General features: G+C 49.3%; 41 protein-coding genes (2 of these 41 cut by a window edge). 24 read left to right on the plus strand and 17 right to left on the minus strand.

What is annotated here, in order from left to right; translation table 11 throughout:
- Positions 1 to 3,389: the start of a gliding motility-associated C-terminal domain-containing protein gene (locus Q0577_RS12865; protein WP_298736884.1), read on the minus strand. 6,001 nt of this gene lie to the left of the window's left edge; only the first 3,389 of its 9,390 coding nucleotides appear in the window; its start codon is at positions 3,387 to 3,389; its stop codon lies beyond the left edge, outside the window.
- Between the two features lie 757 nt (positions 3,390 to 4,146).
- Between Q0577_RS12865 and Q0577_RS12870 the strand changes: the two genes are divergently transcribed.
- From Q0577_RS12870 to Q0577_RS12890, 5 genes are all read left to right on the plus strand, one after another.
- Positions 4,147 to 6,711, plus strand: coding sequence for a hypothetical protein (locus tag Q0577_RS12870; protein WP_298736886.1), 2,565 nt, complete (start codon positions 4,147 to 4,149; stop codon positions 6,709 to 6,711).
- Between the two features lie 44 nt (positions 6,712 to 6,755).
- Entirely contained in the window at positions 6,756 to 7,664 is a 909-nt protein-coding gene (locus Q0577_RS12875) for a transglutaminase domain-containing protein (protein ID WP_298736887.1), read from the plus strand.
- Positions 7,665 to 7,695: 31 nt separating this feature from the next.
- Positions 7,696 to 9,549, plus strand: a complete 1,854-nt coding sequence (locus Q0577_RS12880; protein WP_298736890.1) for a chloride channel protein — start codon at positions 7,696 to 7,698, stop codon at positions 9,547 to 9,549.
- A 23-nt stretch (positions 9,550 to 9,572) separates the two neighbouring features.
- Positions 9,573 to 10,181 (plus strand): NAD(P)H-dependent oxidoreductase, encoded by a 609-nt coding sequence (locus tag Q0577_RS12885; protein ID WP_298736893.1) that lies wholly within the window; start codon positions 9,573 to 9,575, stop codon positions 10,179 to 10,181.
- A 195-nt stretch (positions 10,182 to 10,376) separates the two neighbouring features.
- Positions 10,377 to 12,278, plus strand: coding sequence for a monovalent cation:proton antiporter-2 (CPA2) family protein (locus Q0577_RS12890; protein ID WP_298736896.1), 1,902 nt, complete (start codon positions 10,377 to 10,379; stop codon positions 12,276 to 12,278).
- 5 nt (positions 12,279 to 12,283) lie between these two features.
- Here Q0577_RS12890 and Q0577_RS12895 read toward each other — a convergent pair whose 3' ends face one another.
- A complete protein-coding gene (locus tag Q0577_RS12895) occupies positions 12,284 to 12,547 on the minus strand; it encodes a hypothetical protein (RefSeq protein ID WP_298736898.1) in 264 nt (87 codons plus the stop codon).
- A gap of 80 nt (positions 12,548 to 12,627) precedes the next feature.
- Here Q0577_RS12895 and Q0577_RS12900 point away from each other — a divergent pair, with 80 nt between their 5' ends.
- Positions 12,628 to 13,182, plus strand: a complete 555-nt coding sequence (locus Q0577_RS12900; RefSeq protein WP_298736900.1) for a cupin domain-containing protein — start codon at positions 12,628 to 12,630, stop codon at positions 13,180 to 13,182.
- A gap of 6 nt (positions 13,183 to 13,188) precedes the next feature.
- Here Q0577_RS12900 and uxuA read toward each other — a convergent pair whose 3' ends face one another.
- A complete protein-coding gene (gene uxuA / locus Q0577_RS12905; RefSeq protein WP_298736903.1) occupies positions 13,189 to 14,364 on the minus strand; it encodes a mannonate dehydratase in 1,176 nt (391 codons plus the stop codon).
- A gap of 80 nt (positions 14,365 to 14,444) precedes the next feature.
- On the opposite strand from uxuA, the gene Q0577_RS12910 reads away from it, so the two are divergent.
- The 3 genes from Q0577_RS12910 to Q0577_RS12920 all read left to right on the plus strand — a co-directional run bounded on the left by Q0577_RS12910 (position 14,445) and on the right by Q0577_RS12920 (position 18,330).
- Positions 14,445 to 15,701, plus strand: a complete 1,257-nt coding sequence (locus Q0577_RS12910) for an ectonucleotide pyrophosphatase/phosphodiesterase (protein WP_298736905.1) — start codon at positions 14,445 to 14,447, stop codon at positions 15,699 to 15,701.
- Between the two features lie 54 nt (positions 15,702 to 15,755).
- The gene (locus Q0577_RS12915) at positions 15,756 to 17,399 is read left to right on the plus strand and encodes a RagB/SusD family nutrient uptake outer membrane protein (RefSeq protein WP_298736907.1); all 1,644 of its coding nucleotides are present in this window, start codon (positions 15,756 to 15,758) and stop codon (positions 17,397 to 17,399) included.
- A 460-nt stretch (positions 17,400 to 17,859) separates the two neighbouring features.
- Complete coding sequence (locus tag Q0577_RS12920) at positions 17,860 to 18,330, plus strand: hypothetical protein (protein ID WP_298736910.1); 471 nt, start codon at positions 17,860 to 17,862, stop codon at positions 18,328 to 18,330.
- A 96-nt stretch (positions 18,331 to 18,426) separates the two neighbouring features.
- On the opposite strand, the gene Q0577_RS12925 is transcribed toward Q0577_RS12920, so the two are convergent.
- Both Q0577_RS12925 and Q0577_RS12930 read right to left on the minus strand, forming a co-directional pair.
- Entirely contained in the window at positions 18,427 to 19,158 is a 732-nt protein-coding gene (locus Q0577_RS12925; RefSeq protein WP_298736912.1) for a phytanoyl-CoA dioxygenase family protein, read from the minus strand.
- A gap of 7 nt (positions 19,159 to 19,165) precedes the next feature.
- On the minus strand, positions 19,166 to 20,110 hold the full coding sequence (locus Q0577_RS12930; protein ID WP_298736915.1) for an SRPBCC family protein: 945 nt from the start codon (positions 20,108 to 20,110) through the stop codon (positions 19,166 to 19,168).
- Between the two features lie 212 nt (positions 20,111 to 20,322).
- On the opposite strand from Q0577_RS12930, the gene Q0577_RS12935 reads away from it, so the two are divergent.
- A complete protein-coding gene (locus tag Q0577_RS12935; RefSeq protein ID WP_298736917.1) occupies positions 20,323 to 21,096 on the plus strand; it encodes a murein L,D-transpeptidase catalytic domain family protein in 774 nt (257 codons plus the stop codon).
- A 7-nt stretch (positions 21,097 to 21,103) separates the two neighbouring features.
- Here the strand turns inward: Q0577_RS12935 and Q0577_RS12940 are convergent, their stop codons facing one another.
- From Q0577_RS12940 to Q0577_RS12950, 3 genes are all read right to left on the minus strand, one after another.
- Entirely contained in the window at positions 21,104 to 22,726 is a 1,623-nt protein-coding gene (locus tag Q0577_RS12940) for a L,D-transpeptidase family protein (RefSeq protein ID WP_298736918.1), read from the minus strand.
- Complete coding sequence (locus tag Q0577_RS12945) at positions 22,723 to 23,184, minus strand: hypothetical protein (RefSeq protein WP_298736920.1); 462 nt, start codon at positions 23,182 to 23,184, stop codon at positions 22,723 to 22,725. Before Q0577_RS12945 ends, Q0577_RS12940 begins: the two co-directional genes overlap by 4 nt.
- Before the next feature lie 187 nt (positions 23,185 to 23,371).
- Positions 23,372 to 24,562 (minus strand): DUF5009 domain-containing protein, encoded by a 1,191-nt coding sequence (locus tag Q0577_RS12950; RefSeq protein WP_298736923.1) that lies wholly within the window; start codon positions 24,560 to 24,562, stop codon positions 23,372 to 23,374.
- Between the two features lie 90 nt (positions 24,563 to 24,652).
- On the opposite strand from Q0577_RS12950, the gene Q0577_RS12955 reads away from it, so the two are divergent.
- Positions 24,653 to 26,965 carry a GH92 family glycosyl hydrolase gene (locus Q0577_RS12955; protein ID WP_298736925.1) on the plus strand — a complete coding sequence of 771 codons (2,313 nt, stop codon included), beginning with the start codon at positions 24,653 to 24,655 and terminating at the stop codon, positions 26,963 to 26,965.
- A gap of 76 nt (positions 26,966 to 27,041) precedes the next feature.
- Here the strand turns inward: Q0577_RS12955 and Q0577_RS12960 are convergent, their stop codons facing one another.
- A complete protein-coding gene (locus Q0577_RS12960; protein ID WP_298736927.1) occupies positions 27,042 to 28,121 on the minus strand; it encodes a family 10 glycosylhydrolase in 1,080 nt (359 codons plus the stop codon).
- An 11-nt stretch (positions 28,122 to 28,132) separates the two neighbouring features.
- Positions 28,133 to 29,053 (minus strand): carbohydrate-binding family 9-like protein, encoded by a 921-nt coding sequence (locus Q0577_RS12965; protein WP_298736930.1) that lies wholly within the window; start codon positions 29,051 to 29,053, stop codon positions 28,133 to 28,135.
- Between the two features lie 340 nt (positions 29,054 to 29,393).
- Here Q0577_RS12965 and Q0577_RS12970 point away from each other — a divergent pair, with 340 nt between their 5' ends.
- A complete protein-coding gene (locus tag Q0577_RS12970; protein ID WP_298736932.1) occupies positions 29,394 to 29,750 on the plus strand; it encodes a helix-turn-helix domain-containing protein in 357 nt (118 codons plus the stop codon).
- Between the two features lie 19 nt (positions 29,751 to 29,769).
- Here the strand turns inward: Q0577_RS12970 and Q0577_RS12975 are convergent, their stop codons facing one another.
- Positions 29,770 to 31,614: a gamma-glutamyltransferase gene (locus Q0577_RS12975; protein WP_298736934.1), complete on the minus strand. Its 1,845-nt coding sequence runs from the start codon at positions 31,612 to 31,614 to the stop codon at positions 29,770 to 29,772.
- Positions 31,615 to 32,290: 676 nt separating this feature from the next.
- Here Q0577_RS12975 and Q0577_RS12980 point away from each other — a divergent pair.
- From Q0577_RS12980 to Q0577_RS13015, 8 genes are read left to right on the plus strand one after another with little or no spacing between them, the layout of a single operon-like run.
- The gene (locus Q0577_RS12980) at positions 32,291 to 35,290 is read left to right on the plus strand and encodes a SusC/RagA family TonB-linked outer membrane protein (RefSeq protein ID WP_298736936.1); all 3,000 of its coding nucleotides are present in this window, start codon (positions 32,291 to 32,293) and stop codon (positions 35,288 to 35,290) included.
- Positions 35,291 to 35,308: 18 nt separating this feature from the next.
- On the plus strand, positions 35,309 to 36,790 hold the full coding sequence (locus Q0577_RS12985) for a RagB/SusD family nutrient uptake outer membrane protein (RefSeq protein WP_298736939.1): 1,482 nt from the start codon (positions 35,309 to 35,311) through the stop codon (positions 36,788 to 36,790).
- Positions 36,791 to 36,801: 11 nt separating this feature from the next.
- Complete coding sequence (locus tag Q0577_RS12990) at positions 36,802 to 37,941, plus strand: carbohydrate-binding protein (RefSeq protein WP_298736942.1); 1,140 nt, start codon at positions 36,802 to 36,804, stop codon at positions 37,939 to 37,941.
- Positions 37,942 to 37,953: 12 nt separating this feature from the next.
- Positions 37,954 to 38,988 carry a DUF5007 domain-containing protein gene (locus Q0577_RS12995; protein WP_298736945.1) on the plus strand — a complete coding sequence of 345 codons (1,035 nt, stop codon included), beginning with the start codon at positions 37,954 to 37,956 and terminating at the stop codon, positions 38,986 to 38,988.
- 10 nt (positions 38,989 to 38,998) lie between these two features.
- On the plus strand, positions 38,999 to 42,232 hold the full coding sequence (locus Q0577_RS13000) for a SusC/RagA family TonB-linked outer membrane protein (protein ID WP_298736947.1): 3,234 nt from the start codon (positions 38,999 to 39,001) through the stop codon (positions 42,230 to 42,232).
- A gap of 21 nt (positions 42,233 to 42,253) precedes the next feature.
- Positions 42,254 to 43,741, plus strand: coding sequence for a RagB/SusD family nutrient uptake outer membrane protein (locus Q0577_RS13005; protein ID WP_298736950.1), 1,488 nt, complete (start codon positions 42,254 to 42,256; stop codon positions 43,739 to 43,741).
- A 10-nt stretch (positions 43,742 to 43,751) separates the two neighbouring features.
- Positions 43,752 to 44,444 carry a fasciclin domain-containing protein gene (locus tag Q0577_RS13010; protein WP_298736953.1) on the plus strand — a complete coding sequence of 231 codons (693 nt, stop codon included), beginning with the start codon at positions 43,752 to 43,754 and terminating at the stop codon, positions 44,442 to 44,444.
- Between the two features lie 11 nt (positions 44,445 to 44,455).
- The gene (locus Q0577_RS13015) at positions 44,456 to 46,057 is read left to right on the plus strand and encodes an IPT/TIG domain-containing protein (RefSeq protein ID WP_298736955.1); all 1,602 of its coding nucleotides are present in this window, start codon (positions 44,456 to 44,458) and stop codon (positions 46,055 to 46,057) included.
- On the opposite strand, the gene Q0577_RS13020 is transcribed toward Q0577_RS13015, so the two are convergent.
- A complete protein-coding gene (locus Q0577_RS13020) occupies positions 46,002 to 47,195 on the minus strand; it encodes an MFS transporter (protein ID WP_298736957.1) in 1,194 nt (397 codons plus the stop codon). The two genes, Q0577_RS13015 and Q0577_RS13020, sit on opposite strands and share 56 nt — an antisense overlap.
- A 105-nt stretch (positions 47,196 to 47,300) precedes the next feature.
- Here Q0577_RS13020 and yiaK point away from each other — a divergent pair, with 105 nt between their 5' ends.
- Positions 47,301 to 48,287 carry a 3-dehydro-L-gulonate 2-dehydrogenase gene (yiaK, locus tag Q0577_RS13025; RefSeq protein ID WP_298736960.1) on the plus strand — a complete coding sequence of 329 codons (987 nt, stop codon included), beginning with the start codon at positions 47,301 to 47,303 and terminating at the stop codon, positions 48,285 to 48,287.
- A gap of 58 nt (positions 48,288 to 48,345) precedes the next feature.
- On the opposite strand, the gene Q0577_RS13030 is transcribed toward yiaK, so the two are convergent.
- The 3 genes from Q0577_RS13030 to Q0577_RS13040 form a co-directional block, all read right to left on the minus strand.
- The gene (locus Q0577_RS13030; RefSeq protein WP_298736963.1) at positions 48,346 to 49,416 is read right to left on the minus strand and encodes a nucleotidyltransferase domain-containing protein; all 1,071 of its coding nucleotides are present in this window, start codon (positions 49,414 to 49,416) and stop codon (positions 48,346 to 48,348) included.
- The gene (locus Q0577_RS13035; RefSeq protein WP_298736965.1) at positions 49,406 to 50,170 is read right to left on the minus strand and encodes a nucleotidyltransferase domain-containing protein; all 765 of its coding nucleotides are present in this window, start codon (positions 50,168 to 50,170) and stop codon (positions 49,406 to 49,408) included. The genes Q0577_RS13030 and Q0577_RS13035 overlap by 11 nt, the downstream gene beginning before the upstream one ends.
- A 150-nt stretch (positions 50,171 to 50,320) precedes the next feature.
- A complete protein-coding gene (locus Q0577_RS13040; RefSeq protein ID WP_298736968.1) occupies positions 50,321 to 51,745 on the minus strand; it encodes an RtcB family protein in 1,425 nt (474 codons plus the stop codon).
- 201 nt (positions 51,746 to 51,946) lie between these two features.
- Here Q0577_RS13040 and Q0577_RS13045 point away from each other — a divergent pair, with 201 nt between their 5' ends.
- Positions 51,947 to 52,960, plus strand: coding sequence for a WYL domain-containing protein (locus tag Q0577_RS13045; protein ID WP_298736970.1), 1,014 nt, complete (start codon positions 51,947 to 51,949; stop codon positions 52,958 to 52,960).
- A 226-nt stretch (positions 52,961 to 53,186) separates the two neighbouring features.
- The gene (locus Q0577_RS13050; RefSeq protein WP_298736973.1) at positions 53,187 to 54,728 is read left to right on the plus strand and encodes a sulfatase; all 1,542 of its coding nucleotides are present in this window, start codon (positions 53,187 to 53,189) and stop codon (positions 54,726 to 54,728) included.
- A 10-nt stretch (positions 54,729 to 54,738) separates the two neighbouring features.
- On the opposite strand, the gene Q0577_RS13055 is transcribed toward Q0577_RS13050, so the two are convergent.
- Together Q0577_RS13055 and Q0577_RS13060 are read right to left on the minus strand one after the other, a co-directional pair.
- A complete protein-coding gene (locus Q0577_RS13055) occupies positions 54,739 to 55,803 on the minus strand; it encodes an alkene reductase (RefSeq protein WP_298736976.1) in 1,065 nt (354 codons plus the stop codon).
- An 80-nt stretch (positions 55,804 to 55,883) separates the two neighbouring features.
- Positions 55,884 to 56,864: an AraC family transcriptional regulator gene (locus tag Q0577_RS13060; protein ID WP_298736979.1), complete on the minus strand. Its 981-nt coding sequence runs from the start codon at positions 56,862 to 56,864 to the stop codon at positions 55,884 to 55,886.
- A 191-nt stretch (positions 56,865 to 57,055) separates the two neighbouring features.
- Here Q0577_RS13060 and Q0577_RS13065 point away from each other — a divergent pair, with 191 nt between their 5' ends.
- Positions 57,056 to 57,671, plus strand: partial view of a glycoside hydrolase family 97 protein gene (locus Q0577_RS13065; protein WP_298736982.1) — the beginning only. 1,364 nt of this gene lie beyond the right edge of the window; the window shows 616 of its 1,980 coding nt (coding positions 1-616); the start codon lies at positions 57,056 to 57,058; the stop codon falls past the right edge of the window.

Genomic DNA, 57,671 nt, shown 5'->3' on the forward strand with positions numbered 1-57,671 from the left:
GGGTTATTGATCTGCTGCACCTGTGTATTACCGTTATACAGGGTAAAGCTTAAACCGGTGAGCAGGCCCAGATCCAATACCTGTGAGCTGGAGCTTACGCCTACACGCAGGGTATCAGCGATACCGCTTACTGACGGGAAGCCCAGGCCCTGGAATACACCACCCAGCAAACCAATGCCTACACGCAGTTCAGAAGATGTGAGCGGGTCGCTATCTACGGCAAGCTGGGGATTTATAACGGTACATCCCAGGCAGGCAACGCCCGAAGTACCTGCAGCCTGGTTAGTGGCGGCACCGCAAGCCAGCTCATTTACGGCGGTTACCGTAACAGGCACTGCAGTACGGATCAAACTATGCAGACCGTCTGATGGTGAGTAGGCTTCTACATAATAGGTGGTATTTTCCAGTAACGGTGGTGTGGTAAAGTCTGCGCCGCTGAATACCGGTGTACCGCCGGTGGGCGTATCATACCAGCTGAATGTGGCATCCGGTATGCGGGGAATGGCCGCAGTAAAGCTGGCGCTTTGTCCTGCAGGTATACTGTCTGTAGTGGGATTTACTCTCGTTACCTGTACCGGCATCATAGCCGCTGCTTCTCCTATATACAGGCCGCCTGCCAGTCCAACAAGTGAAACCAGGTCTACCTGTGTACCATCAAATGGCTGGGTAGCGGCAAAGGTTATACGGAAATGATTGAGCCCATCGCTTGCACCCAGCAGCTGAAGATTGATCAATGCAGGGTTGAGGGTGGCCGCATCGTTGTTGGAGGTGTCGCCACGGAAGGTCTGTACCTGTATCCCGCTGAGCAGACTGGTGTTTGCCAGGAGGTCTGCTTCGGTTGACAGGAACAATACGATGCTGTCGCCAGCCTGGTACCCTGCCGGGAAGCGGATATACTGACCTACAGTAGAGGCTATACCCAGCGGCATTGTAAGCCTTGAGCGGGTGCTGGTATCTCCATCCACTGCCAGCTCCGGGTTCTCCACGGTACATAACGCACAGGCGAGGCCACCGGTTCTGGGGCTTTCCTGTTCTATGCCGAAGGTCCAAAGGGGGCCGTTACCACCGGCCACGATCACCTGTGCGGCTGTACGGTGGAAGCTGCGTTTGCCCGAGGAATCTACCGCTTCCACATAATAGGTGGCGTTGCGGGTAAGCGGCGGCGTAGTCAGTACACCGGTAGCCAGCGGAGCACCGCCTGTGGGCGATACATACCAGTTGAAGGTAGCATCCGGTACGCGGATGGATGGTGTGAGTGTAGCCGTTCTATTATAATTCACAGTGGCCGGTGAGGGGCTTACCGTTACCGGTGTCATGGCCACTGCTTCATAGAGTTTGAGTGGCTCTGACAAGGAAAGGGAGGCGGCCGGGGCCAGGTTCACCCTTACTGCATCAAAGGTATCCTGAACAGGTATTGTTACTTTAAATTTCCGGTTATTGTCTATGCCCAGGCCCAGTAGTTCCAGCCTTACCACGGATGCATCCAGCCGTACTTCATCATTATTGGGGGTACCGGGACCAATGATCGTGTTGTTATAGGTTTCCACACTTATACCCGGCAGCAGTTGGCCGGTAAGTATGTTGTCGGGAGTTTCCATTATCAGCACAATACTGTCGCCGGGGTAGTACACTCCCGGGAATTTTACCAGCTGGCCTACAGTACCCAATATGCCTACGGGCATTACGAAGCCTGAAGCCGTAGTGGTATCACCATCAGCCGCCAGCAAAGGGTTGGTGACGGTGCAGCCTACACAGGCCACACCTCCTGTAAGCGGGCTTTCCTGCTCATCGCCATAGATCCAGATGGGCCCCGGACCGCCACGCGCAATTACCGTAACCGGTATACGTGTATAGCTGGTCAGACCATCAGCAGGTGTAAAGCCTTCTACATAATAGGTGGTTGTTCTGTTCAGGGCGGGGGTAGTGAAATTTGCGCCGGTGAAAACAGGACTACCACCGGTTGGGGTGGTATACCACCTGAAGGCGGTGCCATCCAGCCGGCTGGAGGCAGAAAGGGCTGCTGTTTGTCCTATATTAATGTGCGGGTTGGCGGGGGTAACCGTTACCGGTATTTCGGCAACGGCTTCATAGATCTTCAAAGATCCCAATGCTGCCAGGGCAGAAGTAATGTTCACCTGTACGGCGTCAAAATCGTGCGCTACAGGCAGCGACACCCTGAATTTGCTGGTGCTGCCGGTGCTGATGCCTAACACCTGCACTTCTGCCAGTGGATTGTTAAGGAAAATTTGATCATTATTGGATACATCGTCCTTATAGCTTACAACATTGATCCCACCCAGGAGTTGTGCGGATAGCAGCTGACCGGGCACTTCCAAATCGAGCACGATCCGGTCGCCGGTCTCATAATTGCCGGGGAAGTAAAGGCGTTGTCCCAGGGTAGTAGCAATCCCCAGCGGCAATAGCAGCCGGGAAGCAGTGGATGTATCGCCGTCAATTGCCATAGCCGCTGAATCTACGGAACAAAGCGCGCAGGCAAGGCCGCTGGTAACGGGGCTTTGTTCGGTATTGGCATGGCTCCAAAGGGGGCCGGGCCCCTTCACAACGTCCACCGTAACAGGGGTTCGGAGATAACTGGTGATATTATCGTTGGTGGTGGTGGTTTCCACATAATAGGTGATAGTACTGTCTAATGCCGGGGTGTTAAATGTGGCGCCTGTAAAAACAGGGCTACCACCCGAAGGGGTGGTGTACCACTTAAATTCGGCATTGGCTAAACGGGAGGAGGCGGTAAGGCTGGCCTGCTGCCCGCTGTTGACAACGGGATTGGCCGGACTCACAACAGGCGGCACACCTGCTATTGCTTCATAGATCCTCAGATTACCCAGGGCCGCAAGTGCGGAAGTGATGTTCACCTGTACGGCATTGAAGTTCTTTGTAACAGGAAAAACAGCACGGAATTTATTCGTACTGCCGTTACCAAGACCCAGCAGATCTATGGTCACCACATTGTTGTTCAGAAAGGTCTGGTCGGCATTGGATACGCCATTATTATAAGTCTCGATATTGATCCCGCCCAATAGTGTACCTGATACCAGCTGGCTGGGCACCTCCAGTTCAAGCGCTATGTAATCACCTGCGAGATAGTCGCCCGGAAAGTTAAGCCGTTGCCCTAACGTAGCGGCAATACCCACCGGCAGAACAAGCGTAGCATAAGTGGTAGTGTCTCCGTCAACAGCTCTTGCCGGGTTCTGTACAAGACAAAGGAGACAGGCAAGGCCGCTTGTAATGGGGCTCTGCTGCGTGGTGGCAGTGCTCCACAGCGGCCCTGCAGCCGCTCCGGTTACATAGGGGATGGTAATATCTTTCCCTGAAAAAGGGGCGTAGGGATGCCATTTAAGGTATGCGCGCTGCCAGTTCTGCATCTGCATGGCGGCATCAGGTCTTGCTGCATCAGGGCTGCTTGCATAAGCGGATGTTGCCGGTAAACCAATTAACCCGAAAAGGAATATGACAACAAGTATAAAAGCCCTCAAGGAGCTTCGAGGAGTAACGTTTAGATGCATAGCAATAATTGGTTTGGGTTCTTTATTTTAATGTGTTCCGGTTTTCACCATTTATTGTTCCAAACGCTGGCAAGGCTATGAGAGAGGGGAATCAGTTGCTGTTACTAGCTGGTATAACTGGCACGAATGTACTCTGAAGGCCGGGATTAAGGAAATTCATTTCATTCAGAAAGACAAACATGTTCAAACTATCCATTAGTTTGAAATTTGTTCTTTTTATTCATTTTTAGATATGCAGCAGGTAATATGCCCAGGAAGAATAAGTGAAGTCGTGTCTTAACTATAAACGCCGCTTTATCCGAAAAAATTATACCGCTGTTTCCTGGATTTCCCATTGCCCCTTCACCGGACCTCCTGCCTTATCCATGCGTTTTAGCAGTTAGTTGACCATTTTATACAAATTAATGCATAAACATATATGAGCTACCAATCATTTACTTAGATATGCCAGCAATATGGCAGACATGCTATAATTAAAAAATCAAATAATATATAGTAATGCCATTATGTAACCTGCACCTGATGTTAATTTTAAAAGCGGTAAATCTAAATGTCTCAGTCCTACGTAATTATTTGTTGAAACCGAAGACAATCCATTATCTAAAATCATTTATTGCCACCTATGATAGATCTATCCTATGATTTTATCATAACGCTGCAAAAAGAAGTGCTGCGAAGATTTGGAGTAGAAGTGATGTTGCCGGGAGACTGTAAGCACCTCTCACAATCCATCCTGGAAGCCACTACTAAACTGGTCAGCGAAACAACGCTCAAAAGAGTGTTTGGATTTGCCGTTGCGCAGCACAGCTTTTCCCGTTATACACTTAATACCTTATCACAGTATTGTAACTATAAAGACTGGGAAGATTTTCAAACCCACCATTATAAGCAACTCAGCGGCGACCTGGCCGTGGATAACGGCAAATGGGCCGACCTTAAGAACAAGGCAGATGCGGTGTCTCATTATACGATGGTGACGCTGAAGAACCGTTCCGGTGTTCCTTTTACTTCCACCGTTCCACGGCAATACTGTACGGCCCACATAGAAAGGTTTCTTGAAAGTGATTACGCAGCCACCGCTTTTATCGCGCCTTCCGGCTGGGGAAAGTCGGTCAGCCTGGTGCACCTTGCAGAACATTTTTGGTTTGGTAAAGAGGCCCGCTACAAACAGGACATCTGCTGGTTCATCCACGCACATGCCGCAGGCAGCCTGCTGCTGAAAGGCTTTTCCCTCTCCTCCTGGCTGGACAACCAGCTGAACCTGGGCAGCGGCGAAAACTTCCGGGAATATTTTGCCAGCCATTTCGACAAAAAGGGCGGCCGCCTGGTACTGATCATTGATGGTTTTGACGAAATAGCAGTAGCGGGCGACAAGCTACGGCTGATGTACACCAAACTGGAAGACTTTGTATATTCCAATGATCTTTTTCCCTGGGTAAAGGTGATACTGTCTATCCGCAGCAGCACCTGGGCAGAAATATTCCAGCATTCGGTACAGTACCCGGCTTTCCGCCGCTACTGGTACCTGGGTGCGGAAATGGACGAGGAGACCAATATCAACCTGCCCATGCTCACCGAACAGGAAGTTAAATCCATCTTATACAACCACCAGTTTGACCCCGCCACCGTACGCACTTTCAGTGAGCATTTCCTGCAAAAGCTTCGGTACCCGTACTACCTGCAGCTTTTCTGCCAGCTGAACACAGGGCCGGAACAATCCTTTGCAGACGAGCACCTGAGCCTTTTCGAGATTGTCTCCAAATTTGTACAGCAACGGGTGTTCAGCTCGCAGACCAATTCCTTCAAGATCAGGATCATTGAACAGCTGCTTTCACTTCTTGACTATGGCCGCGGCGGACAGTATACCGACAAACAATTGCTGCTGAACCAGAATTCCGATCTCTTCCCGGCCTATAAGGAGCTGCTGGCCGATAATATACTGGTAGAGGAAAATCTCAGCCAGGAGATCATGTTTAATGTAAAGGTGCGCTTTGCACATAACTTCCTGCTGGAGTACTTTACCGCCATGCACTTTATAAAGGAAAGCGGCCATCTTGTAGAAGAGCCTATACTGCAACAGGTATTACAGCATCTGCCACCTTCCACCTATCGCGCCAGCGTATTTAAATGGCTGCTGCGTTATGCCCTCAACAACGACCAGCCGGAGGGCATCCGCAAAATGTTCTATCTGCCTTTAACGAACATAGAAAAATCGTTCCTGCTGGAATACCTGGTGCTCCATTACCAGCACGAAGGCGACCGCCAGGTAGAACTGAAGACCATCTTCCCCCAGGGATATTTCAAAAAGCACCCCCTCAGTGAATTCATCAGCGAGGAATTCATGCACTTTGGCAAACGAAAAGTATTGGTGGCTTTAACAGGCCTGGCCGATGCACCGGAAGACCGGCTGAAGATCAGGAGCATCCTTTTCCGCATGTCATTGATGCAACTGGACGCCGAACAATGTGAACTGGAGCTGAACAACATTAAAAAGATCTGCACCAGGGAACCCATGGATGACAGTCTCTGGATCACCCCCTATGAAATCTACCTCTTCATTTACGAATACCTGAAATTCGGTATTGTTAATGAAGGCATTAAAGAAAAGATTTACAATTATACCCGCTACTGGAGCGGTTCCTCCCAGCCACAGTTCTCTGTACAGCAGGAGATCGTATACCGCAATATGGGACTGGTGTTCACCCTGATGAATGATTATGCCCACCTGTTCAATTTCAGTAAACGGCTGTTTGAGAACTATCCCCTGCTGCAATACCGGAAATTTGATTCGCTGCGGCAAACGCTGCTCTGCTGGCAGGCCTACGCCCAGCTTAACATGGGTAACCACCAGATGGCCGAAAAAATATGCCGCCACCTCGATGAGGTGCTGCGCCAGTCTTCAGCAGATCTTTACGGGGTGCGTTACCTGGAAACCATGCAAAAGATCGTCCTTGCAAATGTGCATTACAACAACCAGGAATATAACAAGGCCATCCGGGCGGCAGAAACAGCCATGGAAACGGCTCAGAAACAGGACCTTAAACTACTGGGACTCATGAACTTCTCCCTGCTGCGCAAAGTGTACAAGCGGCTGCAGATGGATAAGCAGTTGTTCCAGGCCCAGCAACAGATCGAGCTCATACAAAGAAGCACTTCATTTAAGCAGGTGGTTAAGATGTGGGAATAAAACTCTTCATTCTTGGCATAATTTTGCCTTATTTGCAAGGCAGAATGGCTATAGATGAAAGTAAATACACCAGCTTCCAGCAATTCCTGCTCAACCTGTTGAGCCTGTTGACCGTAATACCGCTGGCACCCTATCTGAACCGGTATATCCCGCAGATCGTAGCGGGTGGCTGGCACCTGGACATGATGGTGTCCATTATCCTGTCCTTCCTGTTCACCCGGCTGCTGCTGTGGATCTTCAAACCATTGATCATTCCCGCTTTCGCATTGGTAACAGGCATACTGGCATTCAATTACTTTTCAGGCCGTTACACTTTTAACAATGTACTGAACGACTATAAAGGCATGGTGCAGGGTAACTGGGGGGCAAAAGACAATAAAATGCTGGACATCCTCAGCCTGTACCCTACCCGCGTGGAAACCTACCGCGATAAAACGGTAAAGGGTATCAAAGACAAGGTTAATTTCAAAGACTCCCTGGTGCGTAATTTCTCTGTAAGGCATTCCCTGGAAAATTTTGACGAATACTTTCCCAAGTACGGAAAAACCGTGCGCTACCTGTCTCTTTTCCGGTATATCAACACCCATTTCAAATACGTGCAGGACTCCCGCCGTGACGAATACTTTGCCACCCCTCAGGAAACCATTATGAATGGCCTGGGCGGCGATTGTGACGACCATTCCATCCTTATGGCCTCCTGCCTGCAGTCTATCGGCGCCCGTTGCCGTATAGTGCTAATCCAGGGGCATGCCTATCCTGAACTTTACTGTGGCAACAAAGAGGATTTTGAAGCGCTGAAGCAGGCCATCGTAACGCTCTTTCCCAAACCTGCCGTGCGCGAGATCTATTACCATGAAATGAAAGGCCATTACTGGATCAATCTTGATTATACTGCCCGGCATCCGGGCGGTCCCTATATGAATGACAAGGTGTATGCACTAATAGAGTTGTAGCATCCACCTCTTAATCTTTACCTTTGCAGGCATGAGCCAATTCAACCGTATCCGGAAATATCACAGTTTCCTCCGGTTCAAACAGGATTTTGAACGCTACAGCGTTAAGAAAGCCAGAAGCTATGAGATCATTATTCACTGGCTGAGAAGTAAACTGAACCGGACCCAGTTCCTTATCCTTTCCGGTATACTTGTAGGCGGCGCCGCCGGTCTGGCCGGTGTAGCATTAAAAATGCTGGTGCACTACATTCACTATGTTATTACCTACAAAGTGCATTTCAGCACACAGGTGGTATTTTACCTGGTTTTTCCTTTCCTGGGCATTGTGCTGACCACCCTGATGGTGATCTGGTTCTTTAGAGGACAGTCCCGCAAGGGGATACCCGCCATCCTCTACGAGATAGCGCAGAACAGCAGCCTGGTGGCGCCCGTAAAAATGTACTCCCAGATATTGCAAAGCGCCATCACCGTGGGGCTGGGTGGCTCTGCAGGGCTGGAAAGCCCCATTGCCGTTACGGGAGCCGCAATCGGCTCTAACTATGCCCGTACCTATCACCTGGGGTACAAGGAGCGGACCTTGCTGCTGGCCGCGGGGGCCACTGCGGGTATTGCATCTGCTTTCAATGCACCTATTGCCGGGATGATGTTCGCCTTTGAAATACTGCTTACCGGGGTGGTATTTTCTGATTTCATTCCGCTGATACTGGCCGCTGTTTGTGGCAGTCTTTTATCCAAAGTAATTCTGCAGGAAGAGGCGCTCTTTCATTTTGAATCGCGCCTGCCTTTTAACTACCACAATGTGCCTTATTACCTGGTACTGGGCATCCTGTGTGGGTTTTATGCCCGGTATTTTGTTGTCATCTCGCAGAAGGTGGAACATTTCTTCCACCGCCTGCAATGGACCAACCTGCAAAAGGCAATGCTGGGCGGGGCCGTGGTATCGCTGCTCTGCGTAATAATGCCGCCGCTCTTCGGAGAAGGTTACCAGTCTGTGAAGGACCTGGTAAATGGCAACGCTGATAATATCATCCAGCATAGTTTCCTGCGGTACATCCCTGTTCAGAACTGGATCGTGCTGCTATTTGCGGGTTGTGTCTGCCTGCTTAAAAGCTTTGCTACTTCCTTTACCTTACATGCGGGCGGCAATGGCGGTAACTTTGCGCCGTCGCTGTTTGCCGGTGGTTTCCTGGGATACTTCTTTTCAATGCTGTGTGTGCAGCTGGGCCTGAGCGGGGTTCCGGTGATGAACCTGGTGATCGTAGGTATGGCCGGCGTGATGAGCGGGGTATTATATGCACCGCTGACCGCCATCTTCCTGATAGCCGAATCCAGCTCGGGATATGACCTTTTCATACCCCTGATGATCGTATCCACCACATCTTTTCTTGTAGGCAAATGGTTTTCACCCATTTCGCCCGATCTGAAAGACCTGGCGGAAGCAGGTAAGATCTTTACCCGGGAACACGACAGGAACATCCTGTCTATCCTGAAGATCGAGGAACTGATCGAAAAGGATGTGCAGCAGATCAACATCAACAGCAGTTTACGCGAGCTGGTAGAACTGGTTAAAGCAGGTAAACGCAACATGCTGGCGGTTGTGAACGATGATCAGTTACTGGAAGGCATTATAACACTGGAAGATATCCGACCCATCATCTTCAACCCTTCCAGGTACGACACCGTTTTTGTAAAGGAGCTGATGAAGGCCCCGCCGGCGGTGGTTCACCCGGAAGACAGCGCTGCGGAAGTGATCCGGAAACTGGACGAGGCTAATGTATGGAACCTCCCGGTAGTGGAAAATGACCGCCTGGCAGGGTTCGTGTCTAAATCAGGCATTCTGAACCGCTACCGGCAGTTGCTGCAGGAATATTCAGATGCGGAATAGCGAATAATTAACTAATTTATGGTATGGCAAAGATACTGATCCTCTTTGCGCACCCGGCGCTGGAGAAATCGCGTGTGCATGTAGGGCTGATCAACAGTGTCAGGGGAATGGAGGGGGTTACCCTGCATGACCTTTATGAAGTGTACCCTGACCTTGATATAGACATAGAGCGTGAACAGGCACTGCTGCTGCAGCACGACACCATTCTGTTTCAGCATCCCCTTTACTGGTACAGTGCTCCGGCCATTATCAAACAGTGGCAGGACCTGGTACTGGAGCACGGCTGGGCATACGGCCATACCGGTACGGCCCTGAAAGGCAAACGGCTGGGCAACGTGGTATCGGCTGGCGGCTCAAGGGAATCTTACAGCCGGGAGGGACACCATGGCTTTACGATCAACGAGTTTCTGCTGCCTTTCCGCCAGACAGCAGCACTTTGTAATATGCATTACCTGCCGCCCATCGTCATCCACGGAGCGTTCCGCATGGAAAATAAAGATTTGCCTTCCTGCTGCCAGTCCTACCGCCACTTGCTGGAAAGCCTGCGCGACAATCGTTTTACGCAGGCAGCCCTGGAGGGAGCGGAATACCTGAACGACTTAGCCCCTGCCGAAACAAAGGAGGATCATTAACCTTGATGCGCTTTAACTAACTATCCATGCGCTTTTACCTAAGCTTGCATGCGCTTTTAGTACGGATTACACTAAAGTAACATGAAGCTTACACGCCTGAAACATGAAGGTAAGACGAGGATAAGACTAAGTAAACACGAAGGTAGCATCAGGATAACACCCGATCAACATCAGTAACCGTAGAACGCTCACATTATGGACCAACATTCCTTTTTCTTCAACGCTTTAATATACCTGTCTGCCGCAGTGGTATTTGTGCCCCTTGCCAAGAAGCTGGGCCTGGGCTCTGTACTGGGCTACCTGCTGGCGGGCATTTTCATAGGCCCGAATGTGATGGCCTTTACGGGGTCGCAGGGGCAGGACATCCTGCATTTTGCCGAATTCGGGGTGGTGATGATGCTGTTCCTGATCGGTATTGAGCTGGAGCCTGAGCTGCTCTGGAAACTGCGTGCGTCTATTGTAGGCATGGGCGGTATACAGGTAGTAGCCACCACTGCGCTGGTGGCGGGGCTTGCCTTCCTGATGGGCCTCCCATGGCAGTCTGCCCTGGCTATTGGAATGATCCTTTCCCTGTCTTCTACCGCCATTGTGCTGCAAAGCCTTGAAGAGAAAGGGATCATGTCATCTGCGGCGGGGCAGAGCGCCTTTTCTGTACTGCTGTTCCAGGATATTGCCGTTATCCCTATGCTGGCAATATTCCCGCTGTTGGCTCCGGCGGGAGCTGCACCGCATACCGGGGAGCATACCTTCCGGGAAAACCTGCCCGGCTGGGAACAAACGCTGGTGGTAATTGGAGCGGTAAGCATCATCATCCTGGCGGGACGCTACCTGGTAAGGCCCCTGTTACGCGTGGTGGCGGGTACCCGTATCCGGGAACTGTTCACCACCTGCGCCCTGTTACTGGTTGTGGCGGTTACCGTACTGATGACAATGGTAGGACTAAGCCCTGCACTTGGGGCCTTCCTGGGCGGTGTAGTACTGGCCAACAGCGAATACCGCGCCGAGCTGGAAAGCGATATAGCGCCCTTTAAAGGGCTCTTGCTGGGTCTTTTCTTTATGGCGGTAGGCGCCTCTATTGATTTCAGGCTGGTGTTGTCTACCCCGCTGCAGATACTGGGTTTTGTACTGGCATTGATGCTGCTGAAAGGCCTGCTGCTGTTTGGGTTAGGAAAGATCTTCCGCCTGAGTAGGGACCAGAACATGCTTTTTGCCGTAAGCCTTTCCCAGGTGGGCGAATTTGCCTTTGTACTGCTTTCCTTCAGCCGGCAAACAGGGATTTTATCGCTGCAAACCACCAGTGTGGTTACCGCTGCTGTTGCCCTCAGCATGGCCTTTACCCCCCTGATGATGATGCTGTATGAAAAACTGCTGCAGCCACGGTTCACGGCCACGGAAGACGCTACCCGGGAGGCAGATGCCATTAACGTAAAGAACCCCGTAATACTGGCAGGCTTTGGTAAGTCCGGCAATATCATAGGGCGCTTCCTGCTGGCTAATGGCGTGCCCACCACCATACTGGATCTTGATTCTGACCGCATAGACCTGCTGCATAACCTGGGCATCCGCGCCTATTATGGCGACGCCTCCCGCTATGATCTGCTGAAGGCTGCCGGAGCTGAAGAAGCGAAACTGATTATCATCGCTACGGGCTCCATTGATCAGACCACGGACGTAGTGAAGGTGGTGCGCAAGCATTTCCCGGACCTCCAGATGCTGGTGAAAGCAGAAACCATTACAGACGTGTTTGACCTGATGGAACTGGGGGTGCTGAATATTTACCGCGAACCCCTGGATACCTCCCTGCGTATGGGTGCAGACGCGCTGCGGATACTGGGGCACCGGGCCTACAACGCCCGCCGTGCGGCCGCCACCTTCCGCCGCCATGATGAAAAGGCGCTGAAAGAGCTGTCTGCCCTGCGAAATGATCGGAAGTCCTACCTGAGCATGTTTAAAGAACGCATAGAAGAGATATCCATCCTGATCAATAAAGACAAGACCCAACCATGGAACAATGAGGCGGAAGGCTGGAATGAGCGTTCCCTGTTGGCAACGTCCGGTGATGAAGAAGATACAGCATCTGCCGAGCAGGGAACCTGAGCCTGTCAGGTGTTCTCCGGTGTATCGGTTCCAGCAAGATGCTCTTCAATACGGCGTGCCACATTTTCCAGTAAACCGGCATCTATATGCCCGGGATCTTTATGCGAATCACCTACAGCACGCAGTGTGCCTTCTTCATCCGGTTCGAAAGTGATGTCATGCTGTTCGATCTTCACCTTGTACACTGCCTTATACTGCTGCACCCAGGGCCGTACTTCCAGGATATGCGGCTGACCATTATGCTGAAACTTTAACAGGAAATTTTCCATACTATTTTTCCTCCCTTATCAAATTTAGTCTTTTATGGTACAAGAGTTGAGGCATCATAACATTTATAAAATCAGATCTTATGGCACAGCTTGTTTTATTATCCAGCGAAGTACAGCCATATTCCCTCAAAGATGATGGCACTTTTCCCAATCACGAGCACCTCCCGGTGTTATACTATCAAGACTGCCTGCAGGTGCCTGAGAATTTTGCAGCGGGGCCGGGCATTGAAGCGCTTTTCATGAGCAATAACTGGAGCGGTGTATGGCACAATGGTATATATGACTTTCCTCATTATCACAGCACCTCTCATGAGGTGATAGGCATTGCCGCCGGCCAGGCCAATGTGCAACTTGGCGGCCCACACGGCATAGTGCTGCCACTGAAAAAAGGCGATGTGGTGATCATCCCCGCAGGGGTATCGCACTGCTGCCTTGACAGCAGTACGGACTTTCTTTGTGTGGGCGCCTATCCACCGGGACAGGAACAGTATGACATTATGAAAGGCCTGCCGGGAGAGCGGCCTGATGCTGACGCACGCATTGCGCTGGTAGCTATGCCATCAACAGATCCTGTTTACGGGAAAGACGGACCGCTGTTCAACTACTGGATGGAATGGCGCAGGCAGAGCCTGTAAACGGCATTACCGCCCGTTTGCCATGCCACCGGCAATACCCAGCTCCATGCCGAGAAGGGCTGCCAGGCCTTTCATCCTGCCAATAGCGGTATACCCGGGGTTGGTCTGTTTATGAAGATCGTCCAGCATACGATGCCCGTGATCGGGACGAAAAGGAATTGGCTGCGATTGTTGCTGTTGCAGCTCCAGTAAAAGCTTCACGATGGTATACATGTCAACATCGCCATTCAGGTGATCTGCTTCAAAGAAATTACCATTTTCATCTTTCTGTACATTTCGCAGATGCACAAAATGCACGCGGTTGCCAATCATCTTCAGGATGGCAGGCAGATCGTTATTACGGCCGGCGCCCAGTGAGCCGGTACAGTAGCAGATGCCATTGGCAGGGCTGTTCACCGCCTGCAGTATAAAGGCAATATCGTCATAGCTGCTTACGATGCGGGGAAGGCCCAGTACATCAAACGGAGGATCATCCGGGTGAATAGCCAGTTTAATATTCAGCTTTTCTGCTACGGGTGTTACCTGCTCCAGGAAATATTTCAGGTGCTGACGCAGGTCATCACGGTTAATGGAGGCATAAAGCTGCAACCGTTCTTTTATACCGGGAATATCCAGCTTCTTTTCACTGGGAATGCCCAGCAGAATGGTATCAGCAATAGCATGTTGCTGCGCGGCCGTATATTGCTGCCAGCGCTGCGCTGCTGCTGTCACTGCAGCCGGTGCATGATCTTCGGCCGCGTTCTCCCTTTCCAGCAAATAAATATCGAACAGCGCCAGATCTGCGGGGTCAAAATACAATGCCTCTGCACCATTGGGTAAGCGGTAAGCTATATTGGTACGCACCCAATCAAGCACCGGCATAAAATTATAGGTAACGATACGGATATTGCAGGCGGCCAGGTTTTCCAGCGTCTGTTTGTATTTTTCAATATAGGCGATGTAGTCACCGGTCTGTGTTTTAATAGACTCGTGTACGGTAACGCTTTCAACCACATCCCAGCTGAGCCCTGCGGCTGCTATCAGCTGTTTACGTTCGTTGATCTCATCTACGGTCCATACTTCTCCGTGAGGAACGTGGTGTAATGCAGTAACAATGCCAGTGGCATCGGTTTGACGAATGTCCTGCAAGGTAACGGGGTCAGCGGGGCCGAACCAGCGCCAGGTAGGTTTTAGTAATTGCATAGCTGTGGAACTATTGGCTTAACTGAAATGTAATGTGTAAAATAGTAAATGATACCTAATTTTATTATTTTATTCCGGACATGACACAACGACTGCTACTACTCAGCCTTTTCGCCTGCTTATTCTTTTCTGCCTTTGCCCAGGACACTACGCAGCATGTAGTGCCGGGTCGCAGCAACAGCATTGCCCAGCAGCAAAAACCCTATGTGATCATGATCTCCATAGACGGTTTCAGGCATGATTATGCGCAAAAATTCAATGCGCAGCACCTTTTGCGATTATCTGCTGCAGGCGTACGGGCAAAGCGTATGCAGCCCTCTTTCCCCAGCCTTACTTTTCCCAATCACTACACACTGGCTACGGGTTTGTATCCATCCCACCATGGTTTGGCAGACAACCTGTTTTATGACAGTACACGAACCAGGCAATACCGTGTAGGCAACCGTACGGCGGTAGAAGACAGCTCCTGGTACAAAGGCACGCCATTGTGGGTACTGGCAGAGCAACAGCAGATGGTAAGCGCCAGCTACTTCTGGGTAGGATCTGAAGCAGCCATCCAGGGTACCAGGCCAAGCTACTATTTCGTTTATAATGAACGCACCGAAATTGACACCCGCGTACAACAGGTTGTAAAATGGTTAAGCCTTCCGGAAGAGCAACGTCCGCACCTCATCACCTTCTATTTTCCCGAAGTGGATCATGCGGGGCACGATTACGGCCCTGATTCAGACAGCACCCGCAATGCCGTACAGATGGTAGATGCAGCGATCGGAAAAATGGCTGTTGCCGTTGCAAAGCTGCAATTGCCAGTTAACTTCGTAATTGTATCAGATCATGGCATGACACTGGCAGATACCCTTCATCCACTCAGCCTTCCTGCGGGTATTTCGCTGGAAGATTGTAAGATTGCCGCGGGCAATGAAAAGATCATGCTGTATAACAACGATCCTGCAAGGGTAAAAACACTATATCAGCAGTTAAAAGCCGGTGCGAAAAATTACCAGGTGTTCCTGAAAGCAGCCACACCGAAACGGTGGCATTATGGCCAGGAAGACCGTTATCATCTTATAGGAGACATTATTATCCTGGCTGATGCAGGCCGTTCCTTTCCCAGGAAAGATGGACGCATATCCCCCGGGCATCACGGTTATGATAACAGCTTACCGGATATGCAGGCGGTATTTATGGCATGGGGCCCCGCATTCAAAAGCGGTTATACCAGGAAGGCTTTTGCCAATGTGCATGTTTACCCATTAATAGCCCATATACTTGGCCTGAACATAACAGAAAAAATAGATGGTGATCCTGTAGTTCTGAGAGATGTACTAAAGGATTAAGCCCATTATCTCAGAAACTTTATATTATCTTTAAGCCTAATTTATCTCTTACCTGTGCAAAAACCACTACTAAGTGTCCTTTTGCTGGCGGCTCTATGCGCCTGCAAAAAGGATGAAGAACAACCCACCTCACCGGCAGACAATACAACAACCCTTGAAGTACAGGTTTACAACACATTAAACTGGAGCCCCAGCCAGCCGTACGGAACGTTGGAACCAGCTGTCACCGTTCAGTTGTTTAAAACCCGGGAAAGCTTTAATGGTAATGCCCCTGCCTATTCGCAAACAACAGATGCAAATGGTAAAGCTACCTTTGCAAAGATCGATACGGGGCTATATTATATAATAGCCCGTAATGAGAATGCCAGTAACCTGGTTGATGCTACTTTAAAGGACGGCGTTTACATTGGTTACCTGGCAGATTCATTGTATCAAACAGCGGAAGATGTTGCCGCAGGACCGGTAAACAGTTATGGAAGGCCGGGCAACTTTATGCTGGCGGATCTCAATGCAGACGGTAAGATTGACGCCAGCGACAAGACCGTGTTACCGGCGCAGTCAGTAGCCGTTGCGGCAAACGCTACCAGCACAAAACGTATTCTCATCGGCAAACTGGAGAATCGTCCTGATCCCAATTTTGCGAATGAGGCAGCTGTAAATGAAGCTGTACAGCGCAGCTTAGTCAGTCTGAGTAAATGGCATGAGCTGCAAGTGTTATTGGATGCTGTTTATACAGATGACTATGATTGCGAAGGACTTGGGGCCGATTGGTGCGCAATCAACAGTTATACAGAATTAAATCCCGACAACAGCGTTGTAACCCAGTTCTGGAAAGACGGCTTTCAACTTGTCTCTCAACTGAACAGGATTATTATCTATACAGATAAGATACAGGACCCCAACATGACCGCTGCAGAAAAGGAGATGGTTATCTCCCGTGCCAGTGGCCTGAAGGAATACATATACTTTCAGCTGCTTACCTATTTTGAAGCGGTTCCATTGCTTGACAGCATCGATATGCCGGTAACAGCCAATAATAATGCCAGCACAGACGAGATAGTGAACTTTATGAGCCATTTATCGGCAATCGCAGGAAGGCTGCCTGTAACTGACCCCGTTTTCAACACCAACGCCAGTCTGGCTTTGCTAGCTAAAATCTATATGAAATACGGGTACTATCGCAATGCGGCTATTGCCGCCGGTATCGTGGCTGTCGGCCCTTATGAATTATTAGCAGACACCAGTAGCATCTTTACCCAGGCAGCTAACAAGGAGATTATCTGGAATACCTCAGGCAGTTTGCAAACCTTGCCGCTGCAAACGCTCTTTAAAAGAGGACAGTTTCTACCAGAAATACGCCTGGCGGAAGTAACGTTCATGGAAGCAGAAATTGCATTTGAAACAGGGGACTTACCAAACTCAGTAGATAAACTTAACAAATTGCTTCAGCGCGAGAACCGCCCTTTAATCACCTACTCCGCAGATCCCGGCTTTAGAGATGTACTACGGGAGGCAATATACACAAGTTTTACACGCCATATGCGCCTGGAAGGACTTCGCTTTGAGGCCCTGAAACGCTGGAACAGGCTTACACCGGTGCTGGAGCCCCTCGGCTTTAACGACAGAAATAAAGCTTTGCCCATCCCCAACGAAATTCTTATTCAATATCCGAACATGCATCAAAATGTGGGCTATTAAAATTTAACCTTACAAAGGTTATAGGTTACAATAAAAGCTGACATGCAACAGGCCACCTTTCCAGGTGGCTTGTTCTGTTATTAACTCACGCATACTCCACTTTTTGTTTTAGCGACAGAATATATAATATGAAACTTTAATTATTAAAATGAACAAAATGGTTAATGGCAGGATGAAAGGTGAATGATAGTTTAGCAAACTGTAGTCTACACACGCACACAGCCGCAGTTTACATTTCCTTTCAATGTTTAATGCGTTGCAGGGAGATGTAAACATGGGCGCCGGCCTTACTCCATTGTTTTACCCAGTGTCTGTGAAGAAATGTTTGCAGGGCGCCTTTAAAGGCGCCTTGTTTGTTTAAAGAATCATATATAACTGAAACCCAAGTGTTAAAGAATGTTAACGCTTTAAACCCCGATTTTCAGCGCCTGTCTAACTATCAGATCAAATATATGCGAGTATGAAACGAATATTAATGCTGGCTATACTATTAACCGGTACGATAGCTTTCCAGAAAGCCGATGCACAGGTGAGGGTGAATGTAAACTTTAATATCGGCAGTCAACCGGTATGGGGACCTGTAGGTTATGATTATGCAGAATATTATTACATGCCTGATATTGAAGCATACTACTATGTGCCTTCCAGGCAATTCATATATCTTGATGGAACGCGCTGGGTGCGGGCGCGCGCTTTACCGGCCCGTTACCGCGGCTATGACATTTACCACAGTCATAAGGTAGTGATCAATGAGCCCAATCCCTGGCTGCATCATAATAACTATAAGGTACGTTATGCAGGTTACCGGAACCGCCACGACCAGGTGATCATCCGCGACAGTCGTGATCCAAAATATTACAGGGTTAAAGGTCATCCGCAACACGGCAATTGGAAAAAGGAAAAATCAAGAGGACGGGGTCATAGACATTGACAGGGTTTATATGGTTTGCTTGTTAAAAAGGGCCGGCTGCTGTTGCAGCCGGCTTTCTTATTACTGATGTACGAATCCCTTCCCGTATACACGATATTATAATGCCGGATGGAGTGATTCTGCCCACTGCAACTCCCGCGGCAAAGCAGTGTTGGCAAATTCGATATGGATAACGCGCCTGTTCTTATTGCCGGCAGCCCTGTCCGACGCATGCAGCAGCAATGGGCGCATGATCATCACACCGCCCTTTTTAACCTTGCATGTCAGCATCGATTCTTTCTTCCAGTCGATAGTTTCGGGGCGGTACACTCCTTTCAGGTGAGAGCCCGGAACCACTTTTAAAGCGCCGTTGTTTTCATCTGTATCATCAAGATGAATGCGGATGGTGAAGATGTTTTTCAGTATTTCCAAAGGCGGCTGAACGGCAAACTGCTCATCTTTAGCAGTCCAGGGCCCGAATCCCTGTAACGGTACTTTTTTATCAACAGAGATAGTAAGATCCTGGTGCCAGGCAACAAACCAATTGGATTGGGCCGGCTTATCAAAATAGATAGACTTTACTACAAAATAGTCTGTACCGAAAAGTGAATGAACAATATCATTCAACTTCTCTGTAAAGATCCGTTTGCGAAGAGAAGGTATTTCTCTTAAAAATCTGCGGATAGCAAACAGGTCTTTTGTTTTACGGAATGCCGGACCGGCGTTGACAGTTGCTGCTATTTCAGTTGCGATAGCGCTGATATCGGCATCAGGAAATATATTGTCAATGACGGTAAACCCTGCTGTTGCGAGTTGTTGTTCATGAAATGCCTTGTCTTCCTGTTGCATTACTCATTTACTTTTCTGCCTGTTGTTTTATGTGTTCCAGCACCCGTTGGTGTATTTTGTGAATAATAAATGTGCTCCACTGACGCCAGTAAAAAGCGGGCTTTATATTGTGATAATACCAGGTGGTGCCCTCCAGCAGTGTATTACCGTTAGGTAACGGTATTAAGCGGAATTGTCCCTGTTTTGAAACAAAATAGTCATGCAGGTGAGGGGCTTTCACATCCCAGAAACTAAGCTCTTTCAATGGCGCGGGTTGTTCCGCCACATCAAACTTCAACAAACGCGCTTCTTTCCATGCCGTAACGGGTTCCACAAAACTACCCGTATTAAAGTTGCAGTGTCTCACAGCTCCAACACCTTCCCCTGTGATGGTGGCATTAACAGGATAGGCAATACCCGTTTTAAAGATGAAGGCTGTTGGCTCAGGAAGCTGCGGAAATGCAATGACATGCCTCCATACGGTTTCCGGAGTTGCTTTTATTTCTACACTGGTGGTAACTGCATTGAGGGAGGGAGGATAGCTTTTCTCAATAAATGACAGTGAAGGAATGCTGCATGTAAGTAACAATACCGCCAGTGGGGTTTTGCCGGGTGTTTTCCTGACCAGTGCATATCCCAGTAAACTACCTACCCAGGTCAGTAAGATAGCCGGCAGCAGTGCCATGACAATGCAAATAAGGCCTTCCATCGCACACGCCATCAATAACACCATACACAGGCCAAGCGACCAGAAACCGGTCTGCACAACCGCCCGGCAGCTTACTGCTCTTTTATAGGCGTAGATGACAGCTGAACATCCACCGATGAAGAGAGGGGTTATTACAAAAAGCGCCAATCCATATTCTCCAATTCCGTAAATAGCCCAGGCAATTAACAATAATGCCACAAGTGAGGTCAGGCCGACCGCCATCCATTTTCGTGGCTTTTCTTCCACAGGTAAGCTCGTATTCATAGCGTATGCTAGGGTTTTATAAAGGTTCAAATATACTATTCTACCGGGCTCATCTGCCTTTTTGTCGTAAAAATGTTAAAAAATGTATGAAAGTCTTCTCCGGCTTCTGTTTCCGGTCATTTTTTCCGACCTTTGTCCTATTATTCAAGTGACTATACCTGACAATCTTTTGAAAAACTATTTTTTATCCAAGTGTAAAAGGAGTTGTGCAGATGCGTATACCTATCCGAAAAAAAGCCAGATTTTTACTCTTACCAGTTATCATTTTTACTTTCTTATTTGCTGACCATGTCTCTTCTTCTACGGGGCCTGTTAAGGCAGTAAAGAAAGCCAGCCCTACAGTAAATGCTACCAGCAATACACTGATGGTGTATGACAGTCTTCAATTGAACGGACTGGGCCTTTCACAGAAAGCATTTACCTATGGCGTACAGGGGTTTCAATATCTCTTGCAACAGGGTCGGTTGAAAAACGACAGTGTGATCGCCATTGTAGATTTCAGCCTTCCTTCCAACCAGAAACGCCTGTTCGTGATCGATGTTAAGAATGCCCGGTTACTGTTTAATACGCTGGTATCTCACGGAAGGAATTCCGGCAAGCTGAACGCTACCAGTTTCTCCAATAAGCTCAACAGTTATAAAACCAGCCTTGGTTTTTATATTACCGATAATACTTACATAGGTGAACATGGGCTTTCACTGCGCTTAAAGGGTACTGAAAAAGGCATTAACGACAATGCCATGAGCAGGGCTATTGTAATGCACGGAGCAGATTATGTAAATGAAGACCTGATTAACAGCCAGGGATATATAGGCCGCAGCCTGGGTTGCCCCGCCATACCTGTATCCGTTCACCGCGAGATCATCAATACGATCAGCAACGGCGCCTGCCTGTTCCTGTACGGCGCTAACAAAAACTATATCACCAGTTCCAAAATACTTAAAGAACCGGGGCGCAGCATTGCGATGAGCACACCGGTAATGTAAACCGGCATTATGGAGCGGCCGGCGCATCGCTGAACATCTTCTGCGCCAGCCGCGCATCATGCCCGTAGATATCTTCGCGGAACTGCAGTTGCCCCTGTTCATCTGCTACAGCGGTGTAATAAACGATCAATACAGGGATTGGCTGCTTCACTTTCACATATTTTTCTTTGTCGCCTTTATTGAGTGCGCTGTCTATTTTTTCAGGGCCCCATCCTGATGTGCCTTCCAGCACGTAACGGGCCAGTTTCGCGGGATCGCTTACCCGGATGCAACCGTGGCTGTAGGCCCTCTTATCCTTCTCAAAAAGTGATTTTATGGGCGTATCGTGCAGGTAAATATTGAAACTGTTTGGGAAAAGGAATTTCACTCTTCCAAGTGAGTTCTTTTCGCCAGGCCGCTGGCGTACCACTGGCAGGCCGTTCCGCTCACCGGTAACTTCCATATCATTTTCTTCCAGGTAATTTTCGTCCTTCTCCAGCTTGGGCAGGATTTCCTTGCTTACAATACTGCGGGGAACGTGCCAGTATGGATTAAATACCACCTGGTTAAGCTCGCCGGAGAACATCGTGGTATGCTGCCCCTCACGGCCCACTACCACCGGCATATCAAATGCTTTCTCTTTTCCATTCCAGGCGTGCAGTACAAATTCAGGTATATTGATCATGATCAGCCGGCCCTCCGGCTCGGCAGGCGCCCAACGCATCCGTTCCATATTCATCAGCAGCTGGCGGATACGGGCGTCCGTTGGTACGTTCAATTCCGTGAGCAGGGTATCTGTAACGGTACCCGTTGGCGTATACCCATGATGTTGCTGGTATGTTTTTACCGCTGTTTCCAATGCGTCGTCAAAAACCGCGAGGGTATCATTTCCCGGCAGCTCGCCGGTAAACTGCAGCCGCTTCCTGATCGCCATCACTGCCGGGCCACGATCGCCTTTTTTGTACTTTTTCTTATCGGCAGTAATAGCAGGCCACCCCCCTTTCCGGGCAATATCAATATACTTTGGCAACAGCTCTTTCATCTTCCTGTAAACCGGGTGATCACTTCCCTTATCATTAATACGTGCCGCTACAGCTGCCGCCAGCTCCATTGTTTTATGCCGTTGCACAGGAATAAACTGTTCCAGTAATTCCGGATCCGGATCATCAAAGGTATGCCGGGCATAATCTATGAAGCGCCGGGTGAGCTGTAATTCTGTTTTAACAATACCCGCATCGCGGGCAGACACGGTAGTATCATCTTCTGCCGCCAGCTCATTCAGGCGGGCTTCCAGCTGTTTGTTCGCTGTAGCGGTATCTGTACTGTAGTCATACAGGCTACGAAAACCCAGGGCCTGTTCTGTAAGGCCCCGGGTATCGAACCAGGCATATTCAAAGTTGCGCGCGTTATAGAAACTGCGCATCATATTGGCGATGGTGTCATTCAGCTGTTGCTTTGTTATGAATTTTTCAACATCGGTACTGTCCAGGAACAGGTTATTGTAAGCGTTGCTTTCATTGATCGCCGTATTCCTGGGCGTGATCTTTACCGTATGTTGTTGTGTGCCCTGCTTACAGGCTGCCATCAGCAAAACCACGGCCGCCGGGATGATTAAAGTGCTCAGTCTAACAGTTGCTATGCTTATTTTCATGGTGTAATCTCATTTTTAATATAGCTGTGCCATGGCGAGAATCGTTTAACCGTATCCAGCCAATAGGCATTATGTAAGTCAACATCGCTGTAGGGACGCCCGTCGAGCGCTTCGGCGCTCATATCAGTCAGGTGCCAGTCGTCCTCTTTAAAATGCCACTTAAAGTTGTGGGCGGCATTATGGTTATAGCCGCCGTTGCCCGGCGCCAGGGCACCATTCACTATCTGTCTTTGTGCAACCGGCTGTGCCAACTGTTCGGTTATCTTCCTGATCAATTGTGTATCTGCAGTGGCTACTATAAAAGATGTATCGCGCCAGTCGTCTGCGCCGCCGGGTTCTCGTTCATCAGTGAAATCCGAAAATCCTACTTCATAATAACGCAGCGCAGGGCCAGGTGCAGGGTCATCAGAACAGGCCATTGTAAATAACAGGGCAGACAATACGCATAATCTGAGCATGGTCAATTGGTTTTAATAGATTGACAATAAATGGAACAACAAATACTATACCCGCACGCGTGGGAGCGTGCTGAACATATTTACGGGTATTGGCTGTATCTCCGGAGAAAGCTGCTTACCAATAAAGACGGTAATTGAAAAACGTGCTGAAGGTTGATTAAGTTACAGGGAGCAGGTTTGTATACTGTTACAACTGGAGTTTTATGCCTCCTTTATTTAATGCTTTTGCTATACCCATAACCACTACGGCATAAAATATACACCATAACAGACCTGTTATACCGGTGTGCAATATACCCGGCAGCTTTATATGCAGCAGGTGCAGCAAGGCATAGATAACGAATGGCACTATATAGGTTAACAGCGGGTTAGCAGCAGCCGGACGGAAAAAGTGAGTCCACCTGCTCTGGTGTTTTATATCTATCAGCCAGTAAAGAAAGCAGAACAGTATACAGCATATAGCTGCGCTATACAGGCACCAGGTTGGTGTTGCATATATCTTTGATATTTTGAAGTATGGGCGCAGAAAATAACCGGCTATCAACAGCAGGAGGGTAAATCCGGCCGCATACAGGTAGCGCTGCCGGCGGTTTAGTTTGAGACCCTGGTCAAAAAATACCAGCGACAGCAGCATGCCGCTCAGCACAATCGATACATGTGCCGCATTGCCGCTCTGCCCCGCCATCCATTTCCAGGCAGACTGCTGCACTGCCGGCTGCCTTCCTACGGCATAAAATATTACGCACAGGGCTACCATAGCAAGTATACCGTATAAGTTGCCTTTAAATAGCTGGTAGATAATGCAGCTATAGAGGTAGGCCCATCCAATAAGCCCCAGTATACCCCACCAGTGCGGTTGCATATGTGCTGTACCATCTTCACCACCCCTGTAAATGAACGCCAGTACAATAAGCCCTGCGATACCGATTCCTTTCAGCAGGTACACTACCCATTGCCGGGAAAAAGAATACACATTCCATACCAGTATCACACATACATAGAACAGCAATGACCACAAATAAATAGACATACCCATCGCTGCTTCATTGTAGCCACCTTCCGCATTTACCATGAAAAAACCCAGCACCAGCAAGCCCAGTGAACGCCAGAGAATATGCCATTGCAGCTTCATAAAATTATCTCCCTTTGACAGGCGGCGGTTAACGGCAAAAGGTATGGACATGCCCACAATAAAAAGGAAAGCCGGGAATACCACATCCACAAAGGTCATGGCATCCGCATCTGCAGGCATGTGTTTCATCCATGCCGGGATGCCGCTTACACCGGCCAGTTCGTTGACAAAGATCATTACCAGGATGGTAATGCCACGTAAAGCATCGATGGAAAGAATGCGCTGGCTGCTTAATTGGTTGATCATGTACAGGGTTTATCTTGAAATGTAATACATACGGCGGACAATTGCAATTTTAAGATACAGGGCGTATCTTGCCTTTTTAAAGCAGATCATATGAATTTGGGGTTAAAATGGTATTTACTGGCCCTTTCAGGGCTGGTAACAAGCGTTCAGTCAACAGCGCAGGTGGAGCAACCTGCCAAGGTACAGTTAAAGGGACAAAAACAATCAAAAAAATTACCGGAAAGCAAGTCATTGGCTTATGTAGATCCCTACATCGGATCTGGTGGCCATGGTCACGTATTTGTAGGCGCCAGTGTGCCTTTCGGGGCTGTTCAGGTAGGACCAACCAATATAGTGAAGGGTTGGGACTGGTGCTCGGGCTATCACTATTCTGACAGTGTGGTGATCGGGTTTTCGCAAACGCACCTCAGCGGCACCGGTATTGGCGACCTGGGAGATGTGCTGATCATGCCCTACACCGGCAGTGTAAAAACCAGTAAAGGCACCCAGGACAATCCAACCTCCGGTTACGGCTCTCACTACTCACATGCCAATGAAACGGCCAGGCCGGGTTACTATGCGGTTAAACTGGAAGATCATGACATACAGGTGGAGCTGACCGCCAGCGAGCGTGTAGGATTTCATAAATACACCTTCCCGGAAGGTAAGCCCGCACACATCATCGTTGACCTGAAAGAAGGTATTGGATGGGATGCGCCGGTAGAAACCTATATCCGCCAGAAGGACGAATACACCCTGGAAGGCTACCGCTTTTCCAAGGGCTGGGCAGAAGATCAGCGTTTATGGTTCGCCATTCGCAGCTCTGTTCCGGTAAAACAGTTTGCCGTATATGAGGGCGATGAGAAGAAAGAAGGCAATGAGCTGAAATCAAAATTCACCAAAGGACTGATTTCCTTTGACAAAGCCCCTGCACAGGTAATGCTGAAAGTGGGCATTTCTCCTGTCAGCAGTGAGAATGCGCTGGCCAATATCAATGCGGAGATCCCCGGCTGGGACTTTAACCAGATGGTGAACAGCGCCAATGCCAAATGGAGCAGGCAGCTTTCCAAGATCAACGTGCAAACAAAGGACGAAAGTGCCAAACGCGTCTTCTATACCGCCCTTTATCATACCATGATAGGCCCGGCGCTGTTCAACGACCATGATGGTACTTACCGTGGCACAGATAAAAAAGTGTATAAAAACCCGGGATTTGACAACTATACTGTTTTCTCCCTGTGGGATATTTACCGCTCTACTGCCCCACTCAGCACATTGCTGCATACAGACCGGGTGAACAGTTTTGTGAACTCTATGCTGGCTATTTACCAGCAGCAGGGTAAGCTGCCGGTATGGCCGCTGATGGGTAACGAAACCAATTGTATGGTGGGTTACCATGCCGTACCGTTGATAGCAGACGCATACCTGAAAGGCTTTACCGGGTTTGATCCTGTTGCTGCGCTGGAGGCGATGAAAGTTACCTCTACCCGCAACGAATTCGGCCTTAACTATGTGAAGGAGCGCGGATACATTCCTGCAGATAAGGAATACGAATCCGTGTCTAAAGCCATGGAATATGCGATAGACGACTGGTGTATTGCCGCCATGGCTAAGAAGCTGGGCAAAATGGATGACTATGCGCTTTATTCCAAACGCGCTGCCTACTATAAGAATTATTTTGACAGTACCATCAAATTTGTGCGCCCCCGCATGAGCGATGGCAGCTTTAAAACGCCCTACGATCCTTTCCGCTCCATACATGAAAAGGGCGACTTCACCGAGGGTAACGGCTGGCAGTATACCTGGCTGGTACCCCAGGATGTGGAAGGCCTGATCGGGCTGATGGGTGGCGATGAGCCGTTTACCAAAAAGCTGGACAGCCTTTTTGAAGCAAAAAGCGATATGGGAGCAGAAGCCTCTCCGGATATTTCGGGCCTTATTGGTATGTATGCGCATGGTAATGAACCCAGCCATCACGTTACCTACATGTATACTTATGCCGGTAAACAATGGAAAACCGCAGAAAAGGTAAGGCAGGTGATCAACGACTTCTATACCGCGAAACCAGACGGGCTGGCAGGCAATGAGGATGTAGGCGCAATGTCTTCCTGGTTTGTGTTATCTTCTGTTGGTTTCTACCCGGTTAACCCGGCCAAGGGCCTGTATGTATTTGGCAGCCCTCTGTTTGACAAGGCCAGCGTGCAGGTACCGGGCGGTAAAACATTTACCGTTCAAACCATCAATAACAGCGCTGAGAATAAGTATATCCAAAGTATTATGCTGAACGGAAAACCATACACAAAAAGCTACATCAGGCACGCCGATATTGTGAAAGGCGGTACACTGACCATTGAAATGGGCAAGCAACCGAATTATGATTTTGGTAAGCCTGTGGCAGATCGCCCTAATTCATTAATTGATTAAGCTATAGGGGCTTTATAATACAAAACGCCTGACGTAATGTACGTCAGGCGTTTTGCTTTTATTTAATGGCAGTTTATCAACTGATGGCCGCCAGTACTTCCGGCGTGATATTTCCAAACAGCGATACACCCGCAGCACCGTTTTGCAGCGCCAGTTCAACACCGCGTTTCAGATCTGCCATGTTACCGTTGAAGTCAGGCAGGAACAAGCCGGCGTAAAGCGGGAAGCGGCCGTTCAGCCCTTTAACCCCGTCTGCCACGGCTTCTCCGATCCAGCTTACATCTTCTTTATAAAAGCCGTGATAGATCATCGGGCAGACAGCGTTCAGGTTCCAGTTGGTCCAGTCCTGCCGTACAATGCGTTTGGCAATTTCCGGGGTGGGAAATACTGCTGCGGTAATCGGCTTTTTATGTTGCTGGGCCACCTTTGCCAGTGTATTTACCACATTGGTAATACGATCGTAGCGGTATTTACGCCAGGAAGGGCTCTGGTCAGGATGTTCCAGATCCAGCGGGTCTACGCCTTTCTGCGCTTTGTAACCGCTGCGGCAGGTTTCGCAATAGCAGAAATCGTATTCAGGCAGTTCTTTAGACTGATCAATACCGTATTTGCTCCACAGGTTCACCGGCAGGATCACGTCGCAGAAACGGATATAATCCAGGTGAATACCGTCTACATAGTCTTTTGAAAGTATGCTGGTTACCTGTTCTTTCAGGTAATTGATCACTTCCGGTTTGCTGGGGCATAACCATCGGTAGTAATCCACATATGGCGGATGGGTAGCGCAGGACTCTCCTTTACGGTTCTTCGTATACCATTCAGGGTGGGTTGTCAGCAGCTCCTTATCATGGGCACGGTTCATGGTCCATATCCAGCGGTGAGCTTTGATACCGTTCTTTTTGGCAATTCGGAAATGTTTTTCACTGTCGTCTTCAAAGAAAATATCCGCTATGCCGGCTTTTTTGTAAGCGGCATAACGTTCCTGGATCTGTGCTTCCGTTTCTTTATGGTCCGGATTGATCCAAACACGGTGAGATCCTTTCTGTTGCGGGCCTACTGACCATGCTGACCATCCTGCCGCTTTGGAAGAACGGGAAGGCAAGGTAAGCGCCATGCTGCCGATCCCTAATGATTTGATAAAATTACGCTTGTCCATTCCTCTTTGATTTATTGATTATTGCCGGTTTGTGTGGCAAATTGAAGATAGCCCCATTTCTGTGGCACGTGCATATTGATGACGCCCTGCGGTGACCATACCCAGTTATGTTCGGGCAATGGTTTGCCGGTGGCAGGATTGAGCTTCTTTACATATTGACCGTTCTTTATCTCTGTGTCCCATTCCACACGGGAAAAGTTAATGCGCCAGGTGGTGCCGTTTTCTGGTATCATAGGAACACCCAGCAGGTGAAGCGCTTTAAAGGGAATAGCCATTTCAACGGTCCACGATTTGTCTTTATCAGCAGGCTGATTCAGTGTGCCGTTAATATGCACTTCGGTGCGCATACCTTTCGTGTCCCAGGTCATCAGGGCATGCCCGCCTTCACTGTAGGGCCTGGGCATGAACAGGTCAAATATGGTATTGCGTGCGTTGATCTCTATTTCAAAATACTCTTTTGTATCTCCGTCGGGGTCTATGAAAACTTCAAAATCGTTATCATGGAAAATGATGGTATCGTGCTTTAACAGTTTACCCCATACATGTGGTTCCTCCATTTCCGCTGCGATGTACAGGTACTCCTGGTCCCACACCATCTTTACGCGGGTGCGTAAAGGCGGCTTAGGTTGTTTATCCCCTTCAATGTCTGTAAAGTCGCTGGTCCAGGGCGCCTGCTGCCAGGCGGCTTCGTCTGGTTTACCATCAATGTTTATTTGTTTCCCGGTCTGATAACAGGTATAGCGTAAAGGTTCAGCGTGTTGTGCGTTCACTGTTAATGCAGACAATAGTAAGATCCCCCCGGTTACAACGTTACGGATGCTGCTGGTAGTAATAAATCGGTGCATGTCGTAAATATAAACAATTAAACGCCGCTTTTCAAAGAAGCGGCGTAGGGTCTGGATGACCGCTACACCGCCGTTAGAATCCGCCATTGAACGTCACTATGAATTTGGGGTGTGCTGTATAGTAAGATTGGGGGTAACACACTGTTCACTGTTACTGGTTGTTTGCTTTAGTCATCCGGCCTGTCTTTATTCCTGTAAAAAGTATAAAAACGATCCGCCCATATAATTTCAGGCGCATTTAAACTTTTCAAGTTTGATCTTTGCGCTTAATCGATTATTTTGGCTAAAACCATTTTAAGGAACAGGCTTCAAAACAGCCGGGAGATTTTCCAGAAGCATGATTTCCGTTCAGGGAACAAAGCAACTACTTCCGGGTTAGGTGTGCAATAACTCACTATATAATTAGTAACTACTTAAATAAATAGATATGGCGGGAAGGAAGGTAAACTCCACCAACTATCAAAACCAGGCTTTGCTGGAAAACAAGTGCTCTCTGAATGAAATGCTGGTATTGTTAAGCAGGAGATGGATCACGGAGATCCTTTTCTGCATCCAGGAGGGAAATAACCGGTTCTCCGGCATCAAGGGAGAACTGGCGCCTATTACGGATCATATCCTGGCAGACCGGTTAAAACTACTAGAAAAGAACGGGCTTATCAACCGGCAGCATTTTCCTGAAGTGCCTCCCAAAGTGGTATACTCGCTTACGGAGAAAGGAGAGGAATTATGCGTACTGCTGGAGAAGCTGTGCAATTTTTCCGATAGCATGTCAATATGCTGTTAAAAGGGATGCGGGTGTGTTGTTACCACCCGATTCCGTAATCTTCACCATGGTTACTGGAACCGCCCCAAAAGCTGCCATGCAGCCAGTCAAAATAAATGGCATTGATGGGGCCTGAGGTACGTTCCTGGTAGTCTATTTTATACCCCATACGCGCCAGCTCCTTACGGGTCCAGAAGGGCGTATTCTGCTGCAGGGTAAGTCCTCCGGGCTTGCGTTCATGTATCCCGAAAGAGGAATACATCTGGTAACTGTTAAAATTGGCTGCCTCCACGGCTTCCTGCACATTCATACCAAATTCCACCACATTCAGGAAAAACTGCAGCAGGTTCTGATCCTGACTGTCGCCTCCCTGCACGGCGAAGGACAGGAAAGGTTTTCCATCTTTCAGCGCCAGCGTGGGTGTTAAGGTAACCCTGGGATGTTTGCCTGGCTCCATTACATTGAAGGGATTCTCTTTCTTGTCCAGCACGAAACTCTGCAGGCGCTGGCTTAAACCCACACCTGTACGGCCGGCAATGGTGGCAGGGATCCAGCCCCCGCTCGGGGTAACTGACACTACCCATCCTTCCTCGTCTGCCGCTTCAACTGAAGTGGTACCGCTCTGGAATGTTTTCAGGAAAGGATCATCAGTACCTTGTATAGGTTCTTCAGGGCGGTACACAGCGGTATGGCCCCACGTTTTTAAAAAATCAAAATAAGGGTTCTGTTTAGCTTCAAATGGGTATGGATCTCCCGGGCCGATAGTGGTATCATTCTTTTCAGGGTTGATCAATCTGGCGCGCTCTTTTGCATAGGCTTTGGAAAGCAGCCCTTTCATAGGTTCTTCCGGCGGGAAATACGGATCGCCATAGTAGAAGTCGCGGTCGGCAAAGGCCAGGTTCATAGCCTGGTATACCGTATGGATGTAGCGGGAAGAGTTGTACCCCATTCCTTTCAGGTCAAAATTCTCCAGGATATTCAAGGCCTGCAGCATGGCGGGGCCCTGCGTCCATTGTGAGAGTTTATAAACATCAATGCCTTTGTAGTTCACCTTCATGGGGGTCTCGATATGCACTTTCCAGTTAGCCATATCTTCCAGGGTGATCAAGCCGCCCTGTTCCCGGGTGCCGCGTACAAATTCCTGTGCAATATCTCCTTTATAAAACCGGTCATAGGCAGCGTAAATAGCTTCCTTGCGTGATTTACCTTTCTTCAGTGCGGCCTGCTCTGCCTCCACCATTTTCTGCAGGGTGACCAGGAGGTCTGGCTGACGGAAGATCTCCCCGGCATCAGGCGCAACCCGTTGCCGCTCCGGGTGGGTAAAGAACAATTGTTTGGAATAGGGCCATTGCGCTATCCACTTCCTGTACTCCTGGATGTAATTGGCCGTTTGCGCTTCTATAGGATAACCTTTTGCCAGCTCCATAGCGGGGGCCAGCACTTCCTTCAGGCTTTTTGTGCCATACTCCGCCAGCATGGTGAGAATGCCCCCTGGAGTACCAGGGGTAACTGCGGAGAGCGGGCCATACTCCGGCGGGTATTGCATGTTGCGCTGCTTGTAAAAAGCAGGCGTAGCGCCGGTAGGAGCCACGCCCAGTGCGTTGATGCCTATAACTTGTTTGGTTTTAGGATTATAGATGAGCGCCTGTGTTTCTCCGCCCCAGCTCAGCACATCCCACATGGTAGATGTGGCTGCGATCATGGCGCAGGCTGCGTCTACCGCGTTGCCATGCTGCTGAAAGATCATCGCTCCTGCGGTAGCTGCCAGTGGTTTACCGGTAATAGCCATCCAGTGCTGGCCGTGCAATACGGGTTTCTGTGTGTGCTGGGCCTGTAAAAATACCGGCAGGCATAACAGCAACAGGATCGCGTAACATTTTCCCATAGCAAATAGATTTTGGTTGCGATATAGATAAATGTACTACTTTGTTCATTGTTATGCCTGCAAAATAGATGAGCGGTTTCCGTTGTTCTTTCCTATAACGCCGACGGCTAAACTCATCCATTGAAAAATACTGCTGACTACGGGAGTTAAAATAATTGTTAAAAAATTATGAAAAATCCAATCCGCTGATTATATTTGGTCATAACCGTTTGAAGAACTATATACGTCATCGGATTAAGTTTTGTTCAGGCCCACGAAACAGTGTAGTATCCCCGAACACGCGTCATCAGCCCAAACTGTCAAATGCCCTTCAAAGCTAATCCAGAACCATATTCCATAAGATTGTATAGCACTGAAATGTCCATTAAAGAATTCCACAATGATTGCACATGCAGGTCAAAATTTTACATCACACAAAAGGCCATGCCATACGCATGCCCGTCTGCCCATGTTTACGGCTTCCTTTATTGCGCTTGCAAATGACCATTGATCCTGCAGCGGATCAGTAGTTAAGGCCTTGCGCAAAACAGCATTCCTATCCGCATGCAGTCATCCTGCATGCAGGATGTGTATTGTCTGAAAATTCCCTTATGAAACCGGGCCACACCAGACCTCCAGGAACTGGTGAAGGGAGTCATTTGCCATCCGGTAAGGTAACCATCCAAATTTAATTCCGATGAACAATCGTTTCGTCTCCCTGCAGCTGGTACTGACAGGGACAGCTATCTGTATGCTGTTATGTTCATATAGCCATGCACAACAGGTGTATAAAAACAAAGATACCGCCATTAATGCCGCCACTGACAGCATTGCCTGGTTAAAGCGAACGCCTTTGCTGCCGCGGGATACAACCGGGCATTTTCCCAACAACGAACTTTTTCTGCAGCGTAACAAGGCAGCCGCTGTTGCTGCTGCCGATATCGATGAGTTGCGAAAACTGCCTTATGCCAGTATTGATCAGATGTTGTCCGGCCGGGTAACTGGTGTGGATATACGTACTCCCAGCGCCGAACCAGGTAAACGCAACAGTGTCTTCATAAGAGGCACGGCCACACTGCTACTGAAAAACAGTGATGTGTTCTACGCGCAGCCCACTTACATTGTTGATGGCATTCCGCTGGTGCCAGACCATCCTTTTCCATACGACATACAACGTTTTGATGTGAACCGCCTGGGTACAGAAACCAATATCCTTTCCTTCCTGGATGTGAATGATATTGAAAGCCTGGAAGTGCTGAAAGACTTTGCCGCCAGTGCTAAATACGGCCCACTGACTGCCAACGGCATCATCAGCATCACCACCAAAGGTCCGCGATCAGGGCGCATGAAAGTAGCGGTAAATTCCTGGATAGGCCTCAGCCTGCGGCCTGCTGTTGATGTGGTCAATGCGCGGTTTGAAAGGGATTTTCGTATGCCCTTCTACGAGAAGTATGCCACCGAAGCGCAATGGCGTAACTTCCCCCGCTACCTGGCAGACTCCACACAGTCAAGGTACTATGGCGCTGCCAACTGGGATGATCTTTATTACCGCAACGGTTTGAGTAACGGGATACAGGCTGCTGTAAGCGGCGGCACGCGTTTGGCCAATTTCCGTTTCAGCCTGGGTCGCTCGGTGCAACAAGGGGTGGCAGATCACACCAATATGCAACGATATGATGTGAACTTCGGTGTGAACCTGATGCCTGTAAAACACCTGATGCTGACCACCTATATCAGCGGAGCCGCCATCACCCGTAAAAGAAATGAGTTTATCCGCGACAGGGCAGCTGATGAAGACTACCTGGTTAATTTCGAAAACCCACCCTCGCCAGGCAAACAATACCTGCAGGAGTATTATCACTATCTGAAAGATGGACTGAACCGTAACCGTAACAACAATGCCCATGTACTGGCCAACCTGCATTATACCTTACCAGCAGACTGGTCGCTTAACACACGGTTCAGTATAGATTACGGGCAGAACTTCCGTGACTTGTTCATTCCCACCACTATCAACGATGGTAACAACTTTGTATCCAACTTTGATGGTCTCAGCCGCAGAATGATGCTGGACAACTCAATCCGGTATGATCATACATTTGTGAATAGGCATCATATTGATGTTACCCTTGGTCAATATGCGCAGTGGGACAAATGGCGATATGATTATGGCAAGGCCTACAAGGGCAGAAGCGATTACATCAAGATCTATAAGCCCGGTGATGACTCCAACAAGGAAGGTGTTTTTGGTAACCTTCGCCTGCAGGCCAATTTTAAAGATTATACACAATCCAACCTGGCCTCTTTCTATACCAACTTCGGCTACAATTACGCAGAAAAATATTTCCTTAACCTGTACCTGCGCAGGGATGGCAGTTCCAATGTACCGGGCGAAAACCGCTGGCTGTTCTCACCCACTATATCTACCGCCTGGAAAGTAACCGCGGAAGAATTTATGAAAGGCGCCTCCCTGTTCAGCCAGTTGCAGCTCCGCGCCAGCTACGGCCGTGTAGGGCGGATACTAATGGACGAATACTTTAAGGACGGCCCAATATATAATGTAGATATAGGATGGAATGGCCTTCCCAACAGCGCTACCTATAATGCCTTCCCGGCCCTTAATGCCGCATTCGGCACTGGTTATATCAGCGAGCATATAAAATGGCCTTACGTAGAACAGTGGAACCTTGGGCTGGACTTAGGTTTGCTGGATAACCGCATCCGCGCCAGCCTGGATGTATACAGCAAAACAGACCGCGACCTGTTGCTGAAGATACCGGTAATGGAAGAAACAGGTTACACGGGTATTATCCGCAATGGCATGGACATACGTAACTATGGCTATGAGCTCACAATTGATGCGGATATACTGCGCAATGGCTCCTTTCAATGGAGTACCGGCATATCTGCTTACACCAGCCAGAATAAATTACTCGCCATGCCCAACGGCATACAGGATATTACCATCAATAACCGCCGGCTCCTGGTAGGAAAACCGGTAGACCGGTACTGGCTGCTGATCAATGAAGGTATTTATGATACGGATGCGGCGGTACCTGTGAACCCCTCCACCGGCAGAAAAATGACTTACCAGGGTGTAACGCTGCAGGCAGGAGATCCTGCCTGGAAAGACCTTAACGGCGACTATGTGATCAATGATGCAGACCGTGTAATGAAAGGACGGCAGGTACCCGCCGTACAAGGCTACTTCAGCAACACCTTTCACTACCGGCAGCTGGAGCTGAACCTGCTTTGCAATTATGCCTTTGGCCGTAAGATCATCAACCAGGCCATGGCAGACCGCTTTGACTTTGCCGTACGCGAAGGCGCAGATGACATGAAAGGCATTAAGGAAGTGAACTACTGGGCTAAAGAGGATGGTGATTACGGCAAATATCCCCTTTACAATCCCTGGAGCCTGGTTAATCCTTACCAGCCAGACCAGACGCTGTTCCTGGAAGATGGCTCCTATATAAAAATGCGGGCCATAACCCTTGCCTATAACCTGCGGACAAAATGGATGCAGCGTACAGGTATTGAACAATGGCGCATTTACGCCACTGCCAACAACGTGTGGACCTGGAGCCCTTATTCCGGAGGAGATCCAGAGGCTACTGATTATTTCGGTTATGATCAGGGCTACTATAACTGGTCTGCCCCCCGCAGCTTTACCCTGGGATTCAACTTTCAATTCTGATCCTGAAAAACTATTCTCATGCGATATACTTATGCAAGCCTGCTTTTACTATGGATCGCCACCCTGGGCGCCGGCTGCAGCAAAATGCTGGATCAGCCCTCCAAACGCGCGCTCACGGAAGAGAACATGTGGCAAAACAAGAACGACGCCCGCGCCGCCACCTATGGTTGTTACGGGCTGCTCCGCGCCGCCCTGGTCAACGAGAACGCCCACTGGGTGTATGGCGATATGCGTGGAGGGGATTTCCAGGTTACCCGGCGCAGCGACCTCCAGGCGCTGACAGATAATAACCTGAATGCCAGCTTTGCTACAATGGACCAGTGGCGCGACTGGCGGCGCTTCTACGCAGCCATCAACCAATGCAATGTCACCATTGAAAAACTGCCCGAAGTCACCAAACGCGATTACCGTTACTCGGTAAATGATATGGAGCTGGACCGCTCCCAGGTACGCTTCCTCCGCGCTTTTCTCTATTATTACATTGTGCGTATATGGGGCGATGTGCCGCTTGTTACCAGTGTGCCCAATGGCAATTTCACGCCGGTGCCCCGTGAGAACTGGCAAAAGGTACTTGACTTTGCCATACAGGAGGCACAGGCAGCCGCATACGGTCTGCCATGGAAATACGATGGCAGATCGCCCGAACAGCAGGGCGACTACCAGGGACAGGGTGAAGGTCACCACACCAACATTTCGGCCACACGCGGCATGGCGCATACCTTACTGGCTCACCTCTACGCCTGGAAAGGCGACTATACCAATGCCCTGCTGCATACCCGCACGGTAATAGACAACCAGGGCCTTACCGGTTACAATTTCGTCAGCACCGCCGATCTCACCAGGCTGGATGGCTCTTTCCGCGGGCGCGGCTTAAGCAACATTTTCCAGGTGGACATGAACTTTGACCATGCCGAGTTTTCCACTACCGGCCAGCTGGAAGACTGGACGCTACGCGCACCTGATATCCCCAAAAGCGAATCTGAGATCTATGTGCCTAAAGACAGTATCCTGGGCATTTACAGCGAAGCCAATGATCAAAGGGCCACCATGTTCTTCTCACAACTCAATGATGCTTTCCCGGTGTTCTACAAAATGAAGCAGGTGAACAGTGCGGTAAAGAATCCTACCCTGCGGTTCTATTCCTCCGCCATTATCATCTTCCGTTATGAAGAGCTGTACCTGCTGCAGGCAGAATGCAAGGCACGCCTGGGTATTGCCGATGCCATTGGTGATCTCAACAGCATCCGCACCCGCCGCGGTCTGAAGGCATTGCCCGGCAATCCTTCTGCCGATGCCCTGCTGGACGCCATCTTCCTGGAGCGGCGCCGTGAACTGATTGGAGAAGGCTGGTATTGGTATGACCTGGTGCATTTCAACAAGGTAGCCCAGTTTACCGGGCTATCTCAACAGGACGTAAACAATGGCGCTGTATACTGGCCCCTCTCCAAAAGCGCCCTTGCAAGTAACAGCGCACTGGTGCAAAATAATTTCTGGAAATAATGCTGCCCCTTATGCAAAAGATATTCAACAAAGCGCATCCCATACTCTGGTTAACAGGACTGCTGCTGGCAGGCAGCTGTAAAAAACAAAATGAGTATCGCAATGCAAAACCCGTAACGCAGGTATCTGTCAACACGTATGATTTCCTGAAAGCACAGCCGGGTTTGTATGATACCTTACTGTACCTGGTAGATAAAGCAGGGCTGACCGATACGCTTAAACAAGGCCGTATCACCTTTTTTGCCCCGCAGGATTACAGCATACGTACGGCACTCTACAATCTTAATTTCAGCAGGGGCAGATATGCCTTCCCCGGGAACTGGACACTGGACAGTGTACCGGTAGCTGTATGGGATACCCTGCTGCGCCGCTACATGCTGCCCGGAAGAATACTTTCTGATTCACTGGAATATGCCGATGGTGTAAATCTTACAACGCTTTCCTATGGCTACCGGATGAACGGAAAATCAGCTTCCACCAATGCTTCGGGTATTTCAGGCGGCGGTCCGCTGGTACTGCAGTACAGTGATATGAACAACTCCCGTTTCATCCGCGACTGGTCTACCTCCACTACACAGAGTATTGATCTGCAGACCACCAATGGATGGCTTCATGTACTGGAAAGCAAGCATGTTTTCGGCTTCGTTTCTTTTGTGCCGTTGGCCTTCCCTTATTCACTGAACCCGGTGCAGTCGCCGTACCTGGGGCTGCCCTCGCCTATACCGGGTACAATAGAGGCAGAAGATTTTGATGACGGCGGTGAAGGTCTTGCCTACCACGATGGTGATGTTAACAACAACGGCAATCAATACAGAACGGAAGGAGTTGATATAGAGAACTGCAGTGAGGGCGGTTTTAACATTGGATGGACCAACGGCTCAGAATGGATGGAATACACGGTAGAAGTACTGGCCACTGGCGACTACAATGTGGGCTTCCGGGTAGCAGCCGATGGTGGCGGAGGCAGCTTCCGCCTGGAGTTTGACGGCGTACCGGTAACGGGTACGGTAAACTGCCGGGGCACTGGTGGCTGGCAAAACTGGATCACGGTAGACACAAAGGTAAGCCTCACGGCAGGCAAGCACGTCATGCGGTTCTATGAGGAATCCGGCGGATATAACATCAGCAAATTCGTCTTTACCAAACTTTAAAAACCGCACATTATGCAACGCAATATATGCAGGATATTCCTGGGCCTCCTGCCCTTACTGGGTGTGGGATGCTATAAGGACATGGTCCCGGATGAAAAAGATTTCTTCAGCAACAACATGAACTACAACCGGACCAACTTTCCGGTGAACCTGGGCCGTACCAATGTATACGCCTATATTTTCAACGCCGACTATTCCACCCAGCCGTTGACTTTCCGCCTGGAGAACCTTCGTCATGCAGACAGCAGTGCCGCGCCGGAGCTGCAGGAGATGGTGCCCGCCCGCCTCTGGAAAGACTATTACAGCGGCCGGGAAACCAGTGTGGACGAAATTGAGGCCAAGCGTTATACAGAACGCAGGCCCGTGCTGGATATACGCCCCAATTCCGGTGAGATCTTTTTCTGGACCACAGACTCCACTAAAGTAAACCCGGGCAACTATTTCTTTGACGTACGGGTAAAAAACAAGGGCGGAGAAAAGGTATTCAAAAATATGGTGCTGGAGGTGCGCCGGCCCAAACCCTATGAGCCATATGAGTTTGACGACGTCACCGGTCTTCGTAAAGCACCGGATCAGGGCGGCATTACCCATCCTGATGTCAGCGGCGTAGTGGATATGGTGAACCTACCCCTGCCAAGGGACAGCGTGAATGTATACTTCCGCAAAACAGGTATAAAAGGTAATACGCTTACCTTCAGGATGTTTGATGAAGACTCGCTGGCCATTCCTTTCTCCCGTTTTAACCTCACCCGCTGGGACAGTCTTCGCTACCGAAGCGGCATGATAGGAGAGGACGTAAGTTTTGCCTTTAACCGCAAGATGAACGAAGACAGTACAGCGGTTACCTACGATATCACCAATCCCTTCCCGATGCTGGCAGATGTTTCCGGCAACTCAGACAAAGCTTACATCAACTTCCAGTATAACCGCATCTCCTTTGGGCGCCGCTACAACGCCGGCATAGGGCTCAACTTCGCCATCTACGAACCAGGCGAGTGGGAAGTAGTCTTCAAGTTCAAGCTCAATCCAAAATTCCAGGACGATTAAAAAGTACGTTATGCAGATACACTACTATTATAAATTATGCTTTACGGTCCTGGCCCTTTTAATGGCCTGCAGCATGACTTACGCACAGCAGACCATTACCGTCAAGGGTAGGATCACAGATGTAAACTCAAGGGAAGGATTACCCGGTGTTACCATCATAGACGTGCAGGCCAAAAAGGGACTGGGCATCACGGATGTACAGGGCAACTTCAGTTTTTCTGTGCAGGAAGGAAAAACAGTACAGTTCCGCTTTGTAGGTTACCGGGAAGTGACGATGAAGATCACAAAACCAACACTCTACCTTTCACTTACACCGGAGAACCGCTCCCTGAAAGAAGCGGTTGTAGTGGGTTACCAGAAGCGCACCAAAGAAACTGTTTCAGGTTCTGTGGCCGTTATCTCGGGAAAAGACCTGCAGGATGTACCTGTTTCCAGTGTGCAGGAACTGCTGCAAGGTAAAGTGGCCGGCCTCAATATCCAGAACAATACAGGTGCACCCGGCTTTCGCGGAACAGTGTCTATACGCGGTATTTCCCAGCTAAGCATCACCGGCACCGGTGACCAGACGTACCTGGCCACCAATAACCCGCTGCTGGTGATTGACAACGTACCGGTAGACTACGATGGTGGTTTCTCACAATCCATGCTGCAACCCGGTGCGGCCACCGGACCACTGGCATTGATACCTCCTGACGATATTCAATCCATAGAGATCATGAAAGACGCACAGGCCACTTCTCTTTACGGCTCACGCGGCGCTAATGGAGTGATCGTGATTACCACCAGGCGGGGAAACTCGCCGACACCGGTGATAGACATCAACAGCAACGTATTCATCAACCTGGCCCCGCAACTGCGGCCTACCTGGGGTGGCGCCCTGGAACGGGCATATCGCATCAATTCCATCCTGTATCACAGCAGGGATATGCAGGAAGCGCGCGACCGGCTGGAGAATGCGCAGTTCCTCACAGACAGTCTTAACGGCTTTTATAATAATTCTACCAACTGGCAGGGGCTGTTCTATCAGACCACCATCAATACGCAGAACAATGTGCAGATCAGCGGCGGTTCACCAAAGCTGAACTATAAAGCCAACCTGGCCTATATGCGCAACCAGGGCGTGATTAAAAACACCGGCTTTGATAAGTACAGCCTTAATATGCAGCTGAACATACAACCTAACAGCCGCCTGCGCATCAGTACACAGCTATTTGGCGCATTGGGACAAAAACAGCGGGGCAACGGCGGCGGCCTTACCGGCAACGGTGCAGGCGATGCCTTTACCTCCTCCTTACTACCCGGCCCATCCAGGTTTGTTGGTAACCCCCAGTTTGACGGTTATGAAAATAATATGGATGATAACAGTACCATTAACATCCGTGGCTTTGTGGATATGGACTATGAGCTTTTTCGTAACCTGCGCGTAAACTCCATCACTTCCTATGATTATTATACAGACACGCGCGACAGGTTCAACCAGGCATTTGCCAACAACAACCAGACATTGCTGTATGGTTTTGTAGGCAGACATGATGAGCTGAACACGCGCAACGGCATCAATTATAATTTCAGCTCCAACCCGCTGAATGTTGAAAGCGGTCATAACCTGTATGCCAGTGTTTTCAGCGAGGTGAATATCAAAACCGATAATCAGCATGTGCGTGACATACGCAATGGGCCCAGTGATTACTTTTGGGGCCCGCGTGGATATTCTCCCCGCTTTTATCCCGGCAATCCCTGGAACGATGGCAACGGCACCAATGTAAATGGTACCAGCGTTTCGTATCTCTACCATGCGCTTTCCTGGGCAGGATTCGTTTCCTATAACTTCCGTACAAAATATAGTATAGACCTCTCTTACCGGCTGGACGGTAATTCCTCTGCAGGCATTAACAACCCATACACCAAAAACCCTGCAGTAGGTGTGCGCTGGAACTTTGGCAAGGAAGCGCTGTTCCGCCGCCTGAACTGGCTGGACTACGGCTCCATACGTGTCACCTATGGTTCCAACAGTCGTGCTGCCGCTACATTGCCCAACTTCCTGGGTATCTACCAGGTGTATAACAACTACAATAACAACCCGGCCATTGCACCCAACTTTGATGTAATGGCCAATCAGTCATTGGGCCCTGAAAAGTCTAACCAGTTCAACTTTGGTGTAGACCTTGGGTTGTTCAAGGGCCGGCTGGAATTCATCTATGACACCTATTACAAAAACTCGCACAACCTGATCCGCGATCTTTACCTGCCGGATGTAACAGGCTTTAACCGCGTACAGGTAAACGGTGCCAGCCTGGTGAATTACGGGCACGAGTTAACCATTACGGCCAGGCCGATCAGCTCTCCTAATCAACGCGCTTTCCAGTGGACGGTAAGCGTGAATGGTGCACACAACAGGGGCGTGCTTACCAGGCTGCCCGGCGGCGTGCAGTTCTACCGGCAAACACAGGGAGCGCCTTACTGGGAAGAACTGGCACTAAAGGTAGGCCGTAACCCTATCAGCAATTACCTGTATGAAACAAACGGCATCTATCCCACTACAGGACAGGTGCCCGTAGACCCGGTAAAAGGGGTACGGTATAAATCCTTCCGCGGCAACGGCACCCAATACTTCCAGGGAGGTGACCCTATATGGACAGATGTAAACGGAGATTACGCGCTGGACGATGCGGATGATAATGTGATCACGGGCAATCCCGACCCGCTGGTAACAGGCGGTTTTACCAACAACTTCACCTATCGCGGCTTTTCACTGAATGTGTTCTGCTCATTCCTGATTAAACGCAGCATCCTGAATAACGCGATGGGCGCCCGTCTGTACAGAGCACAATTCCCGGAGCAACTACGGATAGGCGGCTCAGCAGAAGGCCCGGTGAACTACTATGACCTGAACAGGATCAATTACTGGAAACAACCCGGCGACATTGCGCAATACCCCGCTATTGGCGACATCTATCATGCGCAGGCGGTGCTGCCTAACAGGCTTGACCAGACACTGTTCCAGGAAGATGGGTCATACTTTAAGCTGAACCAGATAACCCTTGCCTACACCTTCCGCGGACAGGAGTTTATGCGGCGGCTGAAAATGCGCATGCTACGTACCTATTTCACGGCATACAACGTGGGCATATTCTCGCCTTATTCCGGTCCTAACCCCGAAACGGTAACCTCGCTGGGCCGTGATGACATTAACGGTTATCCATCAGCCACCAGCTTTACCCTGGGCCTCGCAGTACAATTCTGATCACCGCAAAAGAGCATGATTATGTATACACGATATAAAACAGGACTGCTGGCGGGCTTACTGCTGCTGGCCGTTTCCTGTAAAAAATTCCTGGAAGTAAAACCGGTGGATACCTTATCCGGCGCGGAGTTCTGGCAGAATAAGAATGATGCGGAAAAAGCGATCAATGGTGCATACCGGTTGCTGCTGGAAAAGTTTCTGGAATCTACGCTGTACAACACCGGCGATTTCAGGCCGGGCTGGTGGAACTGGTTTGATAAACGGAACCTGGCCGCCATGGGGCGTAACGATCTCCTGGGCTCAGACCTTGGCAGCTCTGACGGTTCTGACCGACCCAGGAACTGGACACAATTCTACAGGGCCATTGCCGCCGCCAATCTTTGTATAGACCGTATACCCGGCATAGCAGATCCTTCGTTCAGCGAACGGGAACGAAAAGCTTTAGTAGCAGAAGCCCGCTTCCTGCGTGCCTTTATCTACTTCTATATGGTACGGCTTTACGGAGACGTTCCTCTTCAGTTAAATCCCTACGATACAGAGATCAAGGCACGCGCAGGTATGCTGACAGTGCTGGATACCTGCCTGCAGGACCTCCGCAACAGCCAGCAGGACCTGCCGGTATCTTACGATGATCCTACCTTCCGGGCAGTGCGCGGTACCAGGGGCGCTGCACTTACACTCATGGCGCATATGTATATGTGGAAGGCCGGATTTGAGCCCGCTAAAAGGCAGGAATGCTGGCAGCAGGCGGCGGCACTTGGCCAACAGGTAATGGACCTGGGTGTATACCAGCTGCTGCCATACACCAAAGAAGATTTCCAGACCATCTTCAAAGGGCGCTCACTGGAAGGCATCTTTGAACTGTCGCTGGATATTAACTACGGCGTGGAATTCCACTCGCTGATCGCTCAATGGGTGCTCCATGAGCCCATTATCCACAGCAGCGGTAACCTGTACGGTGGCTTTGGCAGCGAGATAACCCCTAAACGGGAATGGCTGGACAAGATCTATCCTGCAGGGGAATCAGACAAACGCTTTGATATATGGTTCGATGATCCTTACAGTACAAAGAACCCGCAGTCTGCCATGTATCTCAAATTCTCATCCGTGTCCAATCCCAATACCCGTGACTATGATGCCAATTTCATCCTGTTCCGCTATGCAGACCTGATCCTGCTGCGTGCTGAAGCCCTCGCATACCTGGGACAGGATGCCCCCGCCATTGCACTCCTGAATATGATCAGGGACCGGGCAGGCGCCCGCGTTTATAGCGGCGGTGGCGGCCAGGCCTTACAAGACGCCATTTTCCTGGAGCGCGCCAAAGAGCTCTGGGGTGAAGGGCACCTGTGGTACGATCTTGTACGCACCGGCCGTGTAATGGACAGGAACCAGTGCGAAAATTTCCTTACAACAGAGCAGTTCCAGCGCCGCGCCTGGACCTGGCCCATTGATATGGGAGCTGTAAGGAACAACCCGATGATCATCCAAAATGAATTCTGGTCCAGATAAATACTGATCTATGAAAAGATTGCACCTTATTATTGCTTTAGTGTTCAGCATCCTGCTGCTGAACGCCTGCAAGAAAGATTACTATGTAGACGGCGGACTGGCAAACCCGCATTACAACGGCAGCATTTATGATTATTTAGCGAGTAACCCCTACTGGTTTGATACCATCAGCTATATCATAGACCGTGCAGGGATGAAGGAAATGCTGCAGCATGATACCGTTACCTTCTTTACACCTACTGACGATGCCGTGAAAGTAGTAATGGATGCATTGAATGATTACCGTTATTACAACATACAAGACTCCGTTCACCTGGAGGATATTGACCCGGAAGTATGGCGGCACTTTCTCTCCATGTACGTATTGAAAGGAAAATACCTGGCCAAACAGTTTGCCAGGGTAGACCAGTTTAACGTATACGCCTATCCGGGTATTAACTATGTAATGGATGGCGGCTATGTGCTGAACATCGGGCTTATTTACCAGAATTATAACAATGTAGAAGCCGTGGGCCCGCGCATCATCCGCCTTACAGACATTACCTACGATCCGCAGAACTTTCAGAACAATCCATCCGTTGTAGTAGCCACCTCTGATATACAACCGAATAACGGCGTGCTGCATGTGCTGAATAACAACCATGTATTCGGCTTCCGTGGTGGCACCTTTATAAGGCTGGCGCAACAATACCTGGAACAATAAAAACTGATCAGATGAAGCTATTTAACTTTCTTATCATCATAACAGCAGCCTGGCTATACCTGACTGGCTGCAGCAAGGACAATGTGGAACGAAGCGGCAAAGATCCCTACCAGGATACCGTAACACCGGCTATTCTTATCAGCAAGGACGGCATATCGCCCAGCAGGGGATATGTGAATGATGAGATCACCATCCGCGGAAAAGGATTCAGGGACCACCAGGCTGAGCTTTCTATTCTCTTCAATGGCCAGGCAGGCACCATTCTTTCCGTTACCGATTCTGCTGTAAAAGTAAAGGTGCCGCCCTTCGCCAGTACGGGTAACATCACCGCCCGGGTGGGGCAACAGTATTTCTTTGGCCCCTTTTTCAGGGTAATGGGCGTAATGGAAACCGACACGGTATATCCCAGCGCCCGCGGCGCCAATAACGCCATCCAGGATATTATTCCAGTAGAGGGTGGGAAATACCTGATAGTAGGGGATTTTACAAATTTTGACAATGCCAATATAGACGGAGGGGTAAACCGGGTAGCACGCATTAACAGCGATGGCACACTGGACAGATCTTTCCGGTACGGAAAAAATACAGGCGCGCCCGCTGTGGTAATAACCGCTGCCACCTTACCTGATGGTAAATACCTGGTGGGCGGAACTTTTGCCAGTTATGAAGGGTTGCCTTTTGTGAGCAGCATTGCCCGCCTGTATAATAACGGCGGGTTGGAAACCGAGAACATAACACGCCCCTCCGGTAAAGTACAACCGGCATCGGCATTGAAAGGAGGCGTGTCTGGCATCGTTACAGGACTGCATGTACAGCAGGATGGCAAAATAATAGTGGTTGGCTATTTCCGTTATTATGTGCAGCCTAACTTTAACCTGGTAGCTGTCAACGGTGCAGACTCGCTGCACCTGGACTCTACAATGGTCAACTACCTGGCCCGTCTCAACACAGACGGCAGCCTGGATACCAGCTACAATTATGACCTGGTTAACCACCGTGGTAAAGAAAGCGTTAACGGTGCTATTAACCGTTCGATCCTGCTGCCGGATGGTAAGTTGCTGATTGCCGGTACATTTACCAAATACAACGGTCAGGAAGTGCAGCGCATTGCCCGTTTGAATACAGACGGCAGCCTGGACCCTACCTTTAAAAGCAGCACGGCGGCTAACTATCCAATATACGACCTGGCCGTACAGCCAGATGGCAAATATCTTGTTACAGGGCCTTTTACCACCTATGCCAACGTACCGGTACCACACCTGGCGCGTATTGAGCCGGATGGCACTTTAGACCCTTCCCTGCAGGCAGGTGAAGGTGTGGATGGTACCATTTATAACATCAGCATTATGCCGCAGGGAGAGATCGTATTAAGCGGAGCCTTTACCAGGTTCAATGATGTAATGCGAAACAACTTTGCCGTACTGAATCCTGACGGTAGCCTGCATGCCACCTATAACACCAATGGCGGCATTAACATGGGCACAAACGATGTAAATGGAGCCATTAGCAGGGTATTACAGTTGCCGGGAGAAAAAGCTATGCTGGTAACAGGCAGCTTTACGCGATTCGATTTCCGGCAGTGTAACCGGATCTTGCGGATACAATACAGGTAGTGATCACATTTACCAGCACCATTAACGCACTGCCCGCACAAAACAGCGGCCATCCACCCAGGTTCCAGAGCCCAATGCCGATGGCAGAGCCACATGCACCGCCTATAAAGGTGCTGGTCATAAATACGGTGTTAAAACGGTTGCGTGCCTCCGGCATCAGGGAGTAGATGATGGTCTGGTTGGATATCTGTATGGTCTGATGGCCCACATCTACCAGTATAATGCCCAGTATCAATAGGAACAGGCTGTTGCCGGTGAAATAGAAGGCGCCAAAGCTGACCAGTTCCATGATCAGCCCTATCCATATGTTCGTAAAAAGCCCTTTGCCATCGCTACGTTTACCCACCAGCGGAGATACCAGTGCGCTGGCAGCGCCCGCCAGTCCGAACAGGCCGATGGTAGCGCTCTCATAACCAAAGGGTGGTGCAGACAGGAACAGCACCATAGTAACCCAGAAGGAGCTGAGCGCCGCAAATGACATGAAATTACGGAACGCCGCCTGTCGCAGGGCAGGTTGCGTACGGATATAGTATATTATCGATGCCATTAACTGGCGGTACGTACCTTTGAAAGCAGGATAACTCTGCGGAAAACGCACCCTCATCATGACCAGCAGCAGAGCGCAAATGCCCGATGCCATGAAGTAGATCTCGCGCCAGCCGAATAGTCCGCCGAGGGTGCCACTTACAGAGCGCGAAGCCAGAATGCCCACTATCACGCCGCCCATGATAGTGCCTATTACACTGCCGCGTTTATCATCAGGCGCCAGGTGAGCAGCCAACGGCAGTATCAGTTGTGCAGATATGGAACTGGCGCCTATCAGGAAACTGGCTACCTGCAGCACCAGGAATGTGGGAGATAAGGCGGCCAGCGCCAGAGAAGCCATTGTGGCCGCCATACAGATCAGTATCTGCCTGCGGCGCTCCATGATATCGCCTAAAGGCACCAGCAATAAAAGACCGCAGGCATAACCTATCTGGGTCAGCCAGGCTATACGCCCCGCACGGCTCTCCGGCAGTTTAAAATCCCTGGCAATAAGCACTATCAGCGGCTGACAATAATAGATATTGGCCACCACAAGGCCTGCACAAGCCGACATAAACAATGTATCCGATCTCCCCAGGGATTTACTCTGCATGATAACCGTAAATTGAAGCCCTGCAAAACTAGAAAAAAGTAGTAGTTTAAACCGGTACAATGTGCCGGAGAAGTTGGATTATTTTAACTTTTGTAACTTGTTAATATGTTAAGGATACCATTTGAACAACTGAAACAGGAATTTAAAAGAGTGCTTTTGCAGCTCTCTTTCCCGGAAGAAAAAGCGGAACTATGCGCATCCATCTTTGCAGGCAACAGCCGCGATGGTGTCCACTCCCATGGCCTGAACCGTTTTCCCGTCTTTGTACAGTATGTAAAAGATGGGTTGGTAAATCCTGCGGCATCCCCGTCACTGCTGCATACAAACGGCGTAATTGAAACCTGGCATGGTAACCTTGGCCCCGGTATGTACAATGCCACCCTGGCTATGAGCCGTGCAATAGAGATAGCAAAACAACATGGTACAGGTGTAGTGGCCATGCAGCATACCAACCATTGGATGCGGGGCGGTACCTATGGCTGGCAGGCAGCAGAAGCCGGCTGTATCGGCATCTGTTTCACCAACGCCATCGCAGGTATGCCCGCCTGGGGCGGTGCAGCACCTGTGCTGGGTAATAACCCGCTGGTAATAGCTGTACCCCGTAAAGAAGGGCATATTGTACTGGACATGGCCATGTCTCAGTTCTCCTACGGCAAAATGCAGGAATACGAATTGAAGCACGAATCCCTGCCGGTAGCAGGCGGATATGATGAGGACGGTCAGCTCAGTACAGACCCGGTAGCTATCCGCAAAACCAAACGCGCCCTTCCTGTTGGCTTCTGGAAAGGCTCCGGCCTGGCGCTGCTGCTGGATGTAGTGCTGACTGCACTAAGCGGCGGCCGTTCTACAGCCGGCATAACGGCAGACAAAAAAGAATATGGAGTATCACAGTGCTTTATCTGTCTGCATAAACCCGATCTGCATACCAATCTCATAGAGGAAATACTCAACTATACCAGAAACAGCACACCCGATAAACCAGGTGGGCGTATCTCCTATCCCGGTGAAAATACCTTACGCAAGCGTATTCAGAGTGAAAAGGAAGGTGTTGTTGTGAACGAGCAGATGTGGGACCAGCTGCTGAAAATGTGATGGGGTTAGGGCAGTCTCAGGAAAGATCAGACACTTGCACAATGCTGGTATTATTCCATCATCGTACATAAAACGATTCCCTGATCTGCACTAATAATGCCGCAGCCTTTCCCAAATCCGGCGCTTCGGGAAGATAAGACCGCTTGTACAATTCCTCTATCCTTTCCAGCTTCTCTTCTGCCATACGCAGTAGTTCTTCAAATTGAAATTCACCGCTTCTGATGCGCGACAGGAACTCCCTGTCATTTCTATAGACGATCACCCGGTGCTCTAATGCAATTTCCTCTGCCATTGCCAGCAAGCGAAATGTATGCATCATGTTCTTGGCATCGTAATGCTTTCCATGGGAGAGCGTATTTTGAAAGCGTGCTTCATTACGCTTTTCCACCCACTCCCAGTACTCATTATATTCCCGGCAGTACACAGCATAGGCATCTTTATTGAAATGCATAACCACCAACGCATTGATCCCTTTGGGAACAGCGCTCAACTGCACATCATTAGCCGTATCCCCGGACACGATGCCTTTCAGCCTGTCATTAGCCGGGAGCTGGCTTTGGTGATATATGAGGTAGGCGTCCCTGAAATGCGATAGCTGTGTAATCCCGCACTCCTCCTGTCTGTAGCCCTGCATTGTAAGCCACTGTATTAGTGGTACACTTTTGTTTTCATATACCACGAAACAAAATTCCAGCACCCCCTTACGCTCCTTTTCCATGGGACGATAGATCTTTTTGTTAAGGCCTCTGGCCTTTTTGATCTGGTTTCTTGCATACCCGGCAAAAGTGTCCTTGCATAGCCTGGAAAGAAAATCGGCTGGTTTTATCAGCATCATCAACGGGTGACTAAATAAAACACATTTCTTAGGTGTACTCAGCAGCTCAAGGATGTTCGGGTTGTTTTTCGACAACAGGTCTATAAACCTGCCGATCTCAAAATATACTTCGTCATTGGTGTCGTTGGCCACCTGGGCCACCTGTTCAAGTCCATATAGTGCTCGTTGAGGCATCACAAAGATGCCCTTCACATCTGTATCCGATGATGGCAGATGCAGGTTATAGGCCCTGCTGCCACTGATACATTTAAGCAAAAGATGATGCGGCTCAGTAACCAGCTGTTCAAACGTCATAAGGGTGGATATATTTCCTGAACAGGTTATCTAATGTATTTGTATCGTTCTTTAGCCGTGGCATGTCAGCCGACTGTTGCCTGCAGTACGCCAATGTTGCCTGCAGCCATTCGTGCAGCAAAGGTATAGGCGGTATCACAGTTTTTTCATCTGCCGCCTGCTTCCGTATCAGCAGATCGTCTACCGCTGAATGCCAGCGGGCATCCTCCACAAGTGTACGCAACGCTCTGAATTGCATGGGTGGCATAGTTTTCTTCTCTACTACCCACAGACATGCGAGTGCAGGACGAAGTGCATAGAAGTATTTTTTCATCTTCACAACACTACCCTGCAGCTCGTATTCAAGGGTGTTTGCAGCCATGGAAAGATAATGGTGACAGCCGGCCCGGTTTGAGAAATAGGTAGCGGCCAGCGACAGCATCTCATCCTTTAGCCCACTGTCTTCCGAATAGACAATTGGAGATTGCAGCCATTCATACAGCGACGCATTGGATTTAAGGAACAACTGTAGTGCTTTGCGTATATCCCAGCCGCCGATGTCCAGCACTTCGTTTACCGGCAATTCTATTATATCTTTCCTTTCAACGATGCTCAGATAATCACTTGCGCGACGGGTATAGATAAACCGGACATCATAGTCGCTGTCCGGTGATGCAAATCCCCAGGCCCGGCTACCGGATTCACATGCGTAAAGTATACGAACCTGTTCCCGTTCTTCTATATCAGACAGTTTGGATTGTATTATTTTCAACATAATTAATGCCCTGTTAGTACCGTAAAGTACCCCTTAAGTTTCTTTTTGCGTAAATCATTTCCCTATCACCCAGACAGTACTGTTATCCTAATTATACCTTTGCAATTACAATATACATAAACCGCTGCCGCAACAAACTATTCATCTCCATTAATCTTCCCGGCTTCCATCGCTTGCCATGCGCACCATTAACGGTTGAAACTTTGCCACCACATCTACCAGCTCCTGTTGTGCGCCCATTACCAGGTTGATGTCTTTGTAGGCCATAGGCGCTTCATCCAGTCCCGCGCCGATCAGGGTAACGTTACTGGCTTTCAGCACTGCCTGCAGATCAGCTTTGCTAAGCTGCGCCATCGCTTTGCTGCGGCTCATCTGGCGGCCGGCGCCATGCGACGCGGAATTAATGGATGGCAGGTTTCCCTTGCCACGCACCAGAAATCCCGGGGCTGTCATGCTGCCTGGTATGATCCCCATTACATCCTTACCGGCTGGTGTAGCGCCTTTACGATGTACGATCACTTCTTCACCATTCCAGCGTTCTTTCCAGGCAAAATTGTGATGATTCTCCACTTTTGCCAGTACCTGACCACCGATGGCCTTAACCAGCTTCTGATGGATCACTTCATGACAGGCCGAAGCATAGTCTCCCGCCAGGTTCATCGCCAGCCAGTATTCCTGTCCCGCGGCCGAAGCCATATCCAGGTAGGCCAGGTTGGCCGCTTCTTTAGGCAGTTTACACAGTTCCTTTGCAACATGGGTATAATGTCCTGCAATGGTAGCGCCCAGTCCGCGTGAACCGGAGTGGCTCAGCAAGGCCAGGTAACGGCCTTTATCTACATTCAGCGCCTCGTCGCGTTCTGCAAACTCGACTATCCCCCATTCTACAAAGTGATTACCTCCACCGGAGGTACCGAGCTGCGCCCAGGCTTTATCATGAAGGGCTTTGATAAAAGGTGCGGTATTGAACGCATCGCTGGACAATACTTCATGATCCGCGCGGCCTGCACCTTTGAAACCCTCTCCCGCACCAAACTTGGTTTGGGCGATCAGTTCTCTTTTATATTTAGCCCAGTTGGCAGTATAATGCGTTTCCGGTATATCAAAAATAGTCAGGGCCATACGGCAGCCAATATCCACACCTACTCCGTATGGGATCACCGCGTTACGGGCGGCCAGTACACCACCGATAGGCAACCCATAACCCTGGTGTGCGTCAGGCATTAAGGCGCCTGCCACTGTAACAGGCAGTTTCATGGCTATATCCATTTGCTGACGTGCCCCGTCTTCTATATATGCATCGCCGTAGATGGCGTAATCTCCTGCTCGCTCCACCAATGCAATGGTATCATCTTGCTGCGCGTTAGCGGCTTCTATCAGCGCAGTAGCCAGCTCTTCCCATTGGGCATTATCCAGGAAAGCCTCAGGTTGATCCTTTACTTTTTGCAACTGTAATAAAACGGCTTCCGGCGCCTGATCTTCAAAATGCGTTTTAACAGTTTCCAGGGCCAGGCCCAGTATCTTTCCCTGGGTATAACCAATTGCCATCAGGTCATTGCCGTTCAGTAAGTTTTTCATTTTTGTGTTATTATTCTTCATTATCTGTGTCGCAAGATACATGCCCTACTGCGCAGTCCACCTGCGCAGTAGGGCTACATTGAAAAATTATTCCTTTTTGAGATGATTCTCAGATCATTAATGACAATTAATTCCTGGCAGGGCACTTTAGTGCGCAGCTCTATTGCGCCGATGATTTCCGCTTTTTATTTTTACAGCACTATGTCTGTTAATAAGCTTGCCCTGATACGCTACAAAACCATCGACTCCTGCCTGCGCAACAGGATGCGCAAATGGACGCTGGAAGAACTCATTAAAAAAGTATCCGAGGTTTTATATGAAAGCGAAGGTATTACATCCGGTGTAAGTCGCAGAACCATACAGGCGGATCTCCAGGTGATGCGCAGCGATAAACTGGGTTACAATGCACCCATCGTTGTAAAAGACAAAAAGTTCTACTGCTATAGCGATCCTGAATACAGTATTATGCAGGCGCCTATCAATGATGGCGATGTAGACAAGCTCAAAGAGATTGTAGGCCTGCTGAAGCAGTTCAACGGCTTCAATTATTTTGATGAGATGACCGAGATGATAGCAAGGTTGGAGAACAGTCTTCACCAGAAAACACATCCGGGAGACCTGCATATCCAGTTTGAAGGTAACCGGCTGCTCAAGGGGCTGGAACACCTGAATCCGTTGTACCAGGCTATCCTGCAGAAAAAATCGCTGCTGGTGGAATATCAGTCATTCAGGGCAACACAACCGCAACAGCTCATTTGCTATCCTTATTTACTGAAAGAATACCGGAACCGCTGGTTCCTGATCGCTCAGCAGCAGAAAAAAACAGGCTTGTCAACAATGGCGCTGGACAGGATCCTTAGCTTCCAGGAACTTGTAAAAGAAAAGTTTGTGCCTTATAAAGGCATTGAATTTGGAAGATATTTTGACGATCTGCTGGGCGTTACCAAAACGGAGAAAGACAGGGCCCATAAAGTGATCCTGTTTGTGAAGAATTACCAGGCGCCATACGTACTCACCAAACCGATACACCACTCCCAGATGCTGTTAAGTAAAGAGCCCGATGGTATCATTATCCGCATTGATGTTGTTCTGAACTTTGAGCTGGAAAGGGAAATACTGGGTTTCGGAGATGATGTAAAGGTGCTGTCTCCACGCACACTGGCATCAAGAATAAAAAAGCGGCTGAACGCGGCAGCAGGATATTATGATGGTTGATGCGATACCGCGAAGTACCTGGCATCACCGCAAACTATTCCCCTTTGAACGAACAATTATGCCCGTTTACCGAATAAGGCCGGATAATGGACAGCCGTTTCGCATTTTTACATCAACGGACAGTTTCACCAAGGTTATTTCATAAGGGCCGGTATACCGGCCCTTTAGCTATTGGCCCGGGAAATCCATGTTTCATTTTCCAACAGGATGCCGTATTTTCACTTACATGAAAACTACCGGAAAGATCTTCCTGGCATTAGCACTGCTGGTAGCAGCAGGCTGTGCACAGCAGGAAAAGAAAGCCGAAGGGAAAACTGACCGTCCCAACATCATCTTCATCCTCTCAGATGACCACGCATTCCAGGCCATCAGCGCCTACGGAGGCAGGTTGGTACAGACTCCCAATATTGACCGTATTGCACGCGAAGGCGCCATCTTTCGAAATGCACTGGTGGGCAACTCCATCTGCGGGCCCAGCAGGGCAACCTTACTGACGGGCAAATACAGCCACATCAATGGCTATATGATGAACGAGGAGAAGTTTGACGTATCCCAGGAGCTTTTTCCGCGTATCCTGCAACAAAATAACTACCAGACAGCCTGGATAGGTAAATGGCACCTGGGCAGCCTTCCGGAAGGGTTTGACTACTGGCGCATCTTACCCGGTCAGGGTCATTACTACAACCCGGATTTTATTGAAAAAGGTGGAGATACCACACGGGTGCCGGGATACGTTAGTAACCTGGTCACCGGTTTTTCCATTAACTGGCTGGAAAAGCGGGACACCACCAAACCTTTCTTCCTGGTAGTTGGGCACAAAGCCACTCACCGGGAATGGCTGCCCGACCTGCAGGATCTTGGCGTTTATGACAGCATCCAATTCCCTTTACCAGCCAATTTCCGGGACGATTATAAAAACCGGGTAGCGGCACAACACCAGGACATGACCATTGCAAAGACCATGCGCCTGAAGGAAGACCTTAAAGTACATCTGGACTATAGCAAAGGCCCTGTTTATAGCCGTTTTGACAGCGCCCAGCTGAAAGCTTTCCGCGAGTACTATGAAGGAAAAGTGAGCAAAGAATTTGATCAGCAGCATCTTAGCGGCGATGCCCTGTTACAATGGAAATATCAACGCTACCTGAAAGACTACCTGGCTACTGCCCGCTCGCTGGACAGGAACATCGGCGAACTGCTGGACTATCTTGATAAAACCGGACTGTCTAAAAACACCGTTGTAATATACGCTTCAGATCAGGGCTTTTATCTGGGCGAGCATGGGTGGTTTGACAAGCGTTTCATCTATGAAGAGTCCCTGCGCACGCCTTTCGTGATCCGCTACCCGGGTGTGATCCAGCCGGGAACATCCATCCCTCAGCTTATGGTGAATATAGACTGGGCGCCTACCATGCTTGATATAGCAGGCGTGGAAGTACCACAGGAGATCCAGGGCAGGTCTTTTCTTCCGCTGATCAAAGGGGATACACAAAACTGGCGCAAGGCAGCCTATTATCATTACTATGAGTTTCCGCAGCCACACCATGTGTACCCCCATTTCGGTATACGTACAGAGAAATTTACACTGGCCCGCTTCTACGACCAGGCAGATACCTGGGAACTGTATGACCTTGAGAAAGATCCCGGAGAAGTGAATAATGTATACGGACAAAAAGCTTATGCTCAGGTAACAGATTCCTTAAAACAACAGCTGCAGTCACTGGTAAAAGAGTATAAGGACACCGCTGCAGAACGGATACTGGAGCGGTGATCCCTTCCCGTTATAAAGCAGGATAATCGGTATACCCGTTTGGACCAGGCGTATACAAGGTGGTGTAATCCGGATCATTCAACTTTTCCGAAGCAGCAATACGCTTGTCCAGGTCCGGGTTGGCGAGGAAAGCCCGTCCAAATGCCACAAGATCGGCAAAGCCTGCATCCAGTGCAGCAACGGCGGTATCCGGTGTAAGCCCGTTACAAAGGATAATCGTACCCTTGAATGCTGATCGGATCGCATCAAACGTTTTCTGCGGTATAACAGCGGATACACCAATATGGATGTAGGCTATATTCAGTGCATTCAATGCGGAAGCCAGGTAAGCATAGGTTTCATGTACTTCCTCCTCTGCGTAGGGCTGCAGATCTCCGAGGGTAGAAAACGGAGAAAACCGGATACCTACCTTATCGGGTCCGATGGCAGCTGCAATTTCCCTGGCCAGTGAGATCGCTAAGCCCGCCCTGTTCTTCACACTGCCGCCCCAGGCATCTGTGCGGTTATTTACATGCGGGTTCAGGAACTGTTCTATCAGGTAACCATTGGCGCCATGCAGCTCAACCCCGTCAAAACCCGCTTTAATTGCATTCTGCGCAGCCTTAACGTGTGCAGCAATAACGTCCTCTATGCCAGCTGTAGTCAGTGCCTTTGGAACAGGATAAGCTTGCATGCCCTCACTGTCTGTCCATATCTCACCGGCAGCCTTAATATCGGAGGCGCCCACCAGACTTACACCCGCAGGCAGATTAGCCGGATGACCAATACGGCCGGTATGCATCAGCTGCATAAAAATACGGCTGCCCTTGGCGTGTACAGCATCTGCCACCGGCTTCCAGGCAGCCGTCTGTTCATCAGAGAATATGCCTGGAATACGGGAGTAACCCAGGGCTTCCTGCGCAGGTGCCGTTCCTTCGGTAATGATCAGGCCTGCGCCACTACGCTGTGCATAATATTCCACCATCAGACCGTTGGGCAGATTATTAATGGCCCTGCTGCGTGTCATGGGCGCCATCACCAAGTGATTTTTCAGTTTCAAATGTCCCTTTTCGTAGGGTGCTAAAATCTTGTTCATGTTGTTATCATCTTTGATATCAACACAAAATTGGCGCTATTCGAAAGGGGGAAATAACTGGATTAGACCGAAAAATAGTCTTATCCGCCGCTGGAGTACTTTTTTGGTTTTAACCCGTGGTGCTTCTCAAACAGCCGGCTAAAATGGCTGAGATTGGTGAACCCAAGGCGGTAGCCCACCTCGGATACCGACAAGCCGTTGTGTCTTAGCAGGAATGCAGCTTCTTCCATACGGGCATGCTGGAAGTAGTTATAGATACTATCGCCAAAAACCTGTTTAAAAAGCGCTTTCATTTTCGTTTCACCAAAGCCAGCCATCCTTGCCAGCTGGGGTAATTCCGGAGGAACGGTCAGATCAGAGAGAATAGCTGTTCTGATCAGAAACAATTTTTCTATATCGTCTTTATGAATGGGGTTATGCCGCTGCGTTTCCCGCTGTTGCAGTTTTTTAAATACAAGATACAGGAGCTCCTGCGCTTTAATACGGTAATAAAGCTGTCCCAGCTCATTGCCTTCACTGGCGTCTGTTATTTGTTTAACCAGCTTAAGAACATCGGCGCTCATGCTTTCGTAGAAAAGAAAGCCCGGCGCACCGTCTAATATCGTTTGCACTACACTATTGGGTCGTGCAATACCGAGCAGTTCCTTTAAAGTATCTTTCATAACACCCAGCACTACAAAATAGACCTCTGCATTAGCCGGGAAACGTATCAGTGAATTGAGATCGGTGGATGCCACCTGTATAGCAAATGCGCTGTTCCGGGACAGCGGATCGGGACGGTCGCCGGTAGTAACGCTGGCAGGCACTTCGTTGCTGTGAAAAATAATACTTACCAGGTTGTTAGGGGCATCGCTTCCCATACGGTTCAGCACAAAGTCCTGCCGGAGTGTATAGCGGTGCACTATCAGCTTAAAATCTGCACCAAGTTTTATCCTCCGGATGCTGCCGGTTCCCATATCGGATGGAATAACAAGACGGTCATCCTGCACGGGTACCTTGAATTTCTCCGCAAAGCTGGCAACAAAATCGAAATGAGGGTGTGGAACAAACTCGAAATACATGAGGTAAAGATACGCACTGCTCTCTTATGAAGATGTTTGTGATGGTTGCCCACGGTTTGATCCTCTTCCAGGGTGTGTTAATTTTTGTCTCCTATCGGATAATATGTGCATAAACAATAGCACAGATGGGTGCTACTTTTGAATGAACGTGTTAGATTGGATCGTTAAATCTTAAAACTGAACAATTTAGAATGACTCAAAATAAAGCACTGACAGCGCTGCTTGTATGGATATGCTGTTTACTCCCGCTCATTTCCTTCTCGCAGTCCTCCATATTGCTTAGCTCCCCGGGCAATCAGCTGGCCATTGAGATCAATACCAAAGACAGCCTGTCCTGGACACTCCGCAAAGGAAACGAAACCTTAGTCAGCCGTGCGCTGGCAGGATTGGACTTCGAGGGCAAATCTTATATTGGTTTTAATGAACGGGTAAAATCTATTGACAAGGTCTCAAAAGACGATATTATACACCCAACAGTTGCAGTAAGACAGCAAACCATCAGGGATGTTTACAATGAACTGAAAATAAACTTCAGGAGCGGGAATGCTATTATATTCAGGGCTTACAACAATGGTGTTGCCTATAGATGGATCACACATTTCAGGGATTCCGTAAACGTGAAGAATGAAATTGTTGACTACGCATTCCCGGATAATAACCGGGTGTTCTGGGGAACAGAGGAGAACAAACAGTTCCTTTCGCATTTTGAGCTTTTATTCAGGGATACTACCATGGCGTCCTTTTCAAAAGAGCAGCACTGTGGCCTGCCGTTATATGTATCCGCTGCTTCCGGAACAAAGATGCTTT

The organism is uncultured Chitinophaga sp., assembly GCF_937898475.1.
Classification (GTDB): domain Bacteria; phylum Bacteroidota; class Bacteroidia; order Chitinophagales; family Chitinophagaceae; genus Chitinophaga.

Coding starts and splice junctions, on each gene's coding strand:
- Q0577_RS12955 (WP_298736925.1), top strand. CDS start 24,653: ATGAATTTGGGGTTAAAATGGTATTTACTGGCCCTTTCAGGGCTGGTA.
- Q0577_RS12995 (WP_298736945.1), top strand. CDS start 37,954: ATGCAACGCAATATATGCAGGATATTCCTGGGCCTCCTGCCCTTACTG.
- Q0577_RS13020 (WP_298736957.1), bottom strand. CDS start 47,195: ATGCAGAGTAAATCCCTGGGGAGATCGGATACATTGTTTATGTCGGCT.
- Q0577_RS12885 (WP_298736893.1), top strand. CDS start 9,573: ATGGCAAAGATACTGATCCTCTTTGCGCACCCGGCGCTGGAGAAATCG.
- Q0577_RS12900 (WP_298736900.1), top strand. CDS start 12,628: ATGGCACAGCTTGTTTTATTATCCAGCGAAGTACAGCCATATTCCCTC.
- Q0577_RS12990 (WP_298736942.1), top strand. CDS start 36,802: ATGCAAAAGATATTCAACAAAGCGCATCCCATACTCTGGTTAACAGGA.
- Q0577_RS12870 (WP_298736886.1), top strand. CDS start 4,147: ATGATAGATCTATCCTATGATTTTATCATAACGCTGCAAAAAGAAGTG.
- Q0577_RS12975 (WP_298736934.1), bottom strand. CDS start 31,614: ATGGGAAAATGTTACGCGATCCTGTTGCTGTTATGCCTGCCGGTATTT.
- Q0577_RS13060 (WP_298736979.1), bottom strand. CDS start 56,864: ATGTATTTCGAGTTTGTTCCACACCCTCATTTCGATTTTGTTGCCAGC.
- Q0577_RS13005 (WP_298736950.1), top strand. CDS start 42,254: ATGTATACACGATATAAAACAGGACTGCTGGCGGGCTTACTGCTGCTG.
- uxuA (WP_298736903.1), bottom strand. CDS start 14,364: ATGCAATTACTAAAACCTACCTGGCGCTGGTTCGGCCCCGCTGACCCC.
- Q0577_RS12980 (WP_298736936.1), top strand. CDS start 32,291: ATGAACAATCGTTTCGTCTCCCTGCAGCTGGTACTGACAGGGACAGCT.
- Q0577_RS13015 (WP_298736955.1), top strand. CDS start 44,456: ATGAAGCTATTTAACTTTCTTATCATCATAACAGCAGCCTGGCTATAC.
- Q0577_RS12920 (WP_298736910.1), top strand. CDS start 17,860: ATGAAACGAATATTAATGCTGGCTATACTATTAACCGGTACGATAGCT.
- Q0577_RS12945 (WP_298736920.1), bottom strand. CDS start 23,184: ATGCTCAGATTATGCGTATTGTCTGCCCTGTTATTTACAATGGCCTGT.
- Q0577_RS12875 (WP_298736887.1), top strand. CDS start 6,756: ATGGCTATAGATGAAAGTAAATACACCAGCTTCCAGCAATTCCTGCTC.
- Q0577_RS12880 (WP_298736890.1), top strand. CDS start 7,696: ATGAGCCAATTCAACCGTATCCGGAAATATCACAGTTTCCTCCGGTTC.
- Q0577_RS12890 (WP_298736896.1), top strand. CDS start 10,377: ATGGACCAACATTCCTTTTTCTTCAACGCTTTAATATACCTGTCTGCC.
- Q0577_RS13045 (WP_298736970.1), top strand. CDS start 51,947: ATGTCTGTTAATAAGCTTGCCCTGATACGCTACAAAACCATCGACTCC.
- Q0577_RS12935 (WP_298736917.1), top strand. CDS start 20,323: ATGCGTATACCTATCCGAAAAAAAGCCAGATTTTTACTCTTACCAGTT.
- Q0577_RS12895 (WP_298736898.1), bottom strand. CDS start 12,547: ATGGAAAATTTCCTGTTAAAGTTTCAGCATAATGGTCAGCCGCATATC.
- Q0577_RS13030 (WP_298736963.1), bottom strand. CDS start 49,416: ATGACGTTTGAACAGCTGGTTACTGAGCCGCATCATCTTTTGCTTAAA.
- Q0577_RS13040 (WP_298736968.1), bottom strand. CDS start 51,745: ATGAAAAACTTACTGAACGGCAATGACCTGATGGCAATTGGTTATACC.
- Q0577_RS13000 (WP_298736947.1), top strand. CDS start 38,999: ATGCAGATACACTACTATTATAAATTATGCTTTACGGTCCTGGCCCTT.
- Q0577_RS12985 (WP_298736939.1), top strand. CDS start 35,309: ATGCGATATACTTATGCAAGCCTGCTTTTACTATGGATCGCCACCCTG.
- Q0577_RS13010 (WP_298736953.1), top strand. CDS start 43,752: ATGAAAAGATTGCACCTTATTATTGCTTTAGTGTTCAGCATCCTGCTG.
- Q0577_RS12910 (WP_298736905.1), top strand. CDS start 14,445: ATGACACAACGACTGCTACTACTCAGCCTTTTCGCCTGCTTATTCTTT.
- Q0577_RS12970 (WP_298736932.1), top strand. CDS start 29,394: ATGGCGGGAAGGAAGGTAAACTCCACCAACTATCAAAACCAGGCTTTG.
- Q0577_RS12960 (WP_298736927.1), bottom strand. CDS start 28,121: ATGGACAAGCGTAATTTTATCAAATCATTAGGGATCGGCAGCATGGCG.
- Q0577_RS12940 (WP_298736918.1), bottom strand. CDS start 22,726: ATGAAAATAAGCATAGCAACTGTTAGACTGAGCACTTTAATCATCCCG.
- Q0577_RS12925 (WP_298736912.1), bottom strand. CDS start 19,158: ATGCAACAGGAAGACAAGGCATTTCATGAACAACAACTCGCAACAGCA.
- Q0577_RS12950 (WP_298736923.1), bottom strand. CDS start 24,562: ATGATCAACCAATTAAGCAGCCAGCGCATTCTTTCCATCGATGCTTTA.
- Q0577_RS13035 (WP_298736965.1), bottom strand. CDS start 50,170: ATGTTGAAAATAATACAATCCAAACTGTCTGATATAGAAGAACGGGAA.
- Q0577_RS12930 (WP_298736915.1), bottom strand. CDS start 20,110: ATGAATACGAGCTTACCTGTGGAAGAAAAGCCACGAAAATGGATGGCG.
- Q0577_RS13055 (WP_298736976.1), bottom strand. CDS start 55,803: ATGAACAAGATTTTAGCACCCTACGAAAAGGGACATTTGAAACTGAAA.
- Q0577_RS13050 (WP_298736973.1), top strand. CDS start 53,187: ATGAAAACTACCGGAAAGATCTTCCTGGCATTAGCACTGCTGGTAGCA.
- Q0577_RS12965 (WP_298736930.1), bottom strand. CDS start 29,053: ATGGCGGATTCTAACGGCGGTGTAGCGGTCATCCAGACCCTACGCCGC.
- yiaK (WP_298736960.1), top strand. CDS start 47,301: ATGTTAAGGATACCATTTGAACAACTGAAACAGGAATTTAAAAGAGTG.